This window comes from Pseudothioclava arenosa, from assembly GCF_002358085.1.
Lineage (GTDB): Bacteria > Pseudomonadota > Alphaproteobacteria > Rhodobacterales > Rhodobacteraceae > Pseudothioclava > Pseudothioclava arenosa.
Map to the genome: position 1 here is coordinate 1 of NZ_NTJD01000008.1, position 54,456 is coordinate 54,456.

63 protein-coding genes, 1 tRNA gene and 1 pseudogene (1 of these 65 only partly in view) are annotated in these 54,456 nt (G+C 63.0%); 57 read left to right on the top strand and 8 right to left on the bottom strand.

From position 1 onward, the window contains the following. The 5 genes and pseudogenes from CLN94_RS10630 to CLN94_RS10650 all read right to left on the bottom strand — a co-directional run. Positions 1-139: pseudogene (locus CLN94_RS10630) on the bottom strand (electron transfer flavoprotein subunit beta/FixA family protein); the annotation flags it as partial. A gap of 174 nt (positions 140-313) precedes the next feature. After that, a complete protein-coding gene (locus CLN94_RS10635; RefSeq protein ID WP_096433932.1) occupies positions 314-886 on the bottom strand; it encodes a cob(I)yrinic acid a,c-diamide adenosyltransferase in 573 nt (190 codons plus the stop codon). 2 nt (positions 887-888) lie between these two features. After that, a complete protein-coding gene (locus CLN94_RS10640) occupies positions 889-1,092 on the bottom strand; it encodes a twin transmembrane helix small protein (RefSeq protein ID WP_096433933.1) in 204 nt (67 codons plus the stop codon). Positions 1,093-1,152: 60 nt separating this feature from the next. Continuing rightward, the gene (locus CLN94_RS10645) at positions 1,153-1,992 is read right to left on the bottom strand and encodes an SDR family NAD(P)-dependent oxidoreductase (RefSeq protein ID WP_096433934.1); all 840 of its coding nucleotides are present in this window, start codon (positions 1,990-1,992) and stop codon (positions 1,153-1,155) included. A gap of 105 nt (positions 1,993-2,097) precedes the next feature. Then, on the bottom strand, positions 2,098-2,568 hold the full coding sequence (locus CLN94_RS10650; RefSeq protein ID WP_179300291.1) for an SH3 domain-containing protein: 471 nt from the start codon (positions 2,566-2,568) through the stop codon (positions 2,098-2,100). A gap of 148 nt (positions 2,569-2,716) precedes the next feature. Here CLN94_RS10650 and parC point away from each other — a divergent pair, with 148 nt between their 5' ends. After that, positions 2,717-4,960, top strand: a complete 2,244-nt coding sequence (gene parC / locus CLN94_RS10655; RefSeq protein WP_096433936.1) for a DNA topoisomerase IV subunit A — start codon at positions 2,717-2,719, stop codon at positions 4,958-4,960. A 135-nt stretch (positions 4,961-5,095) separates the two neighbouring features. On the opposite strand, the gene CLN94_RS10660 is transcribed toward parC, so the two are convergent. After that, a complete protein-coding gene (locus tag CLN94_RS10660; protein WP_096433937.1) occupies positions 5,096-5,965 on the bottom strand; it encodes a DUF533 domain-containing protein in 870 nt (289 codons plus the stop codon). Positions 5,966-6,216: 251 nt separating this feature from the next. On the opposite strand from CLN94_RS10660, the gene tuf (CLN94_RS10665) reads away from it, so the two are divergent. Then, positions 6,217-7,392 carry an elongation factor Tu gene (tuf, locus tag CLN94_RS10665; RefSeq protein ID WP_096433938.1) on the top strand — a complete coding sequence of 392 codons (1,176 nt, stop codon included), beginning with the start codon at positions 6,217-6,219 and terminating at the stop codon, positions 7,390-7,392. A gap of 58 nt (positions 7,393-7,450) precedes the next feature. On the opposite strand, the gene CLN94_RS10670 is transcribed toward tuf (CLN94_RS10665), so the two are convergent. Continuing rightward, positions 7,451-8,314: a hypothetical protein gene (locus tag CLN94_RS10670; RefSeq protein ID WP_096433939.1), complete on the bottom strand. Its 864-nt coding sequence runs from the start codon at positions 8,312-8,314 to the stop codon at positions 7,451-7,453. A 111-nt stretch (positions 8,315-8,425) separates the two neighbouring features. Between CLN94_RS10670 and CLN94_RS10675 the strand changes: the two genes are divergently transcribed. The 55 genes from CLN94_RS10675 (at position 8,426) to CLN94_RS10940 (ending at position 54,013) form a co-directional block, all read left to right on the top strand. Continuing rightward, positions 8,426-8,501 (top strand) — tRNA-Trp (locus tag CLN94_RS10675). Between the two features lie 123 nt (positions 8,502-8,624). Beyond that, positions 8,625-9,803 carry a hypothetical protein gene (locus CLN94_RS10680; RefSeq protein WP_143598910.1) on the top strand — a complete coding sequence of 393 codons (1,179 nt, stop codon included), beginning with the start codon at positions 8,625-8,627 and terminating at the stop codon, positions 9,801-9,803. 103 nt (positions 9,804-9,906) lie between these two features. Continuing rightward, a complete protein-coding gene (secE, locus tag CLN94_RS10685) occupies positions 9,907-10,089 on the top strand; it encodes a preprotein translocase subunit SecE (RefSeq protein WP_096433941.1) in 183 nt (60 codons plus the stop codon). A 202-nt stretch (positions 10,090-10,291) separates the two neighbouring features. Further along, positions 10,292-10,831, top strand: coding sequence for a transcription termination/antitermination protein NusG (gene nusG / locus CLN94_RS10690; RefSeq protein WP_096433942.1), 540 nt, complete (start codon positions 10,292-10,294; stop codon positions 10,829-10,831). A gap of 94 nt (positions 10,832-10,925) precedes the next feature. Further along, entirely contained in the window at positions 10,926-11,378 is a 453-nt protein-coding gene (gene rplK / locus CLN94_RS10695) for a 50S ribosomal protein L11 (RefSeq protein WP_096433943.1), read from the top strand. A 3-nt stretch (positions 11,379-11,381) separates the two neighbouring features. Continuing rightward, positions 11,382-12,080 carry a 50S ribosomal protein L1 gene (gene rplA / locus CLN94_RS10700; RefSeq protein ID WP_096433944.1) on the top strand — a complete coding sequence of 233 codons (699 nt, stop codon included), beginning with the start codon at positions 11,382-11,384 and terminating at the stop codon, positions 12,078-12,080. Between the two features lie 384 nt (positions 12,081-12,464). Then, entirely contained in the window at positions 12,465-12,977 is a 513-nt protein-coding gene (gene rplJ / locus CLN94_RS10705) for a 50S ribosomal protein L10 (RefSeq protein ID WP_096433945.1), read from the top strand. A 65-nt stretch (positions 12,978-13,042) separates the two neighbouring features. Further along, the gene (rplL, locus tag CLN94_RS10710) at positions 13,043-13,414 is read left to right on the top strand and encodes a 50S ribosomal protein L7/L12 (protein ID WP_096433946.1); all 372 of its coding nucleotides are present in this window, start codon (positions 13,043-13,045) and stop codon (positions 13,412-13,414) included. Positions 13,415-13,656: 242 nt separating this feature from the next. Then, entirely contained in the window at positions 13,657-17,793 is a 4,137-nt protein-coding gene (gene rpoB / locus CLN94_RS10715) for a DNA-directed RNA polymerase subunit beta (RefSeq protein WP_096434089.1), read from the top strand. 50 nt (positions 17,794-17,843) lie between these two features. Continuing rightward, positions 17,844-22,073 (top strand): DNA-directed RNA polymerase subunit beta', encoded by a 4,230-nt coding sequence (rpoC, locus tag CLN94_RS10720; protein WP_096433947.1) that lies wholly within the window; start codon positions 17,844-17,846, stop codon positions 22,071-22,073. A 139-nt stretch (positions 22,074-22,212) separates the two neighbouring features. Further along, the gene (locus CLN94_RS10725; protein WP_096433948.1) at positions 22,213-22,923 is read left to right on the top strand and encodes a hypothetical protein; all 711 of its coding nucleotides are present in this window, start codon (positions 22,213-22,215) and stop codon (positions 22,921-22,923) included. Between the two features lie 316 nt (positions 22,924-23,239). Next, positions 23,240-23,611 carry a 30S ribosomal protein S12 gene (gene rpsL, locus CLN94_RS10730; protein ID WP_096433949.1) on the top strand — a complete coding sequence of 124 codons (372 nt, stop codon included), beginning with the start codon at positions 23,240-23,242 and terminating at the stop codon, positions 23,609-23,611. Positions 23,612-23,623: 12 nt separating this feature from the next. Beyond that, positions 23,624-24,094, top strand: a complete 471-nt coding sequence (gene rpsG, locus CLN94_RS10735; protein ID WP_096433950.1) for a 30S ribosomal protein S7 — start codon at positions 23,624-23,626, stop codon at positions 24,092-24,094. 18 nt (positions 24,095-24,112) lie between these two features. Beyond that, positions 24,113-26,230 (top strand): elongation factor G, encoded by a 2,118-nt coding sequence (fusA, locus tag CLN94_RS10740; protein WP_096433951.1) that lies wholly within the window; start codon positions 24,113-24,115, stop codon positions 26,228-26,230. Between the two features lie 65 nt (positions 26,231-26,295). Further along, positions 26,296-27,471, top strand: a complete 1,176-nt coding sequence (tuf, locus tag CLN94_RS10745) for an elongation factor Tu (protein WP_096433952.1) — start codon at positions 26,296-26,298, stop codon at positions 27,469-27,471. Between the two features lie 213 nt (positions 27,472-27,684). Next, a complete protein-coding gene (gene rpsJ / locus CLN94_RS10750) occupies positions 27,685-27,993 on the top strand; it encodes a 30S ribosomal protein S10 (RefSeq protein WP_036639457.1) in 309 nt (102 codons plus the stop codon). A gap of 10 nt (positions 27,994-28,003) precedes the next feature. Continuing rightward, the gene (rplC, locus tag CLN94_RS10755) at positions 28,004-28,738 is read left to right on the top strand and encodes a 50S ribosomal protein L3 (protein ID WP_096433953.1); all 735 of its coding nucleotides are present in this window, start codon (positions 28,004-28,006) and stop codon (positions 28,736-28,738) included. Beyond that, positions 28,735-29,355 (top strand): 50S ribosomal protein L4, encoded by a 621-nt coding sequence (rplD, locus tag CLN94_RS10760; protein WP_096433954.1) that lies wholly within the window; start codon positions 28,735-28,737, stop codon positions 29,353-29,355. The genes rplC and rplD overlap by 4 nt, the downstream gene beginning before the upstream one ends. Next, the gene (locus CLN94_RS10765; RefSeq protein WP_096433955.1) at positions 29,352-29,648 is read left to right on the top strand and encodes a 50S ribosomal protein L23; all 297 of its coding nucleotides are present in this window, start codon (positions 29,352-29,354) and stop codon (positions 29,646-29,648) included. The genes rplD and CLN94_RS10765 overlap by 4 nt, the downstream gene beginning before the upstream one ends. A gap of 144 nt (positions 29,649-29,792) precedes the next feature. Then, positions 29,793-30,629, top strand: a complete 837-nt coding sequence (gene rplB, locus CLN94_RS10770) for a 50S ribosomal protein L2 (protein WP_096433956.1) — start codon at positions 29,793-29,795, stop codon at positions 30,627-30,629. Between the two features lie 3 nt (positions 30,630-30,632). Then, the gene (gene rpsS, locus CLN94_RS10775) at positions 30,633-30,911 is read left to right on the top strand and encodes a 30S ribosomal protein S19 (RefSeq protein WP_096433957.1); all 279 of its coding nucleotides are present in this window, start codon (positions 30,633-30,635) and stop codon (positions 30,909-30,911) included. Positions 30,912-30,916: 5 nt separating this feature from the next. Further along, the gene (gene rplV, locus CLN94_RS10780) at positions 30,917-31,297 is read left to right on the top strand and encodes a 50S ribosomal protein L22 (protein WP_096433958.1); all 381 of its coding nucleotides are present in this window, start codon (positions 30,917-30,919) and stop codon (positions 31,295-31,297) included. Beyond that, the gene (gene rpsC, locus CLN94_RS10785) at positions 31,297-32,007 is read left to right on the top strand and encodes a 30S ribosomal protein S3 (RefSeq protein ID WP_096433959.1); all 711 of its coding nucleotides are present in this window, start codon (positions 31,297-31,299) and stop codon (positions 32,005-32,007) included. The genes rplV and rpsC overlap by 1 nt, the downstream gene beginning before the upstream one ends. Positions 32,008-32,019: 12 nt before the next feature. After that, positions 32,020-32,433, top strand: a complete 414-nt coding sequence (gene rplP, locus CLN94_RS10790) for a 50S ribosomal protein L16 (RefSeq protein WP_096433960.1) — start codon at positions 32,020-32,022, stop codon at positions 32,431-32,433. A 224-nt stretch (positions 32,434-32,657) separates the two neighbouring features. Then, on the top strand, positions 32,658-32,858 hold the full coding sequence (gene rpmC, locus CLN94_RS10795) for a 50S ribosomal protein L29 (RefSeq protein ID WP_096433961.1): 201 nt from the start codon (positions 32,658-32,660) through the stop codon (positions 32,856-32,858). 11 nt (positions 32,859-32,869) lie between these two features. Continuing rightward, positions 32,870-33,103 carry a 30S ribosomal protein S17 gene (gene rpsQ / locus CLN94_RS10800; RefSeq protein WP_096433962.1) on the top strand — a complete coding sequence of 78 codons (234 nt, stop codon included), beginning with the start codon at positions 32,870-32,872 and terminating at the stop codon, positions 33,101-33,103. 77 nt (positions 33,104-33,180) lie between these two features. Next, complete coding sequence (rplN, locus tag CLN94_RS10805; protein ID WP_022705624.1) at positions 33,181-33,549, top strand: 50S ribosomal protein L14; 369 nt, start codon at positions 33,181-33,183, stop codon at positions 33,547-33,549. After that, complete coding sequence (gene rplX / locus CLN94_RS10810; protein ID WP_096433963.1) at positions 33,549-33,854, top strand: 50S ribosomal protein L24; 306 nt, start codon at positions 33,549-33,551, stop codon at positions 33,852-33,854. Before rplN ends, rplX begins: the two co-directional genes overlap by 1 nt. Further along, complete coding sequence (gene rplE, locus CLN94_RS10815; protein ID WP_096433964.1) at positions 33,854-34,411, top strand: 50S ribosomal protein L5; 558 nt, start codon at positions 33,854-33,856, stop codon at positions 34,409-34,411. Before rplX ends, rplE begins: the two co-directional genes overlap by 1 nt. Before the next feature lie 19 nt (positions 34,412-34,430). Beyond that, on the top strand, positions 34,431-34,736 hold the full coding sequence (rpsN, locus tag CLN94_RS10820) for a 30S ribosomal protein S14 (RefSeq protein WP_096433965.1): 306 nt from the start codon (positions 34,431-34,433) through the stop codon (positions 34,734-34,736). Positions 34,737-34,748: 12 nt separating this feature from the next. Continuing rightward, on the top strand, positions 34,749-35,147 hold the full coding sequence (gene rpsH / locus CLN94_RS10825) for a 30S ribosomal protein S8 (RefSeq protein ID WP_096433966.1): 399 nt from the start codon (positions 34,749-34,751) through the stop codon (positions 35,145-35,147). A 10-nt stretch (positions 35,148-35,157) separates the two neighbouring features. After that, on the top strand, positions 35,158-35,691 hold the full coding sequence (gene rplF, locus CLN94_RS10830) for a 50S ribosomal protein L6 (protein WP_096433967.1): 534 nt from the start codon (positions 35,158-35,160) through the stop codon (positions 35,689-35,691). 11 nt (positions 35,692-35,702) lie between these two features. Next, positions 35,703-36,062 (top strand): 50S ribosomal protein L18, encoded by a 360-nt coding sequence (gene rplR, locus CLN94_RS10835; protein ID WP_096434090.1) that lies wholly within the window; start codon positions 35,703-35,705, stop codon positions 36,060-36,062. A gap of 112 nt (positions 36,063-36,174) precedes the next feature. Further along, on the top strand, positions 36,175-36,741 hold the full coding sequence (gene rpsE / locus CLN94_RS10840) for a 30S ribosomal protein S5 (RefSeq protein ID WP_096433968.1): 567 nt from the start codon (positions 36,175-36,177) through the stop codon (positions 36,739-36,741). Positions 36,742-36,753: 12 nt separating this feature from the next. Next, complete coding sequence (rpmD, locus tag CLN94_RS10845; protein WP_096433969.1) at positions 36,754-36,942, top strand: 50S ribosomal protein L30; 189 nt, start codon at positions 36,754-36,756, stop codon at positions 36,940-36,942. An 85-nt stretch (positions 36,943-37,027) separates the two neighbouring features. Next, a complete protein-coding gene (locus CLN94_RS10850; protein WP_096433970.1) occupies positions 37,028-37,360 on the top strand; it encodes a ribonuclease E inhibitor RraB in 333 nt (110 codons plus the stop codon). Positions 37,361-37,439: 79 nt separating this feature from the next. Next, the gene (locus tag CLN94_RS13835; protein WP_143598911.1) at positions 37,440-37,799 is read left to right on the top strand and encodes a hypothetical protein; all 360 of its coding nucleotides are present in this window, start codon (positions 37,440-37,442) and stop codon (positions 37,797-37,799) included. 151 nt (positions 37,800-37,950) lie between these two features. Next, positions 37,951-38,421: a 50S ribosomal protein L15 gene (gene rplO, locus CLN94_RS10855; RefSeq protein WP_096433971.1), complete on the top strand. Its 471-nt coding sequence runs from the start codon at positions 37,951-37,953 to the stop codon at positions 38,419-38,421. A gap of 104 nt (positions 38,422-38,525) precedes the next feature. Then, complete coding sequence (gene secY / locus CLN94_RS10860) at positions 38,526-39,896, top strand: preprotein translocase subunit SecY (protein ID WP_096433972.1); 1,371 nt, start codon at positions 38,526-38,528, stop codon at positions 39,894-39,896. Positions 39,897-39,920: 24 nt separating this feature from the next. After that, complete coding sequence (locus CLN94_RS10865; RefSeq protein ID WP_096433973.1) at positions 39,921-40,577, top strand: adenylate kinase; 657 nt, start codon at positions 39,921-39,923, stop codon at positions 40,575-40,577. A 183-nt stretch (positions 40,578-40,760) separates the two neighbouring features. Beyond that, on the top strand, positions 40,761-41,129 hold the full coding sequence (rpsM, locus tag CLN94_RS10870; protein WP_096433974.1) for a 30S ribosomal protein S13: 369 nt from the start codon (positions 40,761-40,763) through the stop codon (positions 41,127-41,129). A 14-nt stretch (positions 41,130-41,143) separates the two neighbouring features. Further along, complete coding sequence (gene rpsK / locus CLN94_RS10875; RefSeq protein WP_096433975.1) at positions 41,144-41,533, top strand: 30S ribosomal protein S11; 390 nt, start codon at positions 41,144-41,146, stop codon at positions 41,531-41,533. A 117-nt stretch (positions 41,534-41,650) separates the two neighbouring features. After that, positions 41,651-42,667, top strand: coding sequence for a DNA-directed RNA polymerase subunit alpha (locus CLN94_RS10880; RefSeq protein ID WP_096433976.1), 1,017 nt, complete (start codon positions 41,651-41,653; stop codon positions 42,665-42,667). Between the two features lie 142 nt (positions 42,668-42,809). Then, positions 42,810-43,229 carry a 50S ribosomal protein L17 gene (gene rplQ / locus CLN94_RS10885; RefSeq protein WP_096433977.1) on the top strand — a complete coding sequence of 140 codons (420 nt, stop codon included), beginning with the start codon at positions 42,810-42,812 and terminating at the stop codon, positions 43,227-43,229. A gap of 205 nt (positions 43,230-43,434) precedes the next feature. After that, a complete protein-coding gene (locus CLN94_RS10890; RefSeq protein ID WP_096433978.1) occupies positions 43,435-44,046 on the top strand; it encodes a helix-turn-helix transcriptional regulator in 612 nt (203 codons plus the stop codon). A gap of 53 nt (positions 44,047-44,099) precedes the next feature. After that, entirely contained in the window at positions 44,100-44,690 is a 591-nt protein-coding gene (locus CLN94_RS10895) for an acyl-homoserine-lactone synthase (RefSeq protein WP_096433979.1), read from the top strand. An 80-nt stretch (positions 44,691-44,770) separates the two neighbouring features. Further along, positions 44,771-46,081 carry a replication-associated recombination protein A gene (locus tag CLN94_RS10900; protein WP_096433980.1) on the top strand — a complete coding sequence of 437 codons (1,311 nt, stop codon included), beginning with the start codon at positions 44,771-44,773 and terminating at the stop codon, positions 46,079-46,081. 43 nt (positions 46,082-46,124) lie between these two features. Next, positions 46,125-46,511, top strand: a complete 387-nt coding sequence (gene crcB, locus CLN94_RS10905; protein WP_096434091.1) for a fluoride efflux transporter CrcB — start codon at positions 46,125-46,127, stop codon at positions 46,509-46,511. Beyond that, positions 46,508-47,560, top strand: coding sequence for an RluA family pseudouridine synthase (locus CLN94_RS10910; protein WP_096433981.1), 1,053 nt, complete (start codon positions 46,508-46,510; stop codon positions 47,558-47,560). The genes crcB and CLN94_RS10910 overlap by 4 nt, the downstream gene beginning before the upstream one ends. Beyond that, positions 47,557-48,222, top strand: coding sequence for an HAD-IA family hydrolase (locus CLN94_RS10915; protein WP_096433982.1), 666 nt, complete (start codon positions 47,557-47,559; stop codon positions 48,220-48,222). The genes CLN94_RS10910 and CLN94_RS10915 overlap by 4 nt, the downstream gene beginning before the upstream one ends. Beyond that, positions 48,219-48,929 (top strand): ATP12 family chaperone protein, encoded by a 711-nt coding sequence (locus tag CLN94_RS10920; RefSeq protein WP_096433983.1) that lies wholly within the window; start codon positions 48,219-48,221, stop codon positions 48,927-48,929. Before CLN94_RS10915 ends, CLN94_RS10920 begins: the two co-directional genes overlap by 4 nt. A 224-nt stretch (positions 48,930-49,153) precedes the next feature. After that, positions 49,154-50,170 (top strand): amino acid ABC transporter substrate-binding protein, encoded by a 1,017-nt coding sequence (locus CLN94_RS10925; RefSeq protein ID WP_096433984.1) that lies wholly within the window; start codon positions 49,154-49,156, stop codon positions 50,168-50,170. Between the two features lie 129 nt (positions 50,171-50,299). Further along, complete coding sequence (locus CLN94_RS10930; RefSeq protein WP_096433985.1) at positions 50,300-51,565, top strand: amino acid ABC transporter permease; 1,266 nt, start codon at positions 50,300-50,302, stop codon at positions 51,563-51,565. Position 51,566: 1 nt separating this feature from the next. Continuing rightward, a complete protein-coding gene (locus CLN94_RS14145; protein WP_245845202.1) occupies positions 51,567-53,210 on the top strand; it encodes an amino acid ABC transporter permease in 1,644 nt (547 codons plus the stop codon). Positions 53,211-53,221: 11 nt separating this feature from the next. Then, complete coding sequence (locus CLN94_RS10940) at positions 53,222-54,013, top strand: amino acid ABC transporter ATP-binding protein (protein WP_096433986.1); 792 nt, start codon at positions 53,222-53,224, stop codon at positions 54,011-54,013. Positions 54,014-54,062: 49 nt separating this feature from the next. Here the strand turns inward: CLN94_RS10940 and trpB are convergent, their stop codons facing one another. Continuing rightward, on the bottom strand, positions 54,063-54,456 hold the final stretch of the coding sequence (gene trpB, locus CLN94_RS10945) for a tryptophan synthase subunit beta (RefSeq protein ID WP_096433987.1). The gene runs 806 nt beyond the window's last position; only the last 394 of its 1,200 coding nucleotides appear in the window; its start codon lies off the right edge, out of view; its stop codon occupies positions 54,063-54,065.

Sequence of the window (54,456 nt, forward strand, 5' to 3'; positions counted from 1 at the left end):
TCGCCTCTTCAACAGCAATCTCGTCGAACGGGTTCATCGACATTTTCACATTCGCAAGATCGACACCGCTTCCGTCCGCACGAACGCGAACCTTCACGTTGTAGTCAATCACGCGCTTAACAGGCACCAGTACCTTCATCGGCGAGTGTCTCCCTACTTCGATTCCGGGCTGAAAATGGCCCAGCCAACAAGTTCTCGGCAATTTTGTTACATTGCAGGCGCAGCGAAAGACAGAGTAAAATCGACGCGCCTGCGTGTCGTAACGTCACGTTTTGAGTTTGTGACGCCGCGGAATGCGGAAAATCCGCGCCGCTCAGCGGTTCGCGCCCGGCACCCAGAGCACATCGGCGCGGCCATTGTCATTGGCGACGCGCGCCGCGACAAAAAACCAGTCCGACAGGCGGTTGAGGTATTTGACGGCGGCGGGATTCGCATCCTCGGCGGCGGCGAGTTCGGTCGCTTCGCGCTCGGCGCGGCGGGCAACGGTGCGGCACAGGTGGAGATAGGCCGAGAGCGCCGAGCCGCCGGGCAGGACGAAGCTGCGAAGCGGTTCGAGATTGGCATTCATCGCGTCGATTTCCGATTCGAGCCGGGCAACCTGCGTTTCGATGATGCGCAGCACCGGGTAGGGGGCTTCGGCATCCTTGTCCATCGCGGGGCGTGCGAGGTCGGCGCCGAGATCGAAGAGGTCGTTCTGGATCCGCGACAGCGCGGCATCGAGATCGCCTGCGGCCTGCAGCCGCGCAAGCCCGAGCGTCGCGTTCAGCTCGTCGACGGTGCCATAGCTTGCCACGCGGCGCGAATGCTTGGCCACGCGCGAGCCATCGGCCAGCGCGGTTTCGCCCTTGTCGCCGGTTTTCGTGTAGATCTTGTTCAGGACGACCATCGTCAGCCCCCTTTGCGCAGATAGACGAAGAGAAGGATCAGCCCAATGGCCACGGCCTGGGCCGCGATCCGCAGGCGCATCAGCTTGTTGGCGTGTTTCTTGTTGAAATCGCCGCCGCGCGCAAACCCCCCGATGCCGATCATCAGGATCACCAGCACCGCAAGGCTGGCGGCTGCCACGAGGTAAAAAAGCGGATCGTCTTTCATTTTCTCTCCCTGTTCGCGGGCTGACCATAGCGCGCGTGTGGGCGATTGCGAAGGAAATCGTCAGCCCTTTGCGACGACCTTGTCGAGCAGCCGCGTCGGCAGCAGGCGCCGCGCTACGCCAGCCAGATGGGTCGGTGTGGTGACGTAATAGCGCGGGCGCGGGCGCGGCGCGGTCAACGCGTGCAGCAGTTTCTCGGTGACCGCCGAGGCGGGCAGTTCGAAACGGTCTTTTTTCGCCTTCGGCTGATAAAGGCGGCGCAGCAGGCTGTCTTCGTATTGCGCGCGCCGTGGCGAGTTTTTCCAGTCGATCCAGCGCTCGAAATGCGCGATCGAGTTTTCGCGGATCTTCGAGGTGATCGGGCCGGGCTCGATCAGGATGATGTGGATGCCGGTGTCGCCCATTTCGAGGCGCAGCACGTCGGTCAGCCCTTCGAGCGCGTATTTCGTCGAGACATAGGCGCCGCGCCAGCGCGCGCCGACGAGGCCGAGCACCGAGGAACATTGGATGATCCGGCCCTCGCCGTTGTCGCCTTGCGCGCGCATCACGCGGATCGCACGTGTGGTCAGGTCGTGCAGGCCAAAGAGGTTGGTTTCGAAAATCTCGCGCAGCGCGCCCACGGGCAGGTCCTCGGTGGCGCCGGGGCAGGCGAAGGCGGCGTTATTGTAAAGCGCATCAAGCCGGCCGCGACCGCGTGCGAGCGCCTCGTTGAAACCCGCCTCGATCGAGGCCGGGTCGGCCATGTCGAGCGGAAAGGAAATCAGCCCCTCGCCGCGCAGGCGCTCGCAATCCTCTTCGCGGCGGCAGGTGGCGAACACTTTCCAGCCCGCACGCTTGAGCCCATGCGCGGCGTCATAGCCGATGCCCGAGGAGCAGCCGGTGATGAGGATGGTCTTGGTCATGCGTGCCTCCTGCCGGAAAAGCCCCGGCGGCGTGCGGGCCGCGATCGGGGATGCCTCCGGCGGGAGTATTTGTCGCTCGATGAAAGCGCAAGGCTTGCGATCGGATCAAAGGATCGGGCGCAGCAGGCGCGTGGCGACCCAGCCTTCGGTGCTGGTGCCCTGAATGCGCACGCGCACCCATTCGGCATCGGTGGCCGAGACCGGGAGCACCTCGGCGCCGAGCGAGAGCCGGTCAAGGACGGGCGCTTCGGCGGAGGCCGCAGCACGCAGGTTGAGCCGGTTGGCGGTGACCTGCCAGAGCGCGGTCGTGGCGGGGGTGCTGTGCTGGATCGCGCGGTGTTCGGGCGAGGGCCGCAGGACCGGCGCCGGGGCACTGGTCTTGACCAGGAGCGGCGTGATCCGCGCGCCTTCGGGCAGGGCGGGGGGCGCCGGGGCTGCGATGGCAACGGCGGGCTGTGCCTGCGGCGCGGGTGTCGCATTGGCCGAGGCCTCTTCATTGCCGGCAAGCGACAGGATCAGGAAGCAGCACGCCAAGGTGCCGATCACCATCTGCCCGAGCATCCGTCCCTGCGCCATCTGTCGTCCCTCCGCTTTGTGGTCTGGTCCGAGTAAAAGCCCGATGCGGCGGCCTGCGTGCAGGGGAAAAGCCCAGGCCCTTTCCCGTTTTGCGGCGCCATGCGCTTTGGGCTGGACCGGCTGCGCGGCGCGAATTACACCCGATGGCATGAGCGAGCCCGACGATCTTCCGCCTTCGACCGTGTCCGAACCGCTGAGCCGAGCGATTGGCGAGCGTTACCTGACCTATGCGCTGTCCACGATCATGCACCGCGCGCTGCCCGATGCGCGCGACGGGCTGAAGCCGGTGCATCGGCGCATCCTTTACGCGATGCGCGAGCTGAAGCTGGCGCCGACGGGTGGGTTCCGGAAATCGGCCAAGATCTCGGGCGATGTGATGGGCAACTATCACCCGCATGGCGACGCCGCGATTTACGATGCGATGGCGCGTCTGGCGCAGGATTTCGCGATGCGCTACCCGCTGGTCGACGGGCAGGGGAACTTCGGCAATATCGACGGCGACAGCCCGGCGGCCAGCCGCTATACCGAGGCGCGTCTGGCGCATCCGTCCGAGGCGCTTCTGGCCGGTCTGGCCGAGGATGCCGTGGACATGCGCCCGAATTACGACGGCACGCTGGAAGAGCCCATCGTTCTGCCCGCCGCTTTCCCGAACCTTCTGGCCAATGGCGCCAGCGGCATCGCGGTCGGCATGGCGACGAACGTGCCGCCGCACAACCTCGACCAGTTGATCGAGGCCTGCCTGCTGATGATCGACACGCCCGATGTTGGCGATGACACGTTGGCCGACCTGATCGAAGGGCCCGATTTCCCGACCGGCGGCGTGATCGTCGAACCGCGCGGCTCGATCCGCGATGCCTATCGCACCGGGCGCGGTGCGTTCCGGCTGCGCGCGCGGTGGGAGCGCGAGGATCTGGGCCGCGGCCAGTGGCAGATCGTGGTCACCGAGATCCCGTATCAGGTGCAGAAATCCAAGCTGATCGAGCGTCTGGCCGAGCTGATCCAGACCAAAAAGGTGCCTGCGCTGGCCGATGTGCGCGACGAGAGCGCCGATGACGTGCGCATCGTCCTCGAGCCGAAAGCCCGCACTGTCGAGCCCGAGATGCTGATGGGCATGCTGTTCCGCAACTCGGACCTTGAAGTGCGCTTCAGCCTGAACATGAACGTGCTGATCGACGGGCGTGTGCCGAAGGTCTGCAGCCTGAAAGAGGTGCTGCGCGCCTTCCTCGACCACCGCCGCGAGGTGCTGCAGCGCCGTTCGCAGCACCGGATGGACAAGATCGACGCGCGCCTTGAGGTGGTCGAAGGCTACATCATCGCCTTCCTCAACCTCGACCGCGTGATAGAGATCATCCGCCACGAGGATGAGCCCAAGGCCGTGATGCTGGCCGAGGATTGGGGCGGCGGTGTGTTCCTGACCGAGGTGCAGGCCGAGGCGATCCTGAACATGCGCCTGCGCAGCCTGCGCAAGCTCGAGGAAATGGAGCTGCGCCGCGAGCGCGACGCCCTGACCAAGGAGCGCGCCGGGCTGGAGGCATTGCTGGCGTCGCCCGCGAAGCAGTGGAAGACGATCGGCCGTGAGCTGGGCGAGATCCGCAAGCAATTCGGCAAGGACGCACCGGGCGGCGCGCGCCGCACCACCTTCGCGGAGGCCGGCGAGGTCGAGGAAGTGCCGATCGAGGCGATGATCGAGCGCGAGCCGATCACCGTGATCTTGTCGCAGATGGGCTGGGTGCGCGCGATGAAGGGGCACAACCCGCTCGATGCCGAGGCCAAGTTCAAGGACGGCGACGGGCCGCGCTTTGCCATTCACGCCGAAACCACCGACCGGATCGTGGCGCTCGCGTCGAACGGGCGCGCCTTTACCGTGCTTGGCGCCAACCTGCCCGGCGGGCGCGGCATGGGCGAGCCGCTACGCCTGATGGTCGACCTGCCGAACGAGGCCGAGGTCTCGCATCTTCTGGTGCCGAAACCGGGCGAGAAATTCCTGATGGCCTCCTCGGATGGCGATGGGTTCCTCTGCCCCGCCGAGGAACTGGTCGCGCAGACCAAGGCCGGTAAGCAGGTTCTGAACATGCGCGACGGCGCGAAAACCGCGGTTTGCGTGAAGGTCGAGGGCGATCACGTCGCCTGTGTCGGCCAGAACCGCAAGATGCTGGTCTTCGCGCTGGAAGAACTGCCCGAAATGGCGCGCGGCAAGGGCGTTCGTCTGCAGAAATACAAGGATGGCGGGCTGTCGGACGCGCGGGCCTTCACCCTGTCCGACGGGCTGAGCTGGAAGGACCCAGCCGGGCGCACCCGCACCGAGACCGATCTGTCCGAATGGCTGGGCAAACGCGCCGGCACCGGCCGCATGGCGCCGCGCGGCTTCCCGCGCGACAACAAATTCACCTGAGAAAAGGGGCTCTGCCCCCGGCCTTCGGCCTCCCCCGGAGTAGTTTTCCGCTCGATGAAAGGGCTTTCTTTCACTGAGCGCGAAATACTCCACGGGGGTCCGGGGGCGTGAAGCCCCCGGTTTCGGCCGCCATGCTCAGGCGTAAAGCGTCGGGGCGCCGATCTGCTCGTGGATGTGATTGACCGATCTGGTGTCGAGCCCGAGCGCTTCGGCAAGCTGGTGCAGGTATCGCGCCTCGTTATCGTTGTCGAGGTCGATCGCCATCACCGACATCGCATAGGCCTGTGCTTCGAGCCCGTCCGGAATGGCGCGGGCCAGCCCATCGACATCAATTTCCACCGCCAGTTCGCGTTCGACAAAAGCGCGCTCGGCCGCCGATACGTCGCCCAGCCGCTCCAGAAGTTTCTTCTGCTCGGTTGCGTCGATCTGGCCATCGGCTTTGGCGGCCTGGATCATCGCGCGGATCATCAGCCCGGCCATCGCCTCTTCGGCGGCGCCGGGGGTGGTGTCGGGCTCGCCGCCATTGGCGAGGGCTGAGTTGAGATCGGCGCCGAAGCCGCCCGATTTGCCGCCCATTGCCGCGCCCAGGAGGCCTCCAAGGCCGCCCGCCGCGCCACCCGCGCCAAGCGCGCCGATCAGATCGCCGAGCCCGCCCTTGCCGCCCGCACCGCCGACCAGTTGGCCGAGGATGTCACCAAGTCCGCCGGTGGTCTGGCCGTGCGGAGAGGAGCGGGTCGCGATCTGGCCGCTGCCCGCGCCCGCGAGCGCCTCGAGGAGCCCGCCAAGCCCGCCACCGGCGCTGCTGCCGGTCGTGCCGCCTGCGGCACTGCCGCCGCCGGCCAGGAGGCCGCCCAGCAGATCACCGATGCCGCCGTTTGCGGTGCCAGCGCTTTCGCGGAAAAGACCGCCCGTGTTCGCGCCCGATGCGCCCTTCGCCAGCGTCGAGACGCCCTTGGCGACGGCCATTCCAACGGCCACCTTGGCCAGAGTTCCTACCAGAGACATGATGTCCCCCTTTTGCAAAGATCCATGCCAGGACCCTAGGGAGCGTGGCGCCGAAGATCAGGGGAAAAATCGGCCATGATGCCCATTTCCGGGGCGTGGCTGCGACAGACCCGGGCCGGGCGACGGGCGACGGTGCCGCAGCCCCTTGGCTTTCCTATCTGTGGGCTTGATTTTTCCGGTTTGGGGCAATACGAAGCGCGCGATAATGACTCGGGCCGAGTGCGGCCCCCTAACCAGAGGCGTTCCGCGAGATGGCAAAAGGAAAGTTTGAACGTACGAAACCGCACGTCAACATTGGCACGATTGGTCACGTTGACCACGGCAAGACGACGCTGACGGCTGCGATCACGAAATACTACGGCGAATTCAAGGCCTACGACCAGATTGACGGTGCTCCGGAAGAGCGCGCTCGCGGGATCACGATCTCGACGGCTCACGTTGAATACGAGACGCCGAACCGTCACTACGCGCACGTCGATTGCCCCGGCCACGCCGACTACGTGAAGAACATGATCACGGGTGCTGCGCAGATGGACGGCGCGATCCTGGTTTGCGCCGCTTCGGACGGCCCGATGCCGCAGACGCGCGAGCACATCCTGCTCGGCCGTCAGGTGGGCATCCCGGCGATGGTTGTCTACATGAACAAGGTTGACCTTGTTGACGACGAAGAGCTGCTCGAGCTGGTCGAGATGGAACTTCGCGAACTGCTGTCGTCCTACGACTACCCGGGCGACGACATTCCGATCATCAAGGGCTCGGCGCACCAGGCGCTGATCGGCGAGATGAAAGAGATCGGCGAAGACTCGATCCACGCGCTGATGGGAGCCGTTGACTCGTACATCCCGACCCCGGCTCGTTCGATCGACCAGCCGTTCCTGATGCCGATCGAAGACGTGTTCTCGATCTCGGGCCGCGGCACGGTTGTGACCGGTCGTGTGGAGCGTGGCGTGATCAACGTCGGCGACGAGATCGAAATCGTCGGCATCCGCCCGACCAAGAAAACCACCTGCACCGGTGTTGAAATGTTCCGCAAGCTGCTCGACCGCGGCGAAGCTGGCGACAACATCGGCGCGCTGCTGCGCGGTGTGGACCGTGAAGGCGTTGAGCGTGGTCAGGTTCTGTGCAAGCCGGGTTCGGTGACGCCGCACACCAAGTTCGAGGCTGAGGCTTACATCCTCACCAAAGAAGAAGGTGGCCGCCACACCCCGTTCTTCGCGAACTACCGTCCGCAGTTCTACTTCCGCACCACCGACGTGACCGGCACCGTGACGCTGCCGGAAGGCACCGAGATGGTGATGCCGGGCGACAACCTGAAGTTCGAAGTCGAACTGATCGCCCCGATCGCGATGGAAGACGGCCTGCGCTTCGCCATCCGCGAAGGCGGCCGCACCGTCGGCGCCGGCGTCGTGTCGAAAATCCTCGCGTAAGCGACGGGTTTCTGAATGCGAAGGGCCGCTCGAAAGAGCGGCCCTTTTGCGTTGTGGCTCAGGGAGTGTCGCGATGCCGTCGCATCCGCCAGGCTTCGCGCGTCTCGGGGTTCTCGGAGATTCGCCGCACCATTGAGGCAAACCGGTAGCGCCCCGCCAATCCGCGATAGCTGAGCGCGGCGCGGCGCACGAGGCGGGTCAATTGCGCATCGCTGAGCGGCGCGACGCGCGCGCGGTCAAGGGATGCGCTCGTCGGCACGCTGGTGCAGAGGAACGCCACGCAGTGATGGGCGATCCGCGCGAGCGGCGTGAAATGGCGGCGTAGCAGGGTCATTTGTGCGGGCAGCCAGGGCTGGATCTCGTGCAGGAAATCCTGCTGCACCACGATCGAGCGGCCCGGGATCAGATGCGGAAAGAACTCGGCCGCGACGTGATCGGCGGTCTCGGCGGTTTTCGCGATATCGACGCAGAGAATCTCGATCGGCTCGCCGCTCCAACCCTGTTCGAGGAACTCGCCGGGGCGTAACTCGACCATCGGCTTGAAGGGTGTCAGCAGGCGATGAGCGAGCAACAGGATGTCATTGCCGGAAAAGGCCGGAATGCCCGCCGGATAAAGCAGGCTGCGCTTGACCTGCGGGTCGGCGGTGAAACGGTCGTAGGCGATGATCGGAGTCGTGCGCCCGGCGGCTTGCTGCCCGGTGGCAAAGCGCGCGGTCGAGCCGCCGATGAAAGCGCCAAGGTCGACGGTGTGCCCTGTTCCGCGCGCCCAATCCCGCGCAAGCCAATAATAGAACTGGGATTCTTCGGTGCTGAGCATGGTGGGCACGTGGCGGGCAGGCGCCTGCGCCTCGGGTGAAACCTGGCGCCAGGGTCGCTCGGCAAAGAGCTGCAGCGGGTCTGACGGGAGTTCGTTTGCCACCATGATCCTTGCCTAGCACCGGTGATTTCCCCTGACCAGAAGGCGAATGCGCAAGAGGCTGCAAATCGCCCTTGATTTCGCCGCGCAGGTGGCTTAGCACCCGCTGCACGGCCTAGGGGTGTAGCTCAGTTGGTAGAGCATCGGTCTCCAAAACCGAGGGTCGGGGGTTCGAGTCCCTCCGCCCCTGCCAGGCCGCTTCCAGACATTGCCCGCCGATCCGAACGGTTTTCCTTGCCCCCGGGGCAAGGCCCGTGCGATTCTGCCGCGCAACAGGCGCGCGAGGCGCCGGAGCAGTTGATGATCGGGGCAGGTCTTGCGTAAGCCGGCGTTTCTATTTTCGATTCTGTGTTTTCTGTTGCTGATGGTGGTGCGGACGAAGCCGCCGGGGCCTTGGGCGCAGACGCAGCTCTTGCTGAGCTATGATGACGGGTTTTCGCGCCGCGCTTTGTTGGGCTGGCTGATCGAGCTGGTGCAGCCGGCGGGGCTTGATGAGGCGACCGCGCGGATGATCTGCCTGATCGTGACTTTCGCGGGCGGGCTGGCCTTCATGCTTTACGTGCTGCGCGCGCTGGAAGACGTGCCGCGTGCCTTTGCGTTGGGGGCGGTGGTCGCTACGAGCTTTGGTCTGGCCGAGTTTCTGGGCAATACCGGCTATCTTGAAGGTGCCTATTTCGTGCCCGGCCTGATCGCACTGGCGCTGCCTGGCGCCGGGCTGGCGAGCGGGGCGGCGATGCTGGCGCTCGGTGCTGTCGGGGTGTTGATCCACGATGCGATGCTGCCGAGCTTTGGCGTGCTGATCGCGCTGCTTTTGTTCCTGCGCTGGCAGGGGCGGGGGCCTGGCCGGGCGGCCGGGGTGGCGGCGGTGCCGCTCGTGGCTCTGGTGGTGCTGAGCGCGGCGCTGTTCAAGCTCTCGCCCTCGGGGGCCGAGGCCGAGACGCTGATCGCCGGGGTGTCGGCGCGTGCGCTCGATTACCCGATCGACCCGAAGGCGGTCGAGGCGGTGCTGCGTTACGGGCCCGGCGAGGGCCCGAGCTACCTGTTCCGCTGGGAGACGCCGTTCTTCTATTTCGAGCGCAATTACGTGCTGCCGATCGGCTTTGGTTTTCTCGCGCTGGCCTCGGTGCTGATCTGGCGGTTGGGGGCTGGGCTGGGCGCGCTGGCGCGGCTGGCCTGCGTCTTGGCGGCACTGGCGCCGGCCACGTTGATGCTGGTGGCGTTCGACCTGTCGCGGCTGATGGGGTTCGCGGTGCTGCAGGCGATCCTGGTGATCGCGATCTTGCTGCGCGAACACCCGCCCGCGCGAGAGGCCCTGCCGCGCCTTGTCACCGAGGCCTGGGTCGTGGCGCTGATGGCGGCGAATGTGTTCGTGTCCTGGCCTGCCTTCAACCGTGGTGGCGAGTATTCGGCGCATCTTCCGGCCGGGCTGATTGAGACCCAGCGCTGGGGCCTGAGCATGGAAGAACAGCTGAAAATCCCGCCGCGCCAGTATTGAGCGACGAAATCGGGCCATATCTCTTGAAATCGCGGGGCGAAGCAAGTAACTGACCGCGACGCGCCAACGGCCGAGCCGTGGGCGATAGCAAAGGATGACGAGCATGGCGAACCCCCTTCAGTTCCTTCAGCAGGTGCGCTCGGAAGCGGGCAAGATCTCCTGGCCCTCGCGCCGCGAGGTGCTGGTGACCACCGGCATGGTGCTGGCGATGGCGGCGCTGACCTCGGCCTTCTTCGCGCTGGTCGACTGGGTGATCCGCACCGGCGTGGCCGCGATCATCGGCTGACCGCCAGCCTCTGCGGCCCCGGAAACGGGGCTTGGGCCTTGAAATCATTGGGGCCAGGCGTTAATGGGGCGGGACTTACCCGGGGCCGGCGTGCATCGATTCGGATTGCACGCTGTTTTTTGTTCTGGGCGCTGCGGGGTAACCCGTTGGCTTAATTGGAATTTTGGCGGGGCTTCCGCACAGACAGAGGGCTGAGGCAGGCATGGCGAAGCGTTGGTATTCGGTGAGCGTTCTCTCGAACTTCGAGAAGAAGGTGGCCGAGCAAATCCGTCAGTCGGTTGCCGAGAAGGGCCTCGAGGATGAGATCGAGGAAGTTCTCGTCCCGACCGAAGAAGTGATCGAAGTGCGTCGCGGCAAGAAAGTGACCTCGGAGCGTCGCTTCATGCCGGGCTACGTGCTCGTGCGGATGGACATGACCGATCGGGGCTATCACCTGATTACCTCGATCAACCGCGTCACCGGCTTCCTGGGCCCGCAAGGCCGCCCGATGCCGATGCGCGATGCGGAAGTGAACGCGATTCTGAACCGCGTCGATGAATCGGGCGAGGCGCCTGCGCCGCGCAGCCTGATCACCTTCGAGGTGGGCGAAAACGTGAGCGTGACCGACGGGCCCTTCGAGGGCTTCTCGGGCATGGTCGAGGAAGTCGACGAGGCCTCGGGCCGCCTGAAGGTCACGGTGTCGATCTTCGGCCGTCCGACCCCGGTCGAACTGGAATTCACTCAGGTGCAGAAAACCGCCTGAGTGGTGAGCCGTGGGAGGCGAGGGGTACGCCCCGGACCGAACCACTAAACTTCTCGTCCCCTTCGGGACGTGACAGTGAAAAGGAGAAGGCCAGATGGCCAAGAAAGTCATTGGGCAGCTCAAGCTGCAAATCGCCGCCGGTTCGGCGAACCCGTCCCCGCCGGTCGGTCCCGCGCTCGGTCAGCGCGGCATCAACATCATGGAATTCTGCAAGGCGTTCAACGCCAAGACGCAGGAGATGGACAAGGCCGCCAAGATCCCGACCATCATCACCTACTACGCCGACAAGTCGTTCACCTTCGAGATCAAGTCGCCGACCGCGTCTTACTTCCTGAAGCAAGCGGCTGGCCTGAAGCCGGTTGGCAAGCGCAACCGCCCGAAAGGCTCGACCAAGCCGGGCCGCGAAGTGGCTGGCTACGTGACCGCCGCTCAGGTGCGCGAGATCGCTGAAGCGAAGATGAAAGACCTGAACGCCGTCGATATCGAAGGCGCGATGAACATCATCCTCGGCTCGGCGAAGTCGATCGGTATCGAGGTGAAAGGGTAAGTCATGGCCAAGCTCGGTAAACGTACGAAGGCCGCCCGCGCCGCCTTCGAAGGCAAAGAAAACCTCTCGGTCGAAGAAGCTGTCGCGCTGATCAAGGCGTCGGCCACCGCGAAATTCGACGAGACCCTCGAAATCGCGATGAACCTGGGCGTTGACCCGCGCCACGCCGACCAGATGGTCCGCGGCGTTGTTCAGCTGCCGAACGGCACCGGTAAAACCGTCCGCGTCGCCGTTTTCGCCCGCGGCCCGAAAGCCGAAGAAGCGAAAGCTGCTGGTGCTGACATCGTGGGCGCCGAAGACCTGATGGAAACCATCCTCGGCGGCAAGATCGAGTTCGATCGCTGCATCGCCACCCCGGACATGATGCCCGTCGTCGGCCGTCTGGGTAAGGTTCTCGGCCCGCGCAACCTGATGCCGAACCCGAAGGTTGGCACCGTGACCATGGACGTCGCCAACGCCGTTGCCGCGGCCAAGGGCGGTGAAGTCCAGTTCAAGGTCGAAAAAGCCGGTGTGATCCACGGCGGTATCGGCAAGGTGTCGTTCACCGACGAGCAACTGGCTCAGAACGTGCGTGCCTTCGTCGAAGCGGTTTCGAAAGCGAAACCGACCGGCGCCAAGGGCACCTACCTGAAGAAAGTCTCGCTCAGCTCGACCATGGGCCCGGGCGTGTCGCTGGACCTGACCTCGGCCACGGCGAACTGATCTTCGGACATCGTTACGGAAAGGCGGGCTTCGGCCCGCCTTTTTGCGTTTCCGCTCGGATGACGTTGCGGCGCGGCACGGAATTTTCCCGTTCGGACAAGAAATTGCCGCGGGCCTCTTCACACCCGGCTGAAAACAGGCTAAAGGCCCCACTCGTTCCGGCGGTGGCGCTAGCGTTGCCGCCGGATCGATTCGTCCGAGACGGTGGGTGGGCCTGGCCCATAATTCCTGCCTGAGACGGGAAGGACCAGATTTCTACGGGTGGCACAGCAGTGCATTTCCCGCGGCGATTTTGGACGGACCCGTGTGCGGACCCCGATGTCGGGGCCTTTGGTCCCGGCGAAATGAGCCGGAGGGTCAAACCTCCCTACTTGGAGTGTAACTGTGGATAGAGCCCAAAAAGAGAAAGTGGTCGAGGAACTCGGCCAGATCTTCGCAAGCTCTGGCGTCGTGGTGGTTGCCCACTACGAAGGCATGACGGTTGCTGAAATGCAGGATCTGCGGGCTCGCATGCGCGAAGCCGGCGGTTCGGTCCGCGTTGCCAAGAACAAGCTCGCCAAGATCGCCCTGCAAGATCAGCCCTGCGCCAGCATTGCTGATTACCTGACGGGCATGACCGTGCTTTCCTATTCGGAAGACCCTGTCGCTGCGGCGAAAGTGGTCGATGCCTATGCCAAGGCGAACGAGAAGTTCAAAATCCTTGGCGGCTCGATGGGTGAGACGGCTCTGGATCAAGCCGGTGTTAAAGCCGTCGCTCAAATGCCGTCGCGTGAAGAGCTCATCGCTCAGATCGTGTCGTGCATCGGTGCGCCTGCTTCGAACATTGCCGGTGCGATCGGCGCGCCTGCTTCGAACATCGCGAGCATCCTTTCGACCATCGAAGAGAAAGCTGCTTAAGCAACTGACTGTGCCTGCGTGGGTGTGATGCCCGACGTTGGAAACCCAAATTAGGAACTGGAAAAATGGCTGATCTGAAAAAACTCGCCGAAGAAATCGTCGCTCTGACGCTTCTCGAAGCTCAAGAGCTGAAGAACATCCTGAAAGAAGAATACGGCATCGAGCCGGCCGCCGGTGGCGCCGTCATGATGGCCGGCCCGGCCGCTGCTGCGGAAGCCGTCGAAGAGAAAGACGAATTCGACGTCGTTCTGGTTGACGCTGGTGCCAACAAAATCAACGTCATCAAAGAAGTCCGCGCCATCACCGGCCTGGGCCTGAAAGAAGCCAAGGACCTCGTTGAGGCCGGTGGCAAAGTGAAAGAAGGCGCGGCCAAGGCCGAAGCCGAAGAAATCAAGGGCAAGCTGGAAGCCGCTGGCGCGAAAGTCGAGCTCAAGTAATCGAAACGGGTGCGCTTGCATCCGTTCTGACAAAACTGGCTGGGTCCGGGGCATTCCCGGGCCCAGCCGAACCTGTCTCGGAGAGGGCTTTGGCCTGAAGCCTTCTCCAAGGCGGCGTTCGCGGTTCGGGAAGCCCTCGGTGGGACGAGGGCATGAATGGAACCGCCCCCCTTATCGCCAGACGCCGCGCAATGGGCCCCGACATTGTGCCGCACGCGAAAAGACGAAAGGTGACGACGAGCATGGCTCAAGCTTACGTTGGTCAGAAGCGCATTCGCCGCTACTACGGCAAAATCCGCGAAGTCCTTGAAATGCCGAACCTCATTGAGGTTCAGAAATCCTCTTACGACCTGTTCCTGCGCTCGGGTGATGCCGAGAAGCCGCAAGATGGCGAAGGCCTCCAGGGCGTGTTCCAGTCGGTTTTCCCGATCAAGGATTTCAACGACAACGCGATCCTCGAGTTCGTGAAATACGAGCTGGAGAAGCCGAAATACGACGTGGATGAGTGCCAGTCGCGCGACATGACCTATTCGGCTCCGCTGAAGGTCACGCTGCGTCTGATCGTGTTCGATGTCGACGAGACCACGGGCGCGCGCTCGGTCAAGGACATCAAGGAGCAGGACGTGTTCATGGGCGACATGCCGCTCATGACCAAGAACGGCACCTTCATCGTGAACGGGACCGAGCGGGTCATCGTGAGCCAGATGCACCGCAGCCCGGGCGTGTTCTTCGACCACGATCGCGGCAAGACGCATTCGTCGGGCAAGCTCCTGTTCGCCTGCCGCATCATTCCCTACCGCGGTTCGTGGCTGGACTTCGAATTCGACGCGAAAGACCTCGTCTTCGCGCGCATCGACCGTCGCCGCAAGCTGCCGGTGACCACGTTGCTTTACGCGCTCGGCCTCGACCAGGAAGGCATCATGGATGCCTATTACGAGACCGTGAACTACACCGCCAAGGGCAAGTCGGGCTGGGTCACCAAGTTCTTCCCCGAGCGTCTGCGCGGCACCCGTCCGACCTATGACCTGATCGACGCCGGCACCGGCGAAGTGATCTGCAAGGCCGGCGACAAGATGACCCCGCGGATGGTCAAGAAGATCATCGACGAGGGCAAGGTCACCGAGCTTCTGGTGCCCTTCGAGCATATCACCGGCCGCTACTGCGCCCGCGACATCATCAACGAGGACACCGGCTTCATCTATATCGAAGCCGGCGACGAGCTGACCGCGGATTACGACAAGGAAGGCCAGCTCTCGGGTGGCTCGATCAAGACGTTGCTCGACAACGGCGTGACCGAGATCCCGGTGCTCGACATCGACAACGTCAACGTCGGCCCCTACATCCGCAACACCGTGGCTGCGGACAAGAACTGGAGCCGCGAGACCGCGCTGATGGATATCTATCGCGTGATGCGTCCGGGCGAGCCGCCGACCGTCGAAGCCGCCGAAGCGCTGTTCGACACGCTGTTCTTCGATTCGGAGCGTTACGACCTGAGCGCCGTGGGCCGCGTGAAGATGAACATGCGTCTCAACCTCGATGCGCCGGACACCCAGCGCACGCTGCGCCGCGAAGACATCATCGCCTGCATCAAGGGCCTGGTGGAACTGCGCGACGGCAAGGGCGAGATCGACGATATCGACCACCTCGGCAACCGCCGGGTGCGCTCGGTCGGCGAGCTGATGGAAAACCAGTACCGCGTCGGTCTGCTGCGCATGGAACGCGCGATCAAGGAGCGCATGTCGTCGGTCGAAATCGACACCGTCATGCCGCAGGACCTGATCAACGCGAAACCGGCCGCGGCGGCGGTGCGTGAATTCTTCGGCTCCTCGCAGCTGTCGCAGTTCATGGACCAGACCAACCCGCTCTCGGAAGTCACCCACAAACGCCGTCTCTCGGCGCTTGGCCCGGGCGGTCTGACCCGCGAACGTGCCGGCTTCGAGGTGCGCGACGTTCACCCGACCCACTATGGCCGGATGTGCCCGATCGAAACGCCGGAAGGTCAGAACATCGGTCTGATCAACTCGCTCGCGACCTTCGCGCGCGTGAACAAATACGGCTTCATCGAGACCCCGTATCGCAAGGTGAAAGATGCGCAGGTGACCGACGAGGTCATCTACATGTCGGCCACCGAAGAGATGCGCCACACCGTCGCCCAGGCGAACGCGACGCTGGACGAGAACGGCAAGTTCGTGAACGAGCTGGTCTCGACCCGTCAGTCGGGCGAATACTCGCTCAGCCCGAACTCGGCCGTGGACCTGATCGACGTGTCGCCGAAACAGCTGGTTTCGGTCGCTGCGGCGCTCATTCCCTTCCTTGAAAACGACGACGCCAACCGCGCTCTGATGGGCTCGAACATGCAACGTCAGGCCGTGCCGCTTCTGCGCGCCGAGGCGCCCTTCGTGGGCACCGGCATGGAAGCCGTCGTGGCGCGCGACTCGGGCGCTGCGATCATGGCGACCCGCGGCGGGATCGTGGACCAGGTCGACGCGCAGCGTATCGTTGTGCGCGCGACCGAAGACCTCGGCACCGGCGACGCTGGCGTCGACATCTACCGTCTGCGCAAGTTCAAGCGTTCGAACCAGTCCTCGACCATCAACCAGCGTCCGCTGGTGAAGGTGGGCGACCGCGTGTCGAAGGGCCAGGTGATTGCCGACGGTCCGTCGACCGATCAGGGCGAACTGGCGCTGGGCCGGAACGTGATCGTGGCCTTCATGCCGTGGAACGGCTACAACTACGAGGACTCGATCCTGATCTCCGAGCGGATCCACCGCGACGACGTCTTCACCTCGATCCATATCGAGGAATATGAAGTCGCCGCCCGCGACACCAAGCTCGGCCCGGAAGAGATCACCCGCGACATCCCGAACGTCGGCGAGGAAGCGCTGCGCAACCTCGACGAGGCCGGTATCGTCTATATCGGCGCCGAAGTGGGCCCGGGCGACATTCTCGTGGGCAAGATCACCCCCAAAGGCGAAAGCCCGATGACGCCGGAAGAGAAACTTCTGCGCGCCATCTTCGGTGAAAAGGCCTCGGACGTGCGCGATACCTCGCTGCGTCTGCCGCCGGGCGCCTATGGCACGATCGTGGAAGTCCGCGTCTTCAACCGTCACGGTGTCGACAAGGACGAGCGCGCGCTGCAGATCGAGCGTGAGGAAGTCGAACGTCTGGCGCGTGACCGCGACGACGAGCTGGCGATCCTTGAGCGCAACATCTACGCGCGTCTGAAGTCGATCATCATGGGCAAGGTGGCTGTGAAAGGCCCGAAAGGCGTCAAAGCCGGTTCGGAAATCACCGACGAGCTGCTCGCCACGCTGAGCCGCGGCCAGTACTGGCAGCTCGCCCTTGAAGACGAAGGCGACGCGAAAGAGGTCGAGGCGTTGCACGATCAGTTCGACGCCCAGAAACGTGCGCTCGAGCATCGTTTCGAGGACAAGGTCGAGAAGGTCCGTCAGGGCGACGACCTGCCTCCGGGCGTGATGAAGATGGTCAAGGTCTTTGTCGCGGTGAAGCGCAAGCTTCAGGCCGGCGACAAGATGGCCGGTCGTCACGGCAACAAGGGTGTGGTCTCGAAGGTCGTTCCGATGGAAGACATGCCCTTCCTGGCCGACGGCACCCCGGTCGACCTGGTGCTCAACCCGCTGGGCGTGCCCTCGCGGATGAACGTCGGGCAGATTCTTGAAACCCACATGGGCTGGGCCGCGCGCGGTCTGGGCCTGCAGATCGACGAGGCGCTGCAAGCCTATCGCAAGTCGGGCGACCTGAGCCCGGTGCGCGAGGCGATGCGGATCGGCTATGGCGACGACACCTATGGCGATCTGTTCGACTCGATGGATGACGAGACCTTCCTCGAAAGCGCCGAAGCGGTGCGCGGCGGGATCCCGATCGCGACGCCGGTCTTCGACGGCGCGAAAGAGGATGACGTGAACGACGCGCTGCGTCGCGCGGGCTTCGACACCTCGGGCCAATCGGTCGTCTTCGATGGCCGCACCGGCGAGCAATTCGCGCGCAAGGTCACCGTGGGCATGAAATACGTGCTCAAGCTGCACCACCTTGTCGATGACAAGATGCACGCGCGTTCGACCGGCCCGTACTCGCTTGTCACCCAGCAGCCGCTGGGCGGTAAGGCGCAGTTCGGTGGTCAGCGTCTCGGGGAGATGGAAGTCTGGGCCCTTGAGGCTTACGGCGCCGCCTACACCCTGCAGGAGATGCTGACGGTGAAGTCGGATGACGTGGCCGGCCGGACGAAAGTCTACGAATCGATCGTCAAGGGCGAGGACAACTTCGAAGCGGGCGTGCCCGAGTCGTTCAACGTTCTCGTCAAAGAGGTCCGGGGCCTCGGCCTCAACATGGAACTCCTGGATGCGGAGGACGAGGAGTGAGGGCTTAGGCCCTCACCCCATCCCCTTCGCCCTCATTCAAGGAATTAAAGATGAACCAGGAACTGACCCAAAACCCGTTCAACCCGCTGGCCGCGCCCAAGCAGTTCGACGAGATCAAGATCTCGCTGGCCTCGCCCGAGCGCATCCTGTCGTGGTCCTACGGGGAAATCAAAAAGCCCGAGACCATCAACTACCGCACGTTCAAGCCCGAGCGTGACGGCCTGTTCTGCGCGCGTATCTTTGGCCCGATCAAGGATTACGAATGCCTCTGCGGCAAATACAAGCGCATGAAGTATCGCGGCGTCGTCTGCGAGAAATGCGGCGTGGAAGTGACCCTGCAAAAGGTCCGCCGCGAGCGCATGGGCCACATCGAGCTGGCCTCGCCCGTCGCGCATATCTGGTTCCTCAAGTCGCTGCCCTCGCGCATCGGCCTGATGCTGGACATGACGCTGCGTGACCTCGAGCGCATCCTCTATTTCGAAAACTACGTGGTGATCGAACCCGGTCTGACCGAGCTGAGCTATGGCCAGCTGATGACCGAAGAGGAATATCTCGACGCGCAGGACCTTTACGGCGCCGACGCCTTCACCGCCAATATCGGTGCTGAAGCGATCCGCGAAATGCTGTCGATGATCGACCTCGAGGCGACCGCCGAGCAGCTGCGCGAAGAGCTGAAGGAAGCCACCGGCGAACTGAAGCCGAAGAAGATCATCAAGCGTCTGAAAGTTGTCGAGTCGTTCATCGAGTCGAAGAACCGCCCCGAGTGGATGATCCTGACGGTGCTGCCGGTGATCCCGCCGGAGCTGCGCCCGCTGGTGCCGCTCGATGGTGGCCGCTTCGCGACCTCGGACCTCAACGACCTCTATCGTCGCGTCATCAACCGGAACAACCGCCTCAAGCGCCTGATCGAGCTGCGTGCGCCCGACATCATCGTGCGCAACGAAAAGCGGATGCTGCAGGAAGCCGTTGACGCGCTGTTCGACAACGGCCGTCGTGGCCGCGTCATCACGGGCACCAACAAGCGCCCGCTGAAGTCGCTGTCGGACATGCTGAAAGGTAAGCAGGGCCGCTTCCGTCAGAACCTTCTGGGTAAGCGCGTCGACTTCTCGGGCCGTTCGGTCATCGTGACCGGCCCGGAGCTGAAGCTGCACCAGTGCGGCCTGCCGAAGAAGATGGCGCTCGAACTGTTCAAGCCCTTCATCTACTCGCGCCTTGAAGCCAAGGGCCTGTCGAGCACGGTGAAACAGGCCAAGAAACTGGTCGAGAAAGAGCGCCCCGAGGTCTGGGATATCCTCGACGAGGTGATCCGCGAGCACCCGGTTCTGCTGAACCGCGCGCCGACGCTGCACCGTCTGGGCATCCAGGCCTTCGAGCCGATCCTGATCGAAGGCAAGGCCATTCAGCTGCACCCGCTCGTCTGCTCGGCCTTCAACGCCGACTTCGACGGTGACCAGATGGCCGTTCACGTGCCGCTCTCGCTGGAAGCCCAGCTGGAAGCCCGCGTGCTGATGATGTCGACGAACAACGTTCTGTCGCCCGCCAACGGCGCGCCGATCATCGTTCCGTCGCAGGATATGGTTCTTGGCCTCTATTACATCACGATGGAGCGTCAGGGCCTGCCGGGCGAAGGCATGGTCTTCGGTTCGATCGAAGAGGTGGAGCACGCGCTGAACGCCGGCGCCGTGCATCTGCACTCGCGGGTCAAGGGCCGGATGAAGCAGATCGACGAGGAAGGTAACGAAGTCTTTATGGTCTTCGACACCACGCCGGGTCGGATGCGTCTGGGCAACCTGCTGCCGCTGAACGCGAAGGCGCCCTTCGAGCTGGTCAACCGCCTGCTGCGGAAGAAAGACATCCAGAACGTCATCGACACCGTCTACCGCTACTGCGGCCAGAAGGAATCGGTGATCTTCTGTGACCAGATCATGGGCCTCGGCTTCCGCGAAGCCTTCCGCGCCGGTATTTCCTTCGGCAAGGACGACATGGTGATCCCCGAGAAGAAATGGGAGATCGTCGAGGGCGTTCGCGATCAGGTGAAGGAATTCGAGCAACAGTACATGGACGGCCTGATCACTCAGGGCGAAAAGTACAACAAGGTTGTCGATGCCTGGTCGAAATGCTCGGACGCGGTGGCGGCCGAGATGATGAAGGAAATCTCGGCAGTCCAGATCGACGATGCTGGCATCGAGAAAGAACCGAACTCGGTCTACATGATGTCGCACTCGGGCGCGCGGGGTTCGCCCGCCCAGATGAAGCAGCTTGGCGGTATGCGCGGCCTGATGGCCAAGCCGTCGGGTGAGATCATCGAGACGCCGATCATCTCGAACTTCAAGGAAGGCCTGACCGTTCTTGAATACTTCAACTCGACCCACGGCGCCCGTAAGGGTCTGGCCGATACCGCGCTGAAGACCGCGAACTCGGGCTACCTGACCCGTCGTCTCGTGGACGTGGCGCAGGACTGCATCGTGCGGTCGCACGACTGCGGCACCGAGCGCGCGATCAACGCCTCGGCGGCGGTCAACGATGGTGAAGTCGTCGCGACCCTGGCCGAGCGTATCCTCGGCCGTGTCGCCGCCGATGACATCTGCGTCCCGGGCACCGACGAGGTGCTGGTGCGCAAGAACGAGCTGATCGACGAACGCAAGGCGGACGCGATCGAGACCGCTCGCGTGGTGTCGGTGCGGATCCGTTCGGCGCTGACCTGTGAAGCCGAAGAGGGCGTTTGCGCGCTCTGCTACGGCCGCGATCTCGCGCGCGGTACGCTGGTGAACCAGGGCGAAGCGGTCGGCATCATCGCCGCCCAGTCGATCGGGGAGCCCGGCACGCAGCTGACGATGCGGACCTTCCACATCGGCGGCATCGCGCAGGGTGGCTCGCAGTCCTTCCTCGAAGCCTCGCAAGAGGGCACGATCGAGTTCCGCAACGCCAACATCCTGGTGAACGAGGCGGGCGAGCAGGTCGTGATGGGCCGCAACATGCAGCTCGCGATCATCAACGATCTGGGCAGCGAAGTCGCCTCGCACAAGGTGCTGTATGGTTCGAAGGTCTTCGTCAAAGAGGGCGATGCGGTGAAACGCGGCGCCAAGCTCTTCGAATGGGACCCCTACACCCTGCCGATCATCGCCGAGAAATCGGGTAAGGCCAAATTCGTCGACCTCGTCTCGGGCATCTCGGTGCGTGAAGAGACCGACGAAGCCACCGGCATGACCCAGAAGATCGTGTCCGACTGGCGCGCTGCGCCCAAGGGCAACGACCTCAAGCCCGAGATCTTCATCGTCGATGCCGATGGCGAGCCGGTGCGCAACGAAGCCGGGAACCCGGTGACCTACCCGATGTCGGTCGACGCTATTCTGTCGGTCGAAGACGGTCAGGACGTGAAGGCCGGTGACGTGGTTGCGCGTATCCCGCGCGAAGGTGCGAAGACCAAGGACATCACCGGCGGTCTGCCGCGTGTGGCCGAACTGTTCGAAGCCCGCCGTCCGAAGGATCACGCGATCATCGCAGAAGTCGATGGTTACGTGCGCTTCGGCAAGGACTACAAGAACAAGCGTCGCATCTCTATCGAGCCGACCCAGGAAGGTCTGGAGCCCGTCGAATACATGGTGCCGAAAGGCAAGCACATCCCGGTGCAGGAAGGCGACTTCGTGCAGAAGGGTGACTACATCATGGACGGCAACCCGGCTCCGCATGACATCCTGCGGATCATGGGCATCGAGGCGCTGGCCGACTACCTCATCGACGAGGTGCAGGACGTCTATCGTCTGCAGGGCGTGAAGATCAACGACAAGCACATCGAGGTGATCGTTCGCCAGATGCTGCAGAAGATCGAGATCACGGACTCGGGCGACACGACGCTGCTGAAAGGCGAGCATATCGACAAGGCCGAATTCGACGAAGAGAACGCCAAGGTCGAGGCCCGCGGTGGCCGCTCGGCTTCGGGCGAGCCGGTTCTGCTGGGGATCACCAAAGCCTCGCTGCAGACCCGTTCGTTCATCTCGGCGGCCTCCTTCCAGGAGACGACCCGCGTCCTCACCGAGGCTTCGGTGCAGGGCAAGCGCGACAAGCTCGTCGGCCTGAAAGAGAACGTCATCGTCGGCCGTTTGATCCCGGCGGGCACGGGTGGCGCGACCACCCGCGTGCGCAAGATCGCCGCCGAGCGCGACCACAAGGTGATCGCGCAGCGTCAGGCCGAGGCGGAAGCCGCAGCCGCGCTGGCCGCGCCGATCGAGATGGACGAGCCCGATTTCGGCCCGGTGGAAACGCCGGAAAGCCGCGATTGATCTCGGACACGGACTTGAAAGGCCCCGCTTCGGCGGGGCCTTTTCACATTCGGGCGTGGCGCTGCCGCGGCCTCTGGTGCAGGCGCCCCGGCCCATGCAAAGATGCGCGCAACTCGACGCGCCTGACAGGAGAGACCCGATGAAATTGCGCCGCCTTTCGCTTGGACTGACCCTCGCCGCCCTCGCGCTTCCGGCGCTGGCCGGACCTTTCGCTGACAGCGAGGCGCAGCTGCGCAAGGTCTATGGCGCCTATCGCGCCGCGCTGTTCCTGAGCAATCAGGGCAAGGGGCCCGAAACCGCCGAGGCGCTGGCCAAGTTCGAGATGGGCTGGGGCAAGATCACTTCGGAGTGGGAGGCCGCCGCGCCGCCGCAATATGCCGACGATCCGGCCCTGCCGATGACCCTCGCTATGGTGACCGGGCTGATCGTCAAGGCGCAGGGCGAGGTGGATGCCGGGCATCTGCCCGAGGCGCATGAAACGCTGGAGGCGGTGCGCGACGAGATCGGCGGGTTGCACCTGCGCAACGGGGTGATCGGTTTCTCCGACCGGATGAACGCCTATCACGCCGCGATGGAGCATGTTCTGGCCAACGATTATGCGGCGCTGGGTGAGGCGGGCAAGCTGCGCGCGGCGGGCGATGCGGCGCTGCTCGACCACCTCGTTCAAGAGATCCTCGCGCATCCCGCGCCCGAGGCAGGCGACCCGGCCTATGGCCCGCTGGTCGAGGAGTTCGCGGCCTCGGTTGCTGCCTTCAAGGCGGCGGCGGAGACCGGCGAGATCGGCGCGGTGACCTCCGCGCAAAAGGCGCTCAAGATGCCCTATGCCAAGCTCTTCGCAAAGTTCGGCTGAGCCGGCTCTGTAACGCCCCGATGAAGATTGCGCGCAGGGCCCGGCCTGAGGGCCCGCGCTGTTGACATCCCGGGCGACTCCCCATATAGCGCGCGCATCCCAACGGGCGGAGTCCGTCCGGCGGGGAGACGAAACTCAGTGATCACGATCCGGGCAATCCACCCTGGTCCTCTGGCTTTCAACGCATTCGGCCCCGGCTTCGCGGCAGGGGAGGGGTGCGATTTGGCGTTTTTCGCGAATGGGCGCGGAACGTCGTCGAGAAGTGGCGCTGTCGGGGACGACGGCGAGTATTGACAACAGCAAACGGGGAACCGGTATGCCTACCATCCAACAGCTGATCCGCAAACCGCGGCAGCCCAAGGTGCAGCGCAGCAAATCGCAGCACCTCCAGCAGTGCCCGCAGAAGCGCGGCGTCTGCACCCGCGTCTACACCACGACGCCGAAGAAACCGAACTCGGCTATGCGTAAGGTCGCCAAAGTGCGCCTGACCAACGGCTTCGAGGTCATCTCCTACATCCCGGGCGAAAAGCACAACCTGCAGGAGCACTCTGTTGTGCTCATCCGCGGCGGCCGTGTGAAAGACCTTCCGGGTGTCCGTTACCACATCCTGCGCGGTGTGCTGGATACCCAAGGTGTTAAAGATCGTCGTCAACGCCGTTCGAAATACGGCGCGAAGCGTCCGAAATAAGGAGATCATCAGATGTCTCGTCGTCACGCCGCTGAGAAGCGCGAAGTTCTGCCCGACGCCAAGTATGGCGATCGCGTGCTGACTAAATTCATGAACAACCTGATGATCGACGGTAAGAAATCGACCGCCGAACGCATCGTTTACAACGCGCTGGAGCGCGTCGAGGGCAAGCTCAAGCGCGAGCCGATCGAAGTGTTCCACGAAGCCCTCGACAACGTGAAGCCTTCGGTCGAAGTGCGTTCGCGTCGTGTGGGTGGTGCGACCTACCAGGTGCCGGTCGAAGTCCGTCCGTCGCGCCGTGAAGCGCTGGCTATCCGCTGGCTGATCACCGCCGCGCGCGGCCGCAACGAGAACACGATGGAAGAGCGCCTCGCCGGCGAGCTTCTGGATGCCGTGAACTCGCGCGGTACCGCCGTGAAGAAGCGCGAAGACACCCACAAGATGGCCGACGCCAACAAAGCGTTCAGCCACTACCGCTGGTAATCAGGAAGGGACGCCATTATGGCACGCGAATATCCGCTTAACCTCTACCGCAACTTCGGGATCATGGCGCATATCGACGCGGGTAAAACCACGACGACCGAGCGTATCCTGTACTACACCGGCAAATCGCACAAAATCGGTGAAGTGCACGACGGCGCTGCGACCATGGACTGGATGGAGCAGGAGCAGGAGCGCGGGATCACCATCACCTCGGCTGCGACCACCACTTTCTGGGAACGCACCATTGATGGCGCCAACGCGCAAACGCCGAAGCACCGCTTCAACATCATCGACACCCCCGGCCACGTGGACTTCACCATCGAGGTGGAACGTTCGCTCGCGGTTCTCGACGGCGCCGTGGCGCTGCTCGACGCGAACGCCGGTGTCGAACCGCAGACCGAAACCGTGTGGCGTCAGGCTGACCGCTACAAGGTTCCGCGTCTCGTGTTCGTCAACAAGATGGACAAGATCGGTGCCGACTTCTTCCGTTGCGTGCACATGATCAAGGAACGCACCGGCGCCACTGGCGTTCCGGTCAACTTCCCGATCGGTGCCGAAGACCAGCTGGAAGGCATCGTTGACCTGATCGAGATGGAAGAATGGGTGTGGCAGGGTGAAGACCTTGGCGCCTCGTGGGTCCGTCAACCGATCCGCGACGATCTGAAAGATCTGGCCGACGAATGGCGTTCGAAGCTGATCGAAGTCGCCGTCGAAATGGACGACGACGCGATGATGGCCTACCTCGAAGGCGAAGAGCCCGATGCGGACACGCTGAAAAAGCTGATCCGTAAAGGCACCCTGTCGCTGTCGTTCGTTCCGGTCCTGGGTGGTTCGGCGTTCAAGAACAAGGGCGTGCAGCCCCTGCTCAACGCCGTGATCGACTTCCTGCCCTCGCCGCTGGACGTTCCGGCCTACATGGGCTTCACCCCGGGCGACGAGTCGGAAGAGCGCAACATCGCGCGTTCGGCCGATGACGCGCAGCCCTTCTCGGCGCTGGCGTTCAAGATCATGAACGACCCCTTCGTCGGCTCGCTCACCTTCACGCGCATCTACTCGGGCGTCATCAAGAAGGGCGACCAGATGATGAACTCGACCAAAGGCAAGCGTGAGCGTGTCGGTCGTATGATGATGATGCACTCGATCAACCGCGAGGAGATCGAAGAAGCGTTCGCGGGCGACATCATCGCGCTGGCCGGTCTCAAAGAGACCACCACCGGTGACACCCTGTGCGACCCGACGAAACCGGTCGTGCTCGAAACCATGACCTTCCCCGATCCGGTGATCGAGATCGCGGTCGAGCCGAAGTCGAAAGCCGACCAGGAGAAGATGGGCCTCGCCCTCGCTCGCCTGGCTGCCGAAGACCCGTCGTTCCGCGTCGAGACCAACTTCGAGTCGGGTCAGACCATCATGAAGGGCATGGGCGAACTTCACCTCGACATCCTCGTCGACCGTATGCGTCGCGAGTTCAAAGTCGAGGCGAACATCGGTGCTCCGCAGGTGGCCTATCGCGAAACCATCTCGCAGCCGGCCGACATCGACTACACGCACAAGAAACAGACCGGTGGTACCGGCCAGTTCGCGCGCGTCAAGCTCGAGATCAAACCGACCGAGCCGGGCGAAGGCTATTCGTTCGAGTCGAAGATCGTCGGTGGTGCTGTTCCGAAGGAATACATCCCGGGTGTCGAAAAAGGCATCCAGTCGGTGATGGATTCGGGTCCGCTCGCGGGCTTCCCGGTGATCGACTTCAAGGTGGCGCTGGTTGACGGTGCTTTCCACGACGTCGACTCGTCGGTTCTCGCCTTCGAAATCGCCACCCGTGCGGCCATGCGCGAAGGTCTGAAAAAGGCCGGCGCGAAGCTGCTCGAACCGATCATGAAAGTCGAAGTTGTGACCCCGGAAGAATACACCGGGAACATCATCGGCGACCTGACCTCGCGTCGGGGCATGGTGCAAGGTCAAGAGACGCGCGGCAACGCGATCGTCATCAACTCCTTCGTGCCGCTCGCCAACATGTTCGGCTACATCAACAACCTGCGTTTGATGTCCTCGGGCCGTGCGGTCTTCACCATGATCTTCGATCACTACGAAGCCGTTCCGCAGAACATCTCGGACGAAATCCAGAAGAAATACGCCTAAGGGAAACCAGGCGTCCGGGGTGACCCCGGGCGCCTGCCTTAGCGCCACACAGACAGGAGGCCATTATGGCAAAAGGAAAGTTTGAACGTACGAAACCGCACGTCAACATTGGCACGATTGGTCACGTTGACCACGGCAAGACGACGCTGACGGCTGCGATCACGAAATACTACGGCGAATTCAAGGCCTACGACCAGATTGACGGTGCTCCGGAAGAGCGCGCTCGCGGGATCACGATCTCGACGGCTCACGTTGAATACGAGACGCCGAACCGTCACTACGCGCACGTCGATTGCCCCGGCCACGCCGACTACGTGAAGAACATGATCACGGGTGCTGCGCAGATGGACGGCGCGATCCTGGTTTGCGCCGCTTCGGACGGCCCGATGCCGCAGACGCGCGAGCACATCCTGCTCGGCCGTCAGGTGGGCATCCCGGCGATGGTTGTCTACATGAACAAGGTTGACCTTGTTGACGACGAAGAGCTGCTCGAGCTGGTCGAGATGGAACTTCGCGAACTGCTGTCGTCCTACGACTACCCGGGCGACGACATTCCGATCATCAAGGGCTCGGCGCACCAGGCGCTGATCGGCGAGATGAAAGAGATCGGCGAAGACTCGATCCACGCGCTGATGGAAGCCGTTGACTCGTACATCCCGACCCCGGCTCGTGCGATCGACCAGCCGTTCCTGATGCCGATCGAAGACGTGTTCTCGATCTCGGGCCGCGGCACGGTTGTGACCGGTCGTGTGGAGCGTGGCGTGATCAACGTCGGCGACGAGATCGAAATCGTCGGCATCCGCCCGACCAAGAAAACCACCTGCACCGGTGTTGAAATGTTCCGCAAGCTGCTCGACCGCGGCGAAGCTGGCGACAACATCGGCGCGCTGCTGCGCGGTGTGGACCGTGAAGGCGTTGAGCGTGGTCAGGTTCTGTGCAAGCCGGGTTCGGTGACGCCGCACACCAAGTTCGAGGCTGAGGCTTACATCCTCACCAAAGAAGAAGGTGGCCGCCACACCCCGTTCTTCGCGAACTACCGTCCGCAGTTCTACTTCCGCACCACCGACGTGACCGGCACCGTGACGCTGCCGGAAGGCACCGAGATGGTGATGCCGGGCGACAACCTGAAGTTCGAAGTCGAACTGATCGCCCCGATCGCGATGGAAGACGGCCTGCGCTTCGCCATCCGCGAAGGCGGCCGCACCGTCGGCGCCGGCGTCGTGTCGAAAATCCTCGCGTAAGCGAAGATTTCGCGGGCCTTTCGGGGCCCGCGCATGACAGTGCTGAACGAATTTGGATGGTGCGCCGAAAGGCGCGCCATTCGCTCTTGACAGACTCAGGTATCCCCCATAGAGGACGCGCCTGATCTGCCAAGATTACTGGTTCGATGCAGGCGCCACATTCGGTGCCGTCTGCCTCTCAACCTTAACGCCATGCGAGAGGCATGACTGACAATGACTGGTCAAAATATCCGCATCCGGCTCAAGGCGTTCGATTACCGCGTGCTGGATGCCAGCACCCAGGAAATCGTGAACACCGCGAAGCGCACGGGTGCTCAGGTGCGCGGGCCCATCCCGCTGCCGAACAAAATCGAGAAATTCACGGTTCTCCGTGGTCCGCACATCGACAAGAAGTCGCGCGACCAGTGGGAAATCCGCACCCATAAACGTCTTCTCGACATCGTCGATCCGACCCCGCAGACCGTGGACGCGCTGATGAAGCTCGACCTCGCCGCGGGCGTGGACGTCGAGATCAAAGTCTAAGGAGGCGACGATGCGTTCTGGTGTTATCGCCAAGAAGCTGGGCATGACCCGGCTGTTCCTCGAAGACGGCAAGCAAGTCCCGGTGACGGTGCTGCAACTCGACAACCTGCAGGTCGTCGCGCAGCGCACCGAAGAGACCGACGGCTACACCGCCGTTCAGCTCGGTGCGGGTGAAGCGAAAGCGAAACGTACCTCGGCCGCGATGCGTGGTCACTTCGCGAAAGCGAACGTGGCGCCGAAGCGCAAGCTCGCCGAGTTCCGCGTGAGCCCCGACAACCTGATCGAAGTGGGCGCCGAGATCTCGGCCGAACACTACATCGCCGGTCAGCATGTCGACATCGCCGGCACCTCGATCGGTAAAGGCTTTGCGGGTGTTATGAAGCGCCACAACTTCGGTGGTCTGCGCGCTTCGCACGGTGTGTCGATCTCGCACCGTTCGCACGGTTCGACCGGTCAGTGTCAGGACCCGGGCCGCGTGTTCAAGGGCAAGAAGATGGCCGGCCACATGGGTGCTGTGCGTGTCACCACGCAGAACATCCAGGTCGTCAAGACCGACGCCGAGCGTGGTCTGATCCTGGTCAAAGGGTCGGTTCCGGGCGCCAAGGGCGGCTGGGTCACCATCAAGGATGCCGTGAAGAAGCCGCTGCCGTCGGACGTTCCGACCCCGGCTGCGCTAAAATCGGCCGCCAAGGAAGAAACCGCTGCTCCGGTCGAGGAAGTCTCGGCTGAAGGGGGTGAAGCATGAAACTCGATGTGATCAAGCTCGACGCCGGCAAGGCCGGTTCGATCGATCTGGCCGATGACATCTTTGGTCTGGAGCCGCGCGCGGACATCCTGCACCGCGTCGTGCGCTGGCAGCGCGCGAAGGCGCAGGCTGGCACGCACTCGGTCCTGACCAAGTCGGAAGTCAGCTATTCGACCAAGAAGATCTATCGCCAGAAGGGCACCGGTGGCGCGCGTCACGGCTCCAAGAAGGCTCCGATCTTCCGTCACGGTGGCGTCTACAAGGGCCCGACCCCGCGGTCGCACGCCCATGACCTGCCCAAGAAGTTCCGCGCCCTCGGCCTGAAGCACGCTCTGTCGTCGAAAGCCAAGGCCGGTAACCTCGTGGTGCTGGACTCCGCCGAGATGGCCGAAGCCAAAACCGCCCAGCTCGCCAAGGCCGCCAAGGAACTCGGCTGGAAGCGCGTGCTGATCATCGACGGTGCCGCGGTGAACGAGAACTTCGCCAAGGCCGCGCGCAACATCGAAGGTATCGATGTGCTGCCGTCGATGGGCGCCAACGTCTATGATATCCTGCGTCGCGACACGCTCGTGATCACGAAGGCGGGTATCGAAGCTCTGGAGGCTCGTCTGAAATGAGCGCGAAAGCTGAACATTACGACGTGATCGTGAAGCCCATCATCACCGAGAAAGCCACCATGGCCTCGGAAAATGGTGCGGTCGTCTTCGAAGTGGCGAAAACCGCCTCGAAGCCGCAGATCAAGGAAGCTGTCGAAGCCCTCTTCGGCGTGAAGGTGAAAGCGGTCAACACCACGATCACCAAAGGCAAGACCAAGCGTTTCCGGGGCATGCTCGGCAAGCGTTCGGACGTCAAGAAAGCCTATGTCACGCTGGAAGACGGAAACGCTATCGACGTTTCGACCGGCCTCTGATAGAAGCCGCACGAATCTCGCGGGTCCGAGCAATCGGGCCCGTTGAGCTTTATCTTTTCAGGCGACTGAAAATACGTGAGCGGGGAGCTACGGCGCCCCATACGAAACGGACCTTAAGGTTCAAAGCAACGGAAGACAGAGAGCATGGCACTCAAGTCGTATAAACCGACGACGCCGGGCCAGCGTGGGCTGGTTCTGATCGACCGTTCGGAGCTTTGGAAAGGTCGCCCGGTCAAGGCCCTCGTTGAAGGCCTCACCAAGACCGGCGGCCGGAACAACACCGGGCGCGTCACGATGTGGCACAAAGGTGGTGGCGCGAAGCGTCTCTACCGTATCGTCGACTTCAAACGTCGCAAATTCGATGTTCCGGCCACCGTCGAGCGGATCGAATATGACCCCAACCGTACCGCTTTCATCGCACTGGTGAAATATGCGGACGGCGAACTGGCTTACATCCTGGCCCCGCAGCGTCTTGCTGTCGGCGACACCGTGATCTCGGGCGCCAAGCAGGACATCAAGCCGGGCAACGCGATGCCCTTCTCGGGCATGCCGATCGGTACCATCGTGCACAACGTGGAACTGAAGCCGGGCAAGGGCGGCCAGCTGGCCCGCGCCGCCGGCACCTACGCGCAATTCGTCGGCCGCGATGGCGGCTACGCGCAGATCCGCCTCTCGTCGGGCGAACTGCGTCTCGTGCGTCAGGAATGCATGGCCACCATCGGTGCCGTGTCGAACCCCGACAACTCGAACCAGAACCTCGGTAAAGCCGGTCGTAAGCGCCACATGGGCGTGCGTCCGACCGTCCGCGGCGTCGCGATGAACCCGATCGACCACCCGCATGGTGGTGGTGAAGGCCGGACCTCGGGTGGTCGTCACCCGGTTACCCCGTGGGGCAAGCCCACCAAAGGTAAGCGGACCCGCTCGAACAAGAACACGGACAAGTACATTCTCCGTTCGCGTCACGCTAAGAAGGGTCGTTAAGATATGGCACGTTCTGTTTGGAAAGGCCCTTTCGTTGACGCCTATCTGCTGAAGAAAGCAGAGAAAGCGCGCGAGTCGGGCAAAGGCGAAGTGATCAAGATCTGGTCGCGTCGTTCCACCATCCTGCCGCAATTCGTGGGCCTCACCTTCGGGGTCTACAACGGTCAGAAACACATCCCGGTGAACGTCACCGAAGAGATGATCGGTCAGAAGTTCGGTGAATACTCGCCGACCCGTACCTACTACGGGCACGCTGCCGACAAGAAAGCCAAGAGGAAGTAAGAGCCATGGGTAAGGAAAAGAATCCGCGCCGCGTGGCGGACAACGAAGCAATGGCGAAAACCCGCATGCTTCGCACCTCGCCGCAGAAACTGAACCTCGTCGCCGCCCTGATCCGCGGCAAGAAGGTCGATAAGGCTCTGGCCGATCTGACCTTCTCGAAGAAGCGGATCTCGGATGACGTGAAGAAGTGCCTGCAGTCGGCGATCGCCAACGCCGAAAACAACCACGGCCTCGATGTCGACAGCCTCGTCGTCGCCGAAGCCTGGGTTGGCAAGAACCTGGTCATGAAGCGCGGTCGTCCGCGTGCGCGTGGCCGTTTCGGCAAGATCATGAAGCCGTTTTCGGAACTCACCATCAAGGTGCGTCAGATCGAGGAGCAAGCGTAATGGGTCAGAAGGTTAATCCGATCGGCATGCGCCTCCAGGTCAACCGCACCTGGGATAGCCGCTGGTACGCCGACAGCAAGGACTACGGTGATCTGCTGCTGGAAGACCTCCGCATGCGCGAGTTCATCCACGAAGAAGCCAAGCAGGCCGGTGTTGCCCGCGTGATCATCGAGCGCCCCCACAAGAAGTGCCGCGTGACCATTCACGCTGCTCGTCCGGGCGTGATCATCGGCAAGAAAGGCGCTGACATCGAAGCTCTGCGCAAGAAGCTGGCGAATTTCACCAAGTCGGAACTGCACCTCAACATCGTTGAAGTCCGCAAGCCCGAACTGGACGCCCAGCTCGTCGCCGAGTCGATCTGCCAGCAGCTCGAGCGTCGTGTCTCGTTCCGCCGCGCCATGAAGCGCTCGGTGCAGAACGCGATGCGCATGGGTGCCCTTGGCATCCGTGTGAACGTGTCGGGTCGTCTGGGTGGCGCCGAGATCGCGCGTACCGAATGGTACCGTGAAGGTCGCGTGCCGCTGCACACCCTGCGTGCCGACATCGACTACGCGCTGGCCGAAGCGTCGACCCCCTACGGGATCATCGGCGTGAAGACCTGGATCTTCAAAGGCGAGATCATGGAACATGATCCGCAAGCCCGCGACCGTCGCATTGCCGAAGCCCAGGACGGGCCGGCTCCGCGCGGCCCGCGTCGCGACGCCCGCTGAGGAGTATGAGAGATGCTGCAACCGAAACGGACGAAGTTCCGCAAACTGCACAAAGGCCGCATCCACGGTGAAGCCAAGGGCGGTTTCGACCTCAACTTCGGGTCCTTTGGCCTGAAGGCGGCCGAGCCCGAGCGCATCACCGCGCGTCAGATCGAAGCTGCGCGTCGTGCGATCACTCGCCACATGAAGCGTCAGGGCCGTGTCTGGATCCGGATTTTCCCGGATAACCCGGTCACCGCCAAGCCGACCGAAGTGCGGATGGGTAAAGGTAAGGGCTCGGTGGACCGCTGGACCGCCAAGGTCAAGCCGGGCCGCGTGATGTTCGAGATCGACGGCGTGAACGAAACGATCGCCCGCGAAGCGCTGCGCCTCGGTGCCGCCAAGCTGCCGATCGGCACCCGCATCGTGGCCCGTCAGGACTGGTAAGTCCGGACCGCGAAAGAAAACGAAAGCCCCGCTTCGGCGGGGCTTTTGCATTTCCGGGCAGGGCGGACGGTTTCGCGGAAACAGGGGTTGCCCCATAGGGCGCTTTCCTGTAGGACGCGGCATCCGCCAGATCGGTTCCTCCGGGAATCGGTTGCGGGAGACATAACCCACCAGAAACAGGGTCACCCTCCGGGGGCCCTCTGGTGCCAAGAAAGGACCATGGGATGAACGCCCAAGAACTCAAGGCGAAAACGCCTGACGAGCTGCGTGAGCAACTCGTTGCGCTGAAAAAGGAAGCCTTCAACCTCCGCTTCCAGCAGGCCACCGGCCAACTCGAGAACACCGCCCGCATGCGCGCCGTCCGTCGTGACGTTGCCCGCATCAAGACGGTGCTGAACGCCAAAGCCGCCGAAGCTGCGAAATAAGGAGACTTCCGATGCCCAAACGTATCCTTCAAGGTGTCGTGACCTCGGACAAGAACGATCAGACCGTGACCGTCCTCGTCGAGCGCCGCTTCAAGCACCCGCTGCTGCAGAAAACCGTCCGCAAGTCGAAGAAATATCGCGCGCACGACGCAGCCAACCAATTCAAGACCGGTGACACCGTTCGCATCGAAGAGTGCGCGCCGATCTCGAAGACCAAGCGCTGGAAGGTCGTCGTCGAGGCCTGAGTTCTCTCAGGTCCCGGCGATAAACTTTCAGTTTATCGAAACCCTGGGGGTCATCCCCAAAGGTCGGGAGTAACCAAATGATCCAGATGCAGACCAATCTGGATGTTGCTGACAACTCCGGCGCTCGCCGAGTTCAGTGCATCAAGGTCCTGGGTGGTTCGCACCGTCGCTATGCGTCGGTGGGCGACATCATTGTCGTGTCCGTCAAGGAAGCCATCCCGCGTGGTCGCGTGAAGAAAGGTGACGTCCGCAAGGCCGTCGTCGTGCGCACCGCCAAAGAAGTCCGTCGTGAAGATGGCACCGCCATCCGCTTCGACCGCAACGCCGCCGTCATCCTGAACAACCAGGGCGAACCGGTCGGCACCCGTATCTTCGGGCCGGTCGTGCGTGAGCTGCGCGCCAAGAACTTCATGAAGATCATCTCGCTCGCTCCGGAGGTGCTGTGATGGCTGCTAAGCTCCGCAAAGGCGACAAGGTCGTCGTGCTGGCCGGCAAGGACAAAGGCAAACAGGGTGAAATCACCCAAGTGATGCCGCAAGCCGGTAAAGCGATCGTGGACGGCGTGAACACCGCCATCCGTCACCAGCGTCAAACCCAGACGTCGCAAGGCGGCCGCGTGGCGAAAGCCATGCCGATCGACCTGTCGAACCTGGCTCTGATCGACGCGAACGGCAAAGCGACCCGCGTTGGCTTCCGCATGGAAGGCGACAAGAAGGTCCGTTTCGCCAAGTCCACCGGGGAGGCGATCTGATGCTGGATCAAGCGACCTACACCCCGCGTCTCAAGACGCTCTATGCCGGCACCATCCGCGCTGGCATGAAAGAAGAGTTCGGCTACAAGAACGACATGCAGATCCCGCGTCTGGACAAGATCGTCCTGAACATGGGCGTCGGCGAAGCCGTCAAGGACACCAAGAAAGTCAAGCAAGCCGCCGAAGAGCTGACGCTCATCGCCGGTCAGAAGGCTGTCACCACGAAAGCCAAGAAGTCGATCGCCGGCTTCCGCGTTCGTGAAGAGATGCCGCTGGGCTGCAAGGTGACCCTGCGTGGCGACCGGATGTATGAATTCCTCGATCGACTGATCAACATCGCCCTGCCGCGCGTGCGCGACTTCCGCGGTGTGAAGCCCTCGTTCGATGGCCGTGGCAACTTCGCGATGGGCCTGAAAGAGCACATCGTGTTCCCGGAAATCGACTTCGACAAGGTCGATGAAGTTCTGGGCATGGACATCATCATCTGCACCACCGCTTCGAATGACGCGGAAGCGAAGGCGCTGTTGAAGCATTTCAACATGCCGTTCAACGCCTGATCGCGGGGAGAAGAGATTAATGGCTAAGAAATCCATGGTTGCGCGCGAAGTTAAGCGCCAGCGTCTTGTGAACAAGTACGCCGGCAAGCGCGCCGAACTGAAGGCGATCATCGCCGATCAGGACCGCCCGATGGAAGAGCGCTTCAAGGCGTCTCTGAAACTGGCGGAACTGCCCCGCAACTCGTCGGCCGTGCGTCTGCACAACCGTTGCCAACTGACCGGCCGTCCCCACGCTTACTACCGTAAGCTCAAACTCTCGCGGATCATGCTGCGCGAACTGGCCTCCTACGGCCAGATCCCCGGCATGGTGAAGTCGAGCTGGTAAGGGAGACCGGGAATGTCTGTGAACGATCCTCTCGGCGATATGCTGACCCGCATCCGCAACGCGCAAATGCGCGGCAAATCCACCGTCCGTACGCCGGCTTCGAAGCTGCGCGCCTGGGTGCTGGATGTGCTTCAAGCGGAAGGTTACATCCGCGGCTACGAGCCCGCGACGGATGCCAAAGGCCATCCGGAGCTGGAAATCAGCCTCAAGTACTACGAAGGCACCCCCGTCATTCGTGAGCTGAAGCGCGTTTCGACCCCCGGTCGCCGCGTGTACATGGCCGCGAAAGACGTGCCCTCGGTCCGCCAGGGCCTGGGTGTGTCGATCATCTCCACGTCCAAGGGCGTGATGTCGGACGCGGCTGCACGCACTGCCAATGTTGGCGGTGAAGTGCTCTGCACCGTGTTCTAAGGAGGTCCTGATGTCTCGAATTGGTAAAAAACCGGTCGAGCTCCCCGGCGGCGTTTCGGCGCAGCTCTCGGGCCAGACCATCGAAGTGAAGGGCCCGAAAGGGACCCGCTCCTTCACCGCCACCGATGACGTGACCCTCGCGGTCGACGGCAATGTGGTCACTGTGACGCCGCGCGGCACTTCGAAGCGCGCCCGTCAGCAGTGGGGCATGGCGCGTTCGATGATCGCGAACCTCGTCACCGGCGTCACCGCAGGCTTCAAGAAAGAGCTGGAGATCCAGGGTGTTGGTTACCGTGCCGCGATGCAGGGTAACGTGCTCAAGCTCTCGCTCGGTTACTCGCACGAGGTGAACTTCGAAGTTCCCGCGGGCGTGACCGTGGCGACCCCGAAGCAGACCGAAATCGTTGTGGAAGGCATCGACCAGCAGATCGTTGGTCAGGTTGCCGCGAATATTCGCGAATGGCGTGCGCCGGAGCCCTACAAGGGCAAAGGTATCCGCTATAAGGGCGAGTATATCTTCCGCAAAGAAGGCAAGAAGAAGTAAGGGTGGCGAAAATGGCGAACAACAAACGTCAACTGTTCCTCAAGCGCCGCCTGCGCGTGCGGAACAAGATCAAGGCCATGGCCAACGGGCGCGCGCGTCTGTCGGTGCACCGTTCCTCGAAGAACATCAGCGTTCAGCTGATCGACGACGTGAACGGCGTGACCCTTGCCGCGGCTTCGAGCCTCGAAAAGGATCTCGGTGTGGTCGGCAAGAACAATGTCGAAGCGGCGGCGAAAGTCGGCGCGGCGATTGCCGAGCGTGCGAAAGCGGCTGGCGTCGAAGAGTGCTACTTCGACCGCGGTGGCTTCCTGTTCCACGGCAAGATCAAGGCTCTGGCCGATGCTGCCCGTGAAGGCGGCCTGAAGTTCTAAGCCAAAAGTGGGGGACGTTCGCGTCCCCCCGATGATCCGGGGGCGGCCCAGCGTCGCCCACCAGGATTGGATGACATGGCGTGAAAGCGCCCATTCACGAAAGGAATGCCTCATGGCAGAACGTGAAAACCGTCGGGGCCGTCGCGAAGAGCGCGAAGAAACCCCGGAATTCGCCGATCGTCTGGTTGCGATCAACCGCGTGTCGAAAACCGTGAAGGGCGGTAAGCGCTTTGGCTTCGCCGCGCTCGTCGTCGTCGGTGACCAGCGTGGTCGCGTCGGCTTCGGCAAGGGTAAAGCGAAAGAAGTGCCGGAAGCGATCCGCAAGGCGACGGAGCAGGCCAAGCGCCAGCTCATCCGTGTGCCGCTGCGCGATGGCCGCACGCTGCACCACGACATCGAGGGCCGTCATGGCGCTGGTAAAGTCGTGATGCGCACCGCCCCGGAAGGGACCGGGATCATCGCCGGTGGTCCGATGCGCGCCGTGTTCGAGATGCTGGGCGTCAAAGACGTCGTCTCGAAGTCGATCGGTTCGCAGAACCCCTACAACATGATCCGCGCCACGCTGAACGGCCTCCAGAAAGAAGCTTCGCCCCGCTCGGTGGCGGCGCGTCGCGGCAAGAAAGTTGCCGACATTCTGAAAAAGCCGGAAGCCGAAGCTGACGCTGCGGCTGAAGCCTGAGGAGTTTGACCCATGGCTAAAACCATCGTTGTGAAACAAATCGCTTCGGCGAGCCGCCGCCCGGCCATCCAGGCCGCGACCCTCAAAGGTCTGGGCCTCGGCAAGATCAACCGCACCCGCGAGCTCGAGGACACCCCCTCGGTCCGCGGCATGGTCAACAAGATCCCGCATCTCGTGACCATCGTGGAAGAAAAAGGCTGAGCTTTGCTCACCTGACACTCGAAGCGCCCCGGTCGAAAGGCCGGGGCGTTTTTCATGGGGCCCGGTGGCGCCCAAGGAGGTTCCGATGGATATGAACGCGCAAAAGGCCGAGACGGCCGAGATTTTCCGCCAGATGGCGCAGATGGAGGACATGCCTGCCGAGGCCGCGGTGCATTTCCAGTTCGTGGCCGATGACCACTCGGCCGATTGGGATGCGTTCACGCAGGCCGCCGAGGGTTCGGGCTATGCGGTCGAATGGTATGAGGCCGATGACGAAGACGGCGAGCGCTATGTCGAGGCAACGTCACCGGTGATCGCGCTGACCCCCGAGGCGGTCTGGGCGCATGAGGAAAAGCTGACACTGCTGGCCGCGATCCATGGTTTTGCGCCCGACGGGTGGTCATTCTTTACGGCTTGAAACGTTGCTGTCTTTATGGGGAAGGTAAGTTCTGGTATCGAAAAGAGGTATTCATCTCTTTCCGCCTCAGGACATTTAAATGAGAGTGTTCACTCCAGCAATTGCCTGTTTTGTATTGCTAGCGATGCCTTCTTTGGCGGGCGAATGCTCAAGTTATGAAGCATCGGTTGCCTCCCTCTGGCGCCGGGCTGAATCTTTTCAGCAGGGCGCTGCATTTCGTGAATTTGGGTTTTCGCCTGCCGGCCCGACAGATGGCTGGATTAATGAATTCAGAAGGTTGCGGGACTTTGAGGAGGAAGCTCGCGCCTTTTCCCAAAAGTACGGTTTCGCCGTTGCAGACATCTATATGGTTGCTGACAGCTATCGCACCGATGGCGTTCTGGACGCGTATTTCGCGGACCTTCGTAAGGAGTTCTTCCAGCTTGATACCTGTAAGTGAGGATGCACGATTGTCCGCGCAGAGTGCTTGAACGTTGGAGATTATCCAACTATACGCCCCCGGTGGCCGACCGTGGCCACAAGAATCAACAAGAAACGCCGTGTCTGCCCCGTTTTCGCTTCGGGGGTATTTCCGGCAAAGGAGAAGCGACATGAAACTGCATGAACTGCGCGACAACGAAGGCGCTGCCCGCAAGAAGAAACGCGTTGCTCGCGGCCCGGGTTCGGGCAAGGGCAAGACCGCTGGCCGTGGTATCAAGGGCCAGAAATCGCGTTCGGGTGTGGCTCTGAACGGCTACGAAGGCGGCCAGATGCCGCTGTATCGCCGCCTGCCGAAGCGCGGCTTCACCAAGCCGAACGCCTCGAAATTCGCGGTGATCAACCTCGGCCTGATCGAGAAATTCATCGAAGCCGGCAAGATCGACGCCAAGGCCGAGATCACCGAAGACGCGCTGGTCGCTTCGGGCCTCGTGCGCCGCAAGCTCGACGGCATCCGCGTTCTCGCCAAGGGTGAGATCAAGTCGGCTGTCACGCTGAACGTGACCGGCGCTTCGAAAGCGGCCATCGAGGCCGTCGAGAAAGCCGGCGGCAAGCTGACCGTGGCGACCGCTGCCGCTGAATAAGCGGTTGTGAGCGGGCCTCGGCCCGCTTACATAGGCAACAGGTTTTCCAAGGCGCCGCCGACCGGGGAACGGTCCGGCGGCGCTCGCATGAAAGAGACGGGCATATGGCATCTGCTGCAGAGCAAATGGCGGCGAACCTCAGCTGGGAGGCCTTGGGTAAGGCGACCGAGCTGCGGCAGCGCATCTTCTTCACCATCGGGCTTTTGATCATCTATCGCCTCGGCACCTACATCCCGGTTCCTGGGATCGACACGGTGGCGCTGCGGGAGTTCATGCAGGGCGCGGCCTCGGGCCTCGGCGGCATCCTCTCGATGTTCACCGGCGGCGCGCTGGGGCGGATGGGCGTGTTCGCGCTTGGCATCATGCCCTACATCTCGGCCTCGATCATCGTGCAGCTGCTGACCTCGCTGTTCCCGGCGATGGAGCAGATGAAGAAAGAGGGCGAGCAGGGCCGCAAGAAGATCAACCAGATCACCCGCTACGCCACCGTCGGCCTCGCGACCTTCCAGGCCTTCGGTCTGGCGCGCTCGCTCGAAGCCGGTGACCTCGCGCATGATCCGGGCCTGTTCTTCATCGCCTCGGTGGTGATCACGCTGGTTGGCGGCACCATGTTCCTGATGTGGCTGGGTGAGCAGATCACCGCGCGCGGCATCGGCAACGGCATTTCGCTCATCATCTTCGTCGGCATCGTCGCCGAGATTCCCGCCGCGCTGGCGCAATTCTTCGCGCAGGGCCAGTCGGGTGCGATCTCGACCCCGGTGACGCTGGGCGTGATCGTGATGGTGATGGCGGTGATCGGCTTCGTGGTGTTCATGGAGCGCGCGCTGCGCAAGATCCACATTCAATATCCGCGCCGCCAGGTCGGCATGAAGATCTATGACGGTGGCTCTTCGCACCTGCCGATCAAGGTGAACCCGGCGGGCGTGATCCCGGCGATCTTCGCCTCGTCGCTCCTGCTGCTGCCGACCACGATCGCGACCTTCTCGGGCGCGCAGACCGGCCCGGTGATGTCGACGATCCTCGCCTATTTCGGGCCCGGGCAGCCGCTCTACCTGCTGTTCTTCGCGGCGATGATCATCTTCTTCGCCTATTTCTACACCGCGAACGTGTCGTTCAAATCGGACGAGGTGGCCGACAACCTGAAGAACCAGGGCGGCTTCATTCCGGGCATCCGTCCCGGCAAGAAGACCGAAGAGTTCCTCGATTACGTCGTGGCACGCGTTCTGGCCATCGGTTCGGTCTATCTGGCCGCCGTCTGCCTTCTGCCCGAGATCCTGCGCTCGCAGCTCTCGATTCCGTTCTACTTCGGCGGCACCTCGGTGCTGATCGTGGTCTCGGTGGCGATGGACACGGTGAACCAGGTTCAGTCGCACCTTCTGGCGCATCAGTACGAAGGTCTGATCGAGAAGTCGCAACTGCGCGGCCGTGGCGGCAGCAAGAAGAAGGCTGCTCGCAAGGCGCCGTCGCGCCGCTGATCTTCGCAAGACGGGAGTGAAATCATGGTCAATATCATCCTGCTCGGTCCGCCGGGCGCCGGTAAAGGCACCCAGGCACGTCGCCTCGTGGAAGAGCGCGGCATGGTCCAGCTCTCGACGGGCGACATGCTGCGCGAGGCGATGAGCTCGGGCACCGAGATGGGCAAGAAGGTCGCCGACGTGATGGCGCGCGGCGAGCTTGTCACCGATGAGATCGTGATCGGCCTGATCGAGGAAAAGATCGGCAGCGCCGGCGGCAATGGCTTCATCTTCGACGGCTTCCCGCGCACGCTGGCGCAGGCCGATGCGCTTGGCGAGCTGCTGGCGCGAACCGGCCAGACGCTTGGTGCGGTGATCGAGATGCGCGTCGATGACGAGGCGCTGGTGCGCCGGATCACCGGTCGCTTTACCTGCGGCGAGTGCGGCGAGGTCTATCACGACGAGACCAAGCCGACTAAGGCCGAGGGTGTCTGCGACGAGTGCGGCTCGACCAATCTCAAGCGCCGGGCTGACGACAACGAAGACAGCCTCAAGCAGCGCCTGATGGAATACTACAAGAAAACCTCGCCGCTGATCGGCTACTACTATCACGCCGGCGCGCTGCGCAGCGTCGATGGCCTCGCCGATATCGAGGATGTCGCGGGCGCGATCGCGGCTATTCTGGACCAGCCGGCAGGCTAAGGTGATTGCGCGCTTGACCTTGCGGGAAATTCCCTCTAGGTCACGGCGTCTCTCAGGAGAATCATTCTTGCAAAGGAAAGATTCTCTGAAGGAAAACTTCGCGGGGGCCCGAACGCCGTTTCGGGCCTTCAGTTGTGAAAAAAGGTTCTGGTGCTACGGAACCGCAACGAAAGGATAAGCGCTTTGGCACGTATTGCTGGCGTCAACATTCCGACCGGGAAACGCGTCCCGATCGCTCTGACCTACATCACCGGTATCGGTCCCCACACCGCGCAGCTGATCTGCGAAGCGGTGGGCATCGAAGCCACCCGTCGCGTGAACGAGCTTTCGGATGCCGAAGTGCTCGCGATCCGCGAACATATCGACGCGAACTTCACCGTCGAAGGCGATCTGCGTCGCGAGACCCAGATGAACATCAAGCGCCTGATGGACCTCGGCTGCTACCGCGGCCTGCGCCACCGCCGCAACCTGCCGGTTCGCGGTCAGCGCACCCATACCAACGCCCGCACCCGCAAGGGCCCGGCCAAGCCGATCGCCGGCAAGAAGAAGTAAGGGAGGGTTGAGATATGGCTCGCGATAAGGTTCGCACGAAGCGCAAAGAGCGCAAAAACATCGCTGCCGGCGTGGTTCACGTGAACTCGTCGTTCAACAACACCAAGATCCTGATCTCGGACGTGCAAGGCAACGCCATTTCGTGGTCGTCGGCTGGCACCATGGGCTTCAAGGGTTCGCGGAAATCGACCCCCTACGCCGCGCAGATGGCCGCCGAAGACGCTGCCCGCAAGGCGCAGGAGCACGGCCTGAAGACGGTTGACGTCGAAGTGCAGGGCCCGGGTTCGGGCCGTGAGTCGGCGCTGCGTGCGCTGGCCGCTGTCGGTCTGACCGTCACCTCGATCCGTGACGTCACCCCGATCGCGCACAACGGCTGCCGCCCGCCGAAACGCCGCCGCGTGTGATCTGATTTTTTGCGGTCGGCCCGTGCGAGATCCCTCGCGCGGGCCGGTCGTTTTCGCATTTTCCTCGGGCGTTTTCAGCTTTCGGACATGGGCTGAAAACAAGAATGGAGGCAACGCATGATCCATAAGAATTGGGCCGAATTGATCAAGCCGACCCAGCTTGAAATCAAAGCCGGCAACGATCCCATGCGCCAGGCCACCGTCATCGCCGAACCGCTTGAGCGCGGTTTTGGTCTGACGCTGGGCAACGCGCTGCGCCGCGTGCTGATGTCGTCGCTGCAAGGCGCGGCGATCACCTCGGTGCAGATCGACAACGTTCTGCACGAGTTCTCCTCGGTTGCGGGCGTGCGTGAAGATGTCACCGACATCGTGCTGAACCTCAAGGGCGTCGCCCTGCGCATGGACGTCGAAGGTCCGAAGCGCCTCGCGATCTCGGCCAAGGGCCCGGGCGTTGTCACCGCCGGTGACATCTCGGAAACCGCTGGCATCGAAGTGCTGAACAAGGATCACGTGATCTGCCACCTCGACGATGGCGCCGACGTGTTCATGGAGCTGACCGTGAACACCGGCAAAGGCTATGTCGCGGCCGACAAGAACCGCCCCGAAGATGCGCCGATCGGCCTGATCCCGATCGATGCGATCTATTCGCCGGTGAAGAAAGTCGCCTACGAAGTGCAGCCGACCCGCGAAGGTCAGGTGCTGGACTATGACAAGCTGACGCTGAAAATCGAAACCGACGGCTCGATCACGCCGGAAGACGCCGTGGCCTATGCCGCGCGCATCTTGCAAGACCAGCTGTCGATCTTCGTCAACTTCGAAGAGCCGGAAGCCGCGGGCAAGGCCGATGCCGATGACGGCCTCGAGTTCAACCCGCTGCTGCTCAAGAAAGTCGACGAGCTGGAGCTGTCGGTCCGTTCGGCCAACTGCCTCAAGAACGACAACATCGTCTATATCGGCGATCTCATCCAGAAAACCGAAGCCGAGATGCTCCGCACCCCGAACTTCGGCCGCAAGTCGCTCAACGAGATCAAGGAAGTGCTCTCGGGCATGGGCCTGCACCTCGGCATGGAAGTCGAGGATTGGCCGCCGGAGAACATCGAAGATCTGGCCAAGCGCTTTGAAGATCAGTTCTGATTGACTCAGACGGGGGGCGTGCGCTACATGCCCCCCGGTAAATGCCGGCACTGGCCGGGAACCTTGGGCAAATCCGCCCCAACGAAGTCCGATCCAACGCAGGTCGGGCAAGACAAAGCAAAACGCGAATAGGAGATTTATCATGCGTCACGCTCGCGGTTACCGCCGTCTGAACCGTACCCACGAACACCGCAAAGCGCTGTTCTCGAACATGGCTGGCTCGCTCATCGAGCACGAGCAGATCAAGACCACCCTGCCGAAAGCCAAGGAACTGCGTCCGATCGTCGAAAAACTGATCACGCTGGCGAAGCGTGGCGACCTGCACGCCCGTCGTCAGGCCGCGGCTCAGCTGAAAGAAGACAAGGACGTCGCGAAGCTGTTCGAAGTGCTCGGCCCCCGCTACAAAGAGCGTCAGGGCGGCTACATCCGCATCATGAAAGCCGGCTTCCGCTATGGCGACATGGCGCCGATGGCGATCATCGAATTCGTCGACCGTGACCCGGCCGCCAAAGGCGCCGCCGACAAGGCCCGCGTCGAAGCCGAGGACGCCGCCGAGGATTGATCCTCGCGCCGCATCGGCACGAAACAGACCCCGCTCGCAAGAGCGGGGTTTTTTTGTTGCTGGAATATTACCCTTGGTTGATCATCCTCTGATTTTGTAAACTGTGAATTGCGCAACCGATACGGGCGCAATAAGGTTAACGTAAACGTAGGCCCCGAGGCTCGGGCGCCTGTGCGAGAATTCTATCAAGGCAATTTCAAGACAGATGATTGTACACAGAGGGATTGATCAGAAGCTTGCGGTGCTGGGCAAGTTTGCGCCGCGCGGGTTCTTTGTCGGGCTGCATATCCGTTTCACCGCGCCACTGATATCCTTTCAGACCTACGACAAGGCCTGGCTTGATTATTATACCGACAACGGCTTCGTCCTGCGCGATCCGATGACGGCCTGGGGGTTCTCGACGACGGGTGTGATCCGCTGGAGCGATCCGGCGCTGCCCGATCCGTTCCACCTGTTCAGGGAGGCCGCGCGATTCGGCCTGAAATACGGGATGACGGTCGCCGTCGGCCCGATCCGGTCCCGCACCATCGCGAGCTTCGCGCGGGACGACCGGGAATTCACCCGGCAAGAGATGGAAGCGCTTCACGGGATCGTCTGCGAATTGCACGACATGACGGAACCGCCCTTTGAGCTGACGACGGCTCAGGTCGAGGCGCTCAGATGTGTTGCAGGCGGCGATCGACATGCAGCCGCCGCTGCAAAACTGGGGATAACCGAAAGCGCGCTCAAGGCGCGTCTCATCTCCGCTCGGAACCGCCTGATGGCGCGCACGACGGCCGAGGCGATCCAACGCGCCAAGGATTATCGTCTGCTCTAAAGTCCAGCCACCTGCGCACGCTGACCTAAATCACGAACTTGCAGGAGGCACTTATGCTGACCACTACCCTTTCTTTCGACAACTTCCACAACCATGGAGAGCTTTTCGCGAATATGCTTCGCGCGCGCCGGGAGTTGTTCATTGTCCACAACAAGTGGAACCTGCCCGAGGCGATGGGCATGGAATACGACCAGTACGACACCCCGGCGAGCCGCTGGGTCGTCGTGCATGACGAGCTGGGCCGCGTGCTGGCGGGGAATCGGCTGACGCCGACCACGACCAAATGCGGCATCTACAGCTACATGATCCGCGACGCGCAGCGCGGGCTCCTGGAAACGATCCCCTCGCATCTTCTGTATGAAGAGGCGCCGGTGGCCGAGACCATCTGGGAAAGCTCGCGTCTGTTCGTGGCGCATGACGTGCCCGCCGCGATGCGTCGGCGCGTCCATGCCAAGCTGGTGATGGAGTTGGGCAATGCGGCGCGTCGTCTCGGCGCGACCTCGTGCCTGACGCTGCTGAACGCGAACTGGCCGCGTTGGGCAGGGCGCGTGGGGGTGTCGATGACGGCGATGGGCCCGGTGATGGAAATCGAAGGGGTCAACAACCAGGTCGTGTCGATGGATTTCTCGCAGAACCTGCACTGATCGCAACCGGGTCGGGCCTTCGGGCCCGACCCATCCGCCCGATTGCGGAGGCCATCGGCTGGCGCTAGGCTCGCGCCATCATGGCCGACCTGTTCGACTCCCCTTCTTCCGGGCCCGCGCCCACGGCGCATCGCCCGCTCGCGGATCGTATCCGTCCCCGGCACCTCTCCGAGGTGATCGGCCAGCGCCATGTGCTTGGCCCCGAAGGGCCTTTGGGCGCGATGCTGGCCGCGGGGTCTTTGTCGTCGATCATCCTCTGGGGGCCGCCCGGTGTCGGCAAGACCACGATCGCGCGGCTTCTGGCCGAGGAAACCGACCGCGCCTTCGTGCAGATTTCCGCGATCTTCACCGGCGTGCCGGACCTGCGCAAAGTCTTTGAGGCGGCCAAGCTGCGCGCGGGGCGGGGACGTGGCACGCTCCTGTTCGTCGATGAGATCCACCGCTTCAACAAGGCGCAGCAAGACAGTTTCCTGCCGCATATGGAGGATGGCACGATCCTTCTAGTCGGCGCCACCACGGAAAACCCGAGCTTCGAGCTGAACGCCGCCGTGCTGAGCCGCGCGCAGGTGATCGTGCTCGAACGGCTGTCGCTGGCCGATCTGGAATTGCTGGCGCAGCGCGCGGAAAAGGCGCTGGGGCAGGGCCTGCCGCTGAAGGCGCCCGCGCGCGAGGCGCTTCTGGAGATGGCCGATGGTGATGGGCGCGCGCTCTTGAACCTGATTGAGCAGGTCGCGGCCTGGAAGGTTGCGGCGCCGCTCGATACCGAGGCGCTCTCGGCACGGCTGATGCGGCGCGCGGCAAAATACGACAAGTCCGGCGATGAGCATTACAACCTGATCTCGGCCTTGCATAAATCGGTGCGTGGCTCGGACCCGGACGCGGCGCTCTACTGGTTTTCGCGGATGCTTGAAGGCGGCGAAGACCCGCGGTTCCTGGCGCGGCGGCTGGTGCGGATGGCCGTCGAGGATATCGGGCTGGCCGACCCGCAGGCGCAATCGCATGCGCTGCACGCCTGGGAAACCTACGAGCGGCTGGGCAGCCCCGAGGGGGAACTCGCGCTGGCGCAATCGGTGATCTACCTCGCGCTCGCGCCGAAGTCGAACGCGGGCTACATCGCCTATAAGGCGGCGCGCAAAGAGGCCAAGCGCACCGGATCGGAGCCGCCGCCCAAGCATATCCTGAACGCGCCCACCAAGCTGATGGAAGAGCAAGGCTATGGCGCCGGTTATGCCTATGACCACGACGCCGAAGACGGGTTTTCGGGGCAGAATTATTTCCCCGAGACGATGAAGCGCCCCGTGCTTTACGCCCCGGTTGAGCGCGGGTTTGAGCGCGAGTTGAAAAAGCGCGTCGAGTGGTTCGCCAAACTGCGTGGCAAGCGCGGCGGTTGACATTCGCGGGCGGCCCGGGCCTATGGGCGCAAAGGAGCACAGCATGCTGATGACGGTTCTACAGGTCGCTTTGGGCGGCGCGATCGGGGCTTCGGGGCGCTATCTGTCCGGGGTGGCGATCCTGCGGATCTTCGGTCTGCAGCCGATGCCGCTCGGGGTGATTTTCGTCAATATCCTTGGCTCGTTCCTGATGGGGCTCCTGGTGGTGTTCCTGGGGCAAAAGCAGATGACGCATCTGAACCCGCTCCTTGCCACCGGCATCCTTGGCGGCTTCACCACGTTTTCGTCCTTCTCGCTGGAGACCTGGACGCTGATCGAGCGCGGTGACACGGCGCTGGCGGCGGCCTATGTGGGGCTGTCGGTTTCGGCGGGCCTCCTGGGGCTGGTGGCCGGCATCTATGCAATGCGTGCAATTCTGGGGGCGGCATGAGCGGCGTTCAACTTCTGAAAGTGACCGAAGACGAGGGCGAGCAGCGCCTTGACCGCTGGCTCAAGCGCCGCTTCCCGCAGCTCTCGCAAATCGCGATCGAAAAGATGTGCCGCAAGGGCGAGCTGCGGGTGAATGGCGGGCGCGTGAAGGCGAACACCCGCGTCGAGCCGGGGCAGGAGGTGCGTGTGCCGCCCTTGCCCGCGCCGGGCGAGCGGCCCTTGCCCGCTGACCGTGCCGAGGGGGTCTCGCAGGCCGATGAAAAGATGATCCAGGCCTCGGTGCTCTGGAAGGACGAGCATATCATCGCGATCAACAAGCCGCCGGGGCTGCCGTCGCAGGGCGGCTCGGGGCAGGGTAATCGCCATGTCGACGGTTTGGCCGAGGCGCTGAAATTCGGCTATAAAGAGCGCCCCAAGCTGGTGCACCGGCTTGATAAGGACACCTCGGGCGTGCTGCTTCTGGCGCGCACCGACCGGGTCGCGCGGCGCCTTTCCGAGGCGTTCCGCAACAAGACCACGCGCAAGATCTATTGGGCGGCGGTGGCTGGTGTGCCCAGCCCCAAGCTTGGCACGGTGCGTTTCGCGCTGATGAAGGCGCCCGGCCATGGTCGCGGCGGCGAGGGCGAGAAGATGGTCTGCATCCATCCCGCCAAGATCGGCGATTTCCCCGATGCCAAGCGCGCCACAACCGATTACGCGGTGCTCGATGCGCTGGGCTCGCGCGTGGCATGGATGGCGCTGGTGCCGATCACCGGGCGCACGCACCAGCTGCGCGCGCATATGGCCGAGATGGGCCACCCGATCATCGGCGACGGCAAATACGGCGGCTCGGGGCAGGAGAACCTCGGTGATGGCTGGGGCGCGCAACTGGGCGGCGAGATCAGCCGCAAGCTGCATCTGCATGCCCGCCAGATCAGCTTTGACCACCCCGTCACCGGCAAGCGCATTACCCTGACCGCGCCTTTGCCCGAGCACATGAAACGCACCTGGAAGACGCTGGGCTGGTCCGAGGCCGACGTGCCCGCCGACCCGTTCGAGGATCTGGAATGAAGCTTGCGATTTTCGATGTGGACGGCACGATTTCCGACAGCCAGTCCCATATCACCCATGCGATGACACTGGCCTTCGAGAGCGTGCATCTCGCCGCCCCCTCGCGCGAGGCGGTCTTGTCGATCGTCGGCCTGTCGCTGCCCGTCGCGGTGGCGCGGCTCGCGCCCGGGCTGGATGTGCCGCTGCAAGAGCGCATCGTTGAAGGCTACAAGGCGAGCTATTTCACCTCGCGCGCGGCGAGCCCCGCCCCGCTTTATCCGGGCGCTCTGGACTGCCTGCGCGACCTGCATTCGCGTGACGACCTGCTTTTGGGCGTGGCCACGGGCAAATCGCGGCGCGGGCTGAACGCGCTGATCGCGCATCACGGGCTCGACGGGATGTTCGTGACACAGCAGGTTGCCGACGATCACCCCTCGAAACCCGATCCCGAGATGATTTTTGCCGCGCTTTCCGAGACTGGCGTCGGGCGGCGCGCGGCGGTGATGATCGGCGACACGACATACGACATCGAGATGGCGCGCGCCGCCGGGGTCACCCCGATCGGCGTGAGCTGGGGCTATCACCCGGTTTCGGCGCTTGAGGCGGCGGGGGCGGCGCGGATCGTCAACAGCTTCACCGAGCTTGAAGCGACGGTCCTGGAGATTCTGGAGGAAGTGGCATGAGCGGTTGGACGGCCAAGCGGTTCTGGAAAGAGGCATCGGTCTGCCCCGTCGAGGGTGGTTATGCGGTGCAGCTTGATGGGCGCAGCGTGAAAACGCCGGCGAAGGCCGCACTTGTCCTGCCGACCGAGGCCATGGCCGCCGCCATCGCCGCCGAATGGGACGCGCAAGAGGAAAAGGTCAATCCGGCGACGATGCCGGTGACGCGCTCGGCCAATGCCGCGATCGACAAGGTGGCCACGCAATTCGCCGAAGTCGCCGCGCTGATCGCCGAATATGGCGGCACCGATCTTTTGTGCTATCGCGCCGAGGCGCCCGAGGATCTGGTGACGCGTCAGGCTGCGGTCTGGGACCCGCTGCTGGACTGGGCCGAGGCCGAGCTGGGCGTGCGCCTTGAGGTGACGGCGGGCGTCCTGCCCAGGGCGCAATCCGAGGCGGCGCTGATGCGGTTGCATGCGCTCGTGTCCGAGGTCGATCCGTTCCGCATGGCGGCGCTGCATGACCTTGTGGGCATCACCGGATCGCTCGTGCTGGGCCTTGCGGTGGCGCGGGGGCGGATCGGTGCGGGCGAGGCTTGGGTTCTGTCCCGAATCGATGAGGATTGGCAGGCGGAGCAATGGGGCGAGGACGAGGAAGCCTCTGCAACCGCTGCGGTCAAACGTGAGGCCCTTGAGCATGCAGGCCGGTTCTGGGCGCTTTGCGCCACCTGAGCGGCGCGTGCGGCTGCGCGGAAATTTTTCGGCTGTTTGCCGGTTTAATGAGCGGATGCCGCTTAGTTCCTCAGTTGCCCTTGCGGAAGCCTGAAAGGCTGCTTGACGATCTTTGACCAATCGGCCCAAACTCCGGGCATTGGGGTAACCCATCAATGATCATGCCCGAAATCAGGCAGCTAAAGAACCGCCCCCAGAGGGTGGCAACTCAGGAAGAGGTAACTATGAAGAAATCCGTACTTTTCGGGACGCTGGCCGTCGCCGGTCTGATGGCCGGTGCTGCTTCGGCTGACACCCTGGCCGAGGTCAAGGCGCGCGGTGAGCTGAACTGCGGTGTCAACCAGGGTCTGGTCGGCTTTGCTGCGCCCGATGCGAACGGCAACTGGACCGGCTTCGACGTCGCGGTTTGTAAAGCGGTTGCGGCGGCCGTGCTCGGCGATCCGACCAAGGTCAAATATGTGGCGACCTCGGGCCAGACCCGTTTCACCGCGCTTTCGTCGGGCGAAGTCGACCTGCTGGCGCGTAACACAACCTGGACCTTCTCGCGCGATACCGACCTCAAGCTCGATTTCGTCGGCGTGAACTACTACGACGGTCAGGGCTTCATGGTCCGCAAGGATCTGGGCGTGACCTCGGCGAAGGAACTCGACGGCGCCACTGTCTGCATCCAGACCGGCACCACCACCGAGCTGAACCTGGCCGACTTCTTCAAAGCCAACAACATGTCCTACCAGCCGGTCACCGTCGACTCGAACGCCGAAGGTGAGCAGCAGTACATCGCGGGCGCCTGCGATGCCTACACCACCGACATTTCGGGCCTTGCGGCAACCCGCGCCGCTTTCGCCGATCCGGATAATCACGTGATCCTTCCGGAAGTCATCTCGAAAGAGCCGCTCGGGCCGGCCGTGCGCCATGGCGACAGCAACTGGGGTGACATCGTGATGTGGACGCTGAACGCGCTCATCGCGGCCGAAGAATACGGCGTGACCTCGGCCAATGTCGAAGAGCTGGCGAAAGGCACCCAAAACCCGGAAATCAACCGCCTGCTCGGCGTTGAGGGTGATCTGGGCGCGATGATCGGCCTCGACAAGGAATGGGCCAAGCACGCCATCATGGCGGGCGGCAACTACGGTGAGATCTTTGCCGCGAACATCGGCGAAGCGACCCCGATCGGTCTGGCGCGCGGCCTGAACGCGCAATGGACCCAAGGCGGTCTGCTCTACTCGCCGCCCTTCCGCTAATCCAATCCAGATCGGGGCGCGCCATGTTGGCGCGCCCCCTTCAATTTTGAATGACCCGCGCAGGGGGGCAACGACCCCGGCTCCCAAGGGCATAAGCCCGGGCCTGCGACGGCGACAGGGGATGAATTAATGTCCAGTACACCGGACGTGCCGAACCAAGGGTTCCGGCTCTCACAGCTCGTATATGATACCCGCTACAGATCGCTGACGATCCAGACCGTCACGCTGATCCTTGTTCTGCTCGGGTTCGGCTGGTTGATCAACAACACGGTCCAGAACCTTCAGGATCTTGGCAAGGATTTCAACTTCGGCTTCCTCTGGAACCGGGCTGGCTATGACATCGGACAGCTGCCGATCCCGTATACCAACGATTCCACCCACGCGCGCGCTGCCCTTGTCGGCCTGATCAACACGCTCTGGGTGTCCTTGCTCGGCTGCGCCGCGGCCACGGTGCTCGGCATCTTCGTTGGCGTGCTGCGCCTGTCGCATAACTGGCTGATCGCGCGTCTTATGACGGTTTATGTCGAGGTGTTCCGCAATATCCCGGTTCTGCTCTGGATCCTGATTTCGCTGGCGGTGCTGACCGAAGTGTCGCCGCAGCCGCGCGACTTCAAGATCAACCCGGAAACCGGCGTGGCCAAGGCCGAGATGATCCTGTTCGACACGGTCGCGGTGACCAACCGCTACACGGCCATTCCGGCGGGCAGCTTCACGCGGGGGATCGACCCGATCGAGACGCCGCTGGCGCCGATTTCGGTGAATTTCCTGATCGTCGCGGCGATTGTCGCGGCTTCGATCTGGGCAAACCGCAAGCTTCTGGCCAATGCGACCAAGGTGCAGGAACTGACCGGGCGGCGCCCGGTGACATGGTGGAAATCGCTCCTGATCCTGTTTGGTCCGCTGATCGCGGCGCTGGTGGTGATGGGCTTCGAGATGCATGCGCCGGAACTCAAGGGTTTCAACTTCTCGGGCGGCACCAATGTGTCGAACGCGCTGGTGGCCCTCTGGCTGGGGCTGACGCTTTATACCGCCGCTTTCATCGCCGAGATCGTACGCGCGGGGATCATGGCGATTTCGAAGGGGCAGACCGAGGCGGCCTTTGCGCTGGGCCTGCGTCCGAACCGCACGATGAAGCTGGTGGTGCTGCCGCAGGCGCTGCGGGTGATCGTGCCGCCGCTGATTTCGCAATATCTGAACCTGACCAAGAACTCGTCGCTGGCAATCGCGGTGGGCTATGCCGACCTGCGCGCAACGCTGGGGGGCACCACGCTCAACCAGACCGGCCGCGAGCTGGAATCGATCCTGTTGATGATGCTCATCTACCTCATGATCTCGCTGACGATTTCGGGTGTGATGAACCTCTACAACCGGTCCGTGAAGCTGAAGGAGCGGTGAGATGAGCGAGAAACACGCAAATTCGACCGCCTATGTGCGCACCGAGATGCTGGGGGCGAAACCCGCCCCGGTCAGCCAGACCGGCCTGCTGAGATGGCTGCGCGAGAACCTGTTCTCGAACTGGGTGAATGCGGCGCTGACGCTGGTCGGGCTCTATTTCGTCTACTTCCTGTTCACGCATTTCTACCCGTGGTTCGCCCATTCGGTCTGGAATGCGAATTCGATCATGGAGTGCCGCGACACCATCACCGCCGAATTCGGCGAAGGGGCGACGGGCGCGTGCTGGGCGGTGATTCAGGAGCGCTGGCACCAGTTCATGTTCGGCTTCTACCCGCGCGAGCTTTACTGGCGCCCGCTCCTGGCGCTGGGTCTGCTGATGACGGTGATGGGGCCGATCCTGTTCTCCGAGGTCGTGCGCAACCGGCTGATCTTCATGGGCTTCGCGGCCGTGTTTGCGCTGGTGACGATGGCGCTGGTGGGCACGCCGATGTCGATCCTCGCAATGACGGCGGTGATCCTCGCGGCGGTTTCGGCCGCCATCGCCTTCCGCTTCTCGTTCGCGATGCTGGCGGCGGCGATCTTTCCGCTGGTGGCGATCTTCCTGCTTTGGGGCGGCTCGATCTGGACCGTGATCTTCATCGGCCTCGGTTTCGTTATTGCCGGGCTGGTGATGCGCGTTGCGGGGAACTTCGGGGCGATCATGTCGATGGCGCTGGGCGCGCTTGCGGCTGTGCTGTTCTGGGCCTTTGTGGCTGGGCCGCTCGGGATGCTGATCGACAAGACCGTGACAATGTCCAATCTGGGCGAGGCCGCTGTTGTTGCGCAGGAAGGTCTGGAGACGCGCGTCGATGCCGCCGCCTCTGCGCTCGCTGAGCTGGAGGCCGCACCCGACACGCCGAGAGCGGCCTTGCGGACGGCTGAAAGGAATCTGGCCGGGGCCGAACGGGCGCTGCGCGATTACTACGGCAAGAACGGGTTTATCGGCATCGAGTCTGTTGGCTCGGACCGGTTCGGCGGCTTCCTGCTGGCGATCACCATCGGCGTGGGCGGCATCGCGATGTCGCTGCCCCTGGGGATCGTGCTGGCGCTGGGGCGGCAGTCGAACATGTTCCTGATCAAGACGCTCTCGGTCGTCTTCATCGAGTTCATCCGGGGCGTCCCGCTGATCACGCTGCTGTTTGTGGCGTCGCTCTTGCTGAACTACTTCCTGCCGCCGGGCACGCAGTTCGACATCATCCTGCGGGTGATGATCCTGGTGACGATGTTCTCGGCCGCCTATATCGCCGAGGTGATCCGCGGCGGGCTGGCGGCGCTGCCGCGCGGCCAGTACGAGGCGGCCGACGCGCTGGGCCTCGACTACTGGAAGGCGCAGCGGCTGATCATCCTGCCGCAGGCCCTGAAGATCTCGATCCCGGGCATCGTGTCGACCTTCATCGGCATGTTCAAGGATACCACGCTGGTGGTCTTCGTGGGGCTGTTCGACCCGCTCAAGGGGATCCCGGACTTCATCCGCTCGGTCTTCGAATGGAAGGGCATCTACTGGGAGTTCTTCGTCTTCGTCGGCGCCATCTTCTTCATCATCAATTTCGCCATGTCGCGTTACTCGATGTATCTCGAGAACCGGCTGAAGCGTGAACACCGTTAAGGAGTGACCCCATGACGGAACCGCATTTCGACCATTCCGTTGACCGCAGCCATATGCAGGTCTCGGACGAGGTCGCCATCCAGATCGAGAACATGAACAAGTGGTACGGCCAGTTCCATGTTCTGCGTGACATCAACCTCACGGTGAACCGTGGTGAGCGGATCGTGATTGCCGGGCCTTCGGGCTCGGGGAAATCGACGATGATCCGCTGCATCAACCGCCTGGAAGAGCACCAGTCGGGCAAGATCGTCGTGGACGGGACCGAACTGACCTCGGACCTCAAGAACATCGACAAGGTGCGCTCGGAAGTGGGGATGGTGTTCCAGCACTTCAACCTGTTCCCGCATCTGACGATTCTGGAGAATTGCACGCTGGCACCGATCTGGGTGCGCAAGACGCCGAAGAAAGAGGCGATCGAGACGGCGATGTATTTCCTTGAAAAGGTGAAGATCCCCGATCAGGCGCATAAATACCCCGGCCAGCTTTCGGGCGGTCAGCAGCAGCGTGTGGCGATCGCGCGCTCGCTCTGCATGAAACCGCGGATCATGCTGTTCGACGAGCCGACCTCGGCGCTCGACCCCGAGATGATCAAGGAAGTGCTCGATACGATGATCGAGCTGGCGGAAGAGGGGATGACCATGCTCTGCGTGACCCACGAGATGGGCTTTGCCCAGGCTGTGGCGAACCGCGTGATCTTCATGGATCAGGGGCAGATCGTGGAGCAGAACAACCCGCACGACTTCTTCCACAACCCGCAGTCCGAGCGCACCAAGCTGTTCCTGAGCCAGATCCTCGGGCACTGAGTGCACTAACGCCGGAATTGGAAAGGGGCCCCGTGGGGCCCCTTTTTCGTTATTCGCCGAAGCCGTAGGTCTCGGTGACGTAGTCGATATCCTTGTCGCCGCGACCCGAGAGGTTCAGCAGGATCGACTTGCCCGGGTTGTTCTTGGCTTCACGGATCGCAAAGGCTACCGCATGGGCGCTTTCCAGCGCCGGGATGATGCCTTCGTGGCGCGACAGCTTGTAGAAGGCATCCAGCGCCTCCTTGTCGCCGGCGGCCGTGTAAGTCACGCGGCCGGTGCGATGCAGATGCGCATGCTCGGGGCCGACGCCCGGGTAATCGAGCCCCGAAGCCACCGTATGCACGGGCGCGGGGTTCCCTTCGGCATCCTTCAGCACGATGGTGCGGAAGCCGTGGATATCGCCGTCCTCGCCATAGGTGATCGTCGCCGCATGGTCGCCCAGC

Bases quoted from the DNA above. Each gene is read 5' to 3' on its own strand.
- CLN94_RS10635 (WP_096433932.1), bottom strand. From the start codon at position 886: ATGGTCGTCCTGAACAAGATCTACACGAAAACCGGCGACAAGGGCGAA.
- CLN94_RS10640 (WP_096433933.1), bottom strand. From the start codon at position 1,092: ATGAAAGACGATCCGCTTTTTTACCTCGTGGCAGCCGCCAGCCTTGCG.
- CLN94_RS10645 (WP_096433934.1), bottom strand. From the start codon at position 1,992: ATGACCAAGACCATCCTCATCACCGGCTGCTCCTCGGGCATCGGCTAT.
- CLN94_RS10650 (WP_179300291.1), bottom strand. From the start codon at position 2,568: ATGGCGCAGGGACGGATGCTCGGGCAGATGGTGATCGGCACCTTGGCG.
- parC (WP_096433936.1), top strand. From the start codon at position 2,717: ATGAGCGAGCCCGACGATCTTCCGCCTTCGACCGTGTCCGAACCGCTG.
- CLN94_RS10660 (WP_096433937.1), bottom strand. From the start codon at position 5,965: ATGTCTCTGGTAGGAACTCTGGCCAAGGTGGCCGTTGGAATGGCCGTC.
- tuf (WP_096433938.1), top strand. From the start codon at position 6,217: ATGGCAAAAGGAAAGTTTGAACGTACGAAACCGCACGTCAACATTGGC.
- CLN94_RS10670 (WP_096433939.1), bottom strand. From the start codon at position 8,314: ATGGTGGCAAACGAACTCCCGTCAGACCCGCTGCAGCTCTTTGCCGAG.
- secE (WP_096433941.1), top strand. From the start codon at position 9,907: ATGGCGAACCCCCTTCAGTTCCTTCAGCAGGTGCGCTCGGAAGCGGGC.
- nusG (WP_096433942.1), top strand. From the start codon at position 10,292: ATGGCGAAGCGTTGGTATTCGGTGAGCGTTCTCTCGAACTTCGAGAAG.
- rplK (WP_096433943.1), top strand. From the start codon at position 10,926: ATGGCCAAGAAAGTCATTGGGCAGCTCAAGCTGCAAATCGCCGCCGGT.
- rplA (WP_096433944.1), top strand. From the start codon at position 11,382: ATGGCCAAGCTCGGTAAACGTACGAAGGCCGCCCGCGCCGCCTTCGAA.
- rplL (WP_096433946.1), top strand. From the start codon at position 13,043: ATGGCTGATCTGAAAAAACTCGCCGAAGAAATCGTCGCTCTGACGCTT.
- rpoB (WP_096434089.1), top strand. From the start codon at position 13,657: ATGGCTCAAGCTTACGTTGGTCAGAAGCGCATTCGCCGCTACTACGGC.
- rpoC (WP_096433947.1), top strand. From the start codon at position 17,844: ATGAACCAGGAACTGACCCAAAACCCGTTCAACCCGCTGGCCGCGCCC.
- CLN94_RS10725 (WP_096433948.1), top strand. From the start codon at position 22,213: ATGAAATTGCGCCGCCTTTCGCTTGGACTGACCCTCGCCGCCCTCGCG.
- rpsL (WP_096433949.1), top strand. From the start codon at position 23,240: ATGCCTACCATCCAACAGCTGATCCGCAAACCGCGGCAGCCCAAGGTG.
- rpsG (WP_096433950.1), top strand. From the start codon at position 23,624: ATGTCTCGTCGTCACGCCGCTGAGAAGCGCGAAGTTCTGCCCGACGCC.
- fusA (WP_096433951.1), top strand. From the start codon at position 24,113: ATGGCACGCGAATATCCGCTTAACCTCTACCGCAACTTCGGGATCATG.
- tuf (WP_096433952.1), top strand. From the start codon at position 26,296: ATGGCAAAAGGAAAGTTTGAACGTACGAAACCGCACGTCAACATTGGC.
- rpsJ (WP_036639457.1), top strand. From the start codon at position 27,685: ATGACTGGTCAAAATATCCGCATCCGGCTCAAGGCGTTCGATTACCGC.
- rplC (WP_096433953.1), top strand. From the start codon at position 28,004: ATGCGTTCTGGTGTTATCGCCAAGAAGCTGGGCATGACCCGGCTGTTC.
- rplD (WP_096433954.1), top strand. From the start codon at position 28,735: ATGAAACTCGATGTGATCAAGCTCGACGCCGGCAAGGCCGGTTCGATC.
- CLN94_RS10765 (WP_096433955.1), top strand. From the start codon at position 29,352: ATGAGCGCGAAAGCTGAACATTACGACGTGATCGTGAAGCCCATCATC.
- rplB (WP_096433956.1), top strand. From the start codon at position 29,793: ATGGCACTCAAGTCGTATAAACCGACGACGCCGGGCCAGCGTGGGCTG.
- rpsS (WP_096433957.1), top strand. From the start codon at position 30,633: ATGGCACGTTCTGTTTGGAAAGGCCCTTTCGTTGACGCCTATCTGCTG.
- rplV (WP_096433958.1), top strand. From the start codon at position 30,917: ATGGGTAAGGAAAAGAATCCGCGCCGCGTGGCGGACAACGAAGCAATG.
- rpsC (WP_096433959.1), top strand. From the start codon at position 31,297: ATGGGTCAGAAGGTTAATCCGATCGGCATGCGCCTCCAGGTCAACCGC.
- rplP (WP_096433960.1), top strand. From the start codon at position 32,020: ATGCTGCAACCGAAACGGACGAAGTTCCGCAAACTGCACAAAGGCCGC.
- rpmC (WP_096433961.1), top strand. From the start codon at position 32,658: ATGAACGCCCAAGAACTCAAGGCGAAAACGCCTGACGAGCTGCGTGAG.
- rpsQ (WP_096433962.1), top strand. From the start codon at position 32,870: ATGCCCAAACGTATCCTTCAAGGTGTCGTGACCTCGGACAAGAACGAT.
- rplN (WP_022705624.1), top strand. From the start codon at position 33,181: ATGATCCAGATGCAGACCAATCTGGATGTTGCTGACAACTCCGGCGCT.
- rplX (WP_096433963.1), top strand. From the start codon at position 33,549: ATGGCTGCTAAGCTCCGCAAAGGCGACAAGGTCGTCGTGCTGGCCGGC.
- rplE (WP_096433964.1), top strand. From the start codon at position 33,854: ATGCTGGATCAAGCGACCTACACCCCGCGTCTCAAGACGCTCTATGCC.
- rpsN (WP_096433965.1), top strand. From the start codon at position 34,431: ATGGCTAAGAAATCCATGGTTGCGCGCGAAGTTAAGCGCCAGCGTCTT.
- rpsH (WP_096433966.1), top strand. From the start codon at position 34,749: ATGTCTGTGAACGATCCTCTCGGCGATATGCTGACCCGCATCCGCAAC.
- rplF (WP_096433967.1), top strand. From the start codon at position 35,158: ATGTCTCGAATTGGTAAAAAACCGGTCGAGCTCCCCGGCGGCGTTTCG.
- rplR (WP_096434090.1), top strand. From the start codon at position 35,703: ATGGCGAACAACAAACGTCAACTGTTCCTCAAGCGCCGCCTGCGCGTG.
- rpsE (WP_096433968.1), top strand. From the start codon at position 36,175: ATGGCAGAACGTGAAAACCGTCGGGGCCGTCGCGAAGAGCGCGAAGAA.
- rpmD (WP_096433969.1), top strand. From the start codon at position 36,754: ATGGCTAAAACCATCGTTGTGAAACAAATCGCTTCGGCGAGCCGCCGC.
- CLN94_RS10850 (WP_096433970.1), top strand. From the start codon at position 37,028: ATGGATATGAACGCGCAAAAGGCCGAGACGGCCGAGATTTTCCGCCAG.
- CLN94_RS13835 (WP_143598911.1), top strand. From the start codon at position 37,440: ATGAGAGTGTTCACTCCAGCAATTGCCTGTTTTGTATTGCTAGCGATG.
- rplO (WP_096433971.1), top strand. From the start codon at position 37,951: ATGAAACTGCATGAACTGCGCGACAACGAAGGCGCTGCCCGCAAGAAG.
- secY (WP_096433972.1), top strand. From the start codon at position 38,526: ATGGCATCTGCTGCAGAGCAAATGGCGGCGAACCTCAGCTGGGAGGCC.
- CLN94_RS10865 (WP_096433973.1), top strand. From the start codon at position 39,921: ATGGTCAATATCATCCTGCTCGGTCCGCCGGGCGCCGGTAAAGGCACC.
- rpsK (WP_096433975.1), top strand. From the start codon at position 41,144: ATGGCTCGCGATAAGGTTCGCACGAAGCGCAAAGAGCGCAAAAACATC.
- CLN94_RS10880 (WP_096433976.1), top strand. From the start codon at position 41,651: ATGATCCATAAGAATTGGGCCGAATTGATCAAGCCGACCCAGCTTGAA.
- rplQ (WP_096433977.1), top strand. From the start codon at position 42,810: ATGCGTCACGCTCGCGGTTACCGCCGTCTGAACCGTACCCACGAACAC.
- CLN94_RS10890 (WP_096433978.1), top strand. From the start codon at position 43,435: ATGATTGTACACAGAGGGATTGATCAGAAGCTTGCGGTGCTGGGCAAG.
- CLN94_RS10895 (WP_096433979.1), top strand. From the start codon at position 44,100: ATGCTGACCACTACCCTTTCTTTCGACAACTTCCACAACCATGGAGAG.
- CLN94_RS10900 (WP_096433980.1), top strand. From the start codon at position 44,771: ATGGCCGACCTGTTCGACTCCCCTTCTTCCGGGCCCGCGCCCACGGCG.
- crcB (WP_096434091.1), top strand. From the start codon at position 46,125: ATGCTGATGACGGTTCTACAGGTCGCTTTGGGCGGCGCGATCGGGGCT.
- CLN94_RS10910 (WP_096433981.1), top strand. From the start codon at position 46,508: ATGAGCGGCGTTCAACTTCTGAAAGTGACCGAAGACGAGGGCGAGCAG.
- CLN94_RS10915 (WP_096433982.1), top strand. From the start codon at position 47,557: ATGAAGCTTGCGATTTTCGATGTGGACGGCACGATTTCCGACAGCCAG.
- CLN94_RS10920 (WP_096433983.1), top strand. From the start codon at position 48,219: ATGAGCGGTTGGACGGCCAAGCGGTTCTGGAAAGAGGCATCGGTCTGC.
- CLN94_RS10925 (WP_096433984.1), top strand. From the start codon at position 49,154: ATGAAGAAATCCGTACTTTTCGGGACGCTGGCCGTCGCCGGTCTGATG.
- CLN94_RS10930 (WP_096433985.1), top strand. From the start codon at position 50,300: ATGTCCAGTACACCGGACGTGCCGAACCAAGGGTTCCGGCTCTCACAG.
- CLN94_RS14145 (WP_245845202.1), top strand. From the start codon at position 51,567: ATGAGCGAGAAACACGCAAATTCGACCGCCTATGTGCGCACCGAGATG.
- CLN94_RS10940 (WP_096433986.1), top strand. From the start codon at position 53,222: ATGACGGAACCGCATTTCGACCATTCCGTTGACCGCAGCCATATGCAG.